Below are 45,936 nucleotides of genomic sequence, written 5' to 3'. Positions count from 1 at the left end.
CCCCCCTCAAGGGGGCGCACTCCGCGGCCTGGCAAAGCCAGTTCCGCGAGTGCCACCGGCATGGCCTGCTCCGCGGCCTTCTGACGTTTGGCCTGCTGGGCAGTCATCTGCGCCCAAGGTTTTGTTTGCTGTTCTAACGAGGATTTCTGCGATGACCGTCACCAAGAGAAGCGCCCTCGGCGCGATCGCCATGGCCTGCCTGGGCCTGATGGGCGCTGCCGCGCAGGCGGCGGAGCCGCTGCGCATCGGGCTGATCGCCACCTATTCCGGCCCCTATGCCGACTACGGCCGGCAGTTCGATGCCGGGGTGGCGCTGTACCTCAAGGAGCACGGCGGCAAGATCGCCGGGCGCACGGTGGAGATCGTCAAGAAGGACACCGCCGGCCCCGCGCCCGATGCCGCCAAGCGCATCGCGCAGGAGCTGATCGTGCGCGACAAGGTGAGCGTGCTCACCGGCCTCGACTTCAGCCCCAACGCCTATGCCGTCGGCGCCGTGGCGGCGCAGGCCAAGGTGCCGGTGGTGGTGATGAACGCCGCCTCGTCGGGCATCACCACCAGCTCGCCGTACGTGGCGCGCGTCTCCTTCACCGTGCAGCAGATGGCCGACCCGATGGCCCGCTGGATGCTGCGCAACGGCGTCAAGGAGGCCTACACCGTGGTCGCCGACTATGCCTCGGGCACCGACGCCGAGACGGCCTTCAAGAAGGCCTTCACCGAAGGCGGCGGCAAGGTGGTGGGCGAGGTGCGCACGCCCATGAACAACCCCGACTTCTCGGCCTACGTGCAGCGCATCAAGGACGCCAAGCCGCAGGCCGTGTTCTTCTTCTTCCCCTCGGGCGTGATGCCGCCAGCCTTCCTCAAGGTCTGGAAGGAGCGCGGCATGGAAGAAGCGGGCATCAAGCTCTACGCCACCGGTGAAGCCACCGACGACAGCTACCTGCAGGCCACCGGCGACGTGGCGCTGGGCCTGGTGACGGCGCACCACTATTCCTATGCCCACAAGTCGGCCAAGAACGAGAAGTTCGTGAAGGACTTCGTGGCCGAGTTCGGCACCCAGATGCGCCCCAGCTACTTCGCCATCACCGCCTACGACGCCATGACCGCCATCGACCTGGCCTACAAGAAGGCCGGCGCCGATGCGTCCGGCGAGAAGGTGATGGAAGCGCTCAAGGGCCTGGCCTTCGAAAGCCCGCGCGGCCCCATCGAGATCGACCCGGCCACGCGCGACATCGTGCAGACGGTCTACATCCGCAAGGTCGAGAAGACCAAGGATGGGCAGCTGGTCAACGTGGAGTTCGACAAGTTCGACCGCGTGAAGGACCCGGCCAAGGAAGGCAAGTAAGGCGCCCGCGCGCGACAGGGAACAGCGGCAGATGGCGGTCGTGCTTTTCGACGGGGTGGCCTACGGCATGCTCCTCTTCCTGATGGCGGTGGGGCTGTCGGTGACCATGGGGCTGATGAACTTCGTCAACCTGGCCCACGGCAGCTTCGCCATGGCGGGCGGTTACGCGGCGGCGGTGCTGATGAATGCGCACGGCGTGGGCTTCGGCCTGGCGCTGCTGGCGGCCTTCGTCGCCTCGGCACTGCTGGGCGCGGTGCTGGAATGGCTGCTGTACCGGCGGCTCTACCGCGCACATCCGCTGGACCAGGTGCTGCTGTCCATCGGCCTGGTGTTCGTCTCCATCGCCGCGTTCACGTGGTTCTTCGGGCCCACGCTGCAGCCCTTCACGCTGCCCGGCTGGCTGCAGGGCCAGGTGGCGATCGCCGGCGTCGGCGTGGGGCGCTACCGGCTGTTCCTGATCGGCTGCGGCCTTGCCGTGCTGGCCGCGCTGCTGCTGGCGCTGGGCCGCACGCGCTACGGTGCCATGGTGCGCGCCGCAGTGGACAACCAGCGTGTGGCCGCCGGCACGGGCATCCATGTGCAGCGGCTCTTCCTGCTGACCTTCTCGCTGGGCTGCGGCCTGGCGGGCCTGGGCGGCGCGCTGAGCCTGGGCGTGCTGGGGCTGGAGCCCGGCTTTGCGCTCAAGTACCTCGTGTACTTCCTGCTGGTGGTGTGCGTGGGCGGGGCAGGCACCATCACCGGGCCCTTCGCAGCCGCATTGCTGGTGGGCATCGTCGACGTCGCCGGCAAGTACTACCTGCCGCAGACCGGCGCCTTCCTGATCTACGGCGTGATGATCGTGATGCTGTTGCTTCGCCCCCATGGGCTGGTGGTGCGCAAGGGGGTGACGGCATGAGCACGTCACGACCTCAGCTTGCCGCCGAAGTCGCCTTCTGGGCGGCCCTGGCCAGCAGCTTCTTCCTGATGCCCGAGCAGCTCACGCTGATGAGCCAGGTGCTGATCTTCGGCCTGTTCGCCGTGTCGCTGGACATGGCGCTGGGTTATGCGGGCATCCTCACCGTCGGCCATGCGGCCTTCTTCGGCGCCGGCGCCTATGCGGCCGGGCTGCTCGCCAAACATGGCTGGGGCGAGCCCGTCAGCGGCCTGGCCGTGGCGCTGGCGGTGGGCCTGGCCCTGGGCTGGCTGCTGAGCTGGCTGGTGGTGCGCGGCACCGACCTGGCGCGGCTGATGATCACCATCGCCGTGTGCGTGCTGCTGTACGAGCTGGCCAACCGGCTGTCGGCCATCACCGGCGGCACCGACGGCCTGCAGGGCATGGCGGTGTCGCCGCTGCTGGGCCGCTTCGAGTTCGACTTCTTCGGCCGCACCGCCTTCGTCTACAGCTTCGTGGTGGTGCTGGCCGTCTTCCTGGTGGTGCGGCGGGTGCTGCGCTCGCCCTTCGGCATGGCGCTGCGCGGCATCCACGACAACCGCAGGCGCATGCTGGCGCTGGGCGCGCCGGTGGACGCGCGCCTGCGCATGGCCTATGCCTTCTCGGCCGGCGTGGCGGCCATCGCCGGCGCGCTGCTGGCGCAGACCACGCAGTTCGTCGGCATCGAGTCCATCGGCTTCAACCGTTCGGCCGAGGTGCTGATCATCCTGGTGCTGGGCGGCACCGGGCGGCTCTATGGCGGCATGCTGGGCGCGGTGGTCTACATGCTGGTGCACGACCGCTTCGCCGACATGAATCCACAGTACTGGATGTTCTGGCTGGGGCTGTTCCTGATCGGCGCGGTGCTGGTGGGGCGCGGGGGGCTGATGGGCTTGCTGGCGCGGCTGACCGAGCGCTCGCGCCGCGACGCGGGAGGTGCCGCATGACGGCCCCGCCGCTGCTCCAGACCGACGACCTCGGCGTGCGCTTCGGCGCCTTCCAGGCCGTGTCCGGCGTGAACCTGTCGCTGGCCGCCGGCGACCGGCATGCGCTGATCGGCCCCAACGGCGCGGGCAAGACCACGCTGATCAACCTGCTGACCGGCGTGCTCAAGCCCTCGCAGGGCCGCGTCCAACTGGACGGGCAGGACGTGACCGCCTGGTCGCCCGATGCCCGCGTGCGCCGCGGGCTGGCGCGCACCTTCCAGATCAACGCCCTCTTCCCGCGGCTGACGCCGCTGCAGTCGGTGCTGCTGGCCCTGGCCGAGCGCGAGCGCATCGGCGCCGTGTGGTGGAAGCCCGTCGCCCGCTACCGCCCGCTGCACGAGGAGGCCGAACGCCTGCTGGCCTTGCTCCGGCTGGGCGACCTGGCCCAGGTGCCCGTCGCCGAACTGGCCTACGGCAAGCAGCGCCTGCTGGAGATCGCCCTGGCCATGGCCACCCGCCCGCGCGTGCTGCTGCTGGACGAGCCCGCCGCCGGCGTGCCCAAGGACGAGAGCGGCGAGATCTTCGACGCCGTCGCCTCGCTGCCGGCCGACGTGGCGGTGCTGTTCATCGAGCACGACATGCAGCTCGTCTTCCGCTTCGCCAGGCGCATCACGGTGCTGGTGGCCGGCCAGCTGCTGACCGAGGGCACGCCCGCCGAGATCGCCGCCGACCCGCGGGTGCGCGAGGTGTACCTGGGCCGCGCCCACGCGCACCTGCCCGTCGCCCGTACGCAGGAGCCCGCGCATGGCTGAGACCGCGCAGCTCGCCTTCGACGGCGTGGTCGCCGGGTACGGCCAGGCGGTGGTGCTCGACCGGCTGAGCTTCTCGCTCGCGCCCGGCCGCAGCCTCGCGCTGCTGGGCCGCAACGGCGTGGGCAAGACCACGCTGCTGGAGACGCTGATGGGCCACACCCGCGTGACGCGCGGCGCCATCCGCTGGCAGGGCCAGGACATCACCGGCTGGGCGCCGCACCGCCGCGCCCGCGCCGGCCTCGGCTGGGTGCCGCAGGCGCGCGAGGTCTTCCCCTCGCTCACGGTCGAGGAAAACCTGCGCGTGATCGCGCGGCCGGGTACCTGGACGCTGGCACGCGTGTACGGCCTCTTCCCGCGCCTGCGCGAGCGGCGCGCCAATCAGGGCCACCAGCTGTCCGGCGGCGAGCAGCAGATGCTGGCCATCGGCCGCGCGCTGATGACCAACCCGTCGCTGCTGTTGCTGGACGAGCCGATGGAAGGCCTCGCGCCCATCGTGGTGGAAGAACTGGCCGCGGCCATCCGCCAGCTGTGCGAAGGCGAAGGCCTGGCTTCGGTGGTGGTGGAGCAGCATCCGGTGCTGGCCCTGGAGATGACGCACGACGCGCTGGTGCTGGAGCGCGGCACCGTCGTCCACGCCGGGCCGAGCGCGGCGCTGGCTCAGGATGCGGCACTGCTGGAAGGGCTTCTGGGCGTGGGCATCGCCGCAGAAGGCGCCTGAGGCAGCCTCAGAGTCGCGCGCCCGTCGCCGCCATCAGCTGGTCGCGAAAGGCCGCCACCGCCGGCGACGGCGAATGGGCCGGTGCGCGCAGCAGCGTCAGCATGCGCGCCACCTGCGGCCGGCCCACGGTGCGCACCTGCAGGCCGTGCCAGGCCGCCAGCGGCCGCAGCGCCATCGTCACCACCGCCACGCCCAGGCCTTCGCGGGCCAGGCCCATCATGGTCCACGGCAGCGCGATCTCGAAGGCATAGTCCAGCGCGATGCCGCGCGCGGCCAGCTTCTCCTCCAGCAGCGTGCGCACGGGGTTGCCGGGCAGATAGCCGATCACCGGCGCACGCGCCAGCTGCGACCATTCCAGCGACCGGCGCGCCGCCAGCGGATGGTCGGGCGCCATCACCGCGACGAACTCGTCCGACTGCAGCGGCGAAGCCACCAGGTCGGTGCGCGCATCGGTCTGCGTGGCAATGCCCAGGTCGGCCGCGCCGCTGCGCACCAGCGCATGCACCTCGTGCTCCGGCACGTCGTGCAGCACCACCCGCACGCCGGGATGCGATTCGCCGAAGGCGCGGATCACCGGCGGCAGCAGCAGCGCGCACTGGGCATTGGGCGCCGCCACCGCCACGCGCCCCCGGGCGAAGCGGCCGAAGTCCTGCGCATCGGCCACCAGGTGGTCCCAGTCCGCCACCAGCCGGCGCGCGGCCGGCAGCAGCGCCGCGCCGGCATCGGTCATGCGGCAGGCGCGGGTGTGGCGGTCGAACAGGCGCGCGCCCAGCTCGCGCTCCAGCTTGCCCAGCGCGGCGCTGAGCGAGGACTGCGACATGCCCAGACGCTCCGCCGCCCGCGTGAAATGGCCGCTTTCGGCCACAGCCAGGAAAACCCTGAGCTCCGGCAAGGAAGACCTGATTGCCAAGGGAAACCGCCCTTTCTGCGTCCATTGATCGGCAGACGCGATTGAATTATCGGATTGAGCGTCTTTGCCGATTTTTGGCTTTCTCTATGCTTCGCGCCAGCCCCACGATGAGGGCGAGGAGTTCGTCCCCATGAGTTCGTCTGCTTCGTTGTCCGTCCACCCCGTCGACCAGAAGCTGCCCGGCGGCAAGCTGGCCGCGCTGGGCCTGCAGCATGTGCTGGTGATGTATGCCGGCGCCGTCGCGGTGCCGCTGATCGTGGGCCGCGCGCTCAAGCTCAGCCCCGACGAGGTGGCGCTGCTGATCTCGGCCGACCTGTTCTGCTGCGGCCTGGTCACGCTGATCCAGGCGCTGGGCGCCACGCAGTGGTTCGGCATCCGGCTGCCGGTGATGATGGGCGTGACCTTCGCCTCGGTGGCGCCGATGGTGGCGATCGCCAACGGCAACCCGGGTCAGGCTGGGGCGCAGCTGCTCTTCGGCTCGATCATCGGCGCGGGCATCGTGGCGATCCTGATCGCGCCGCTGGTCAGCCGCATGCTGCGCTTCTTTCCGCCGGTGGTGACCGGCACCATCATCGCGGTCATCGGCATCACGCTGATGCGCGTGGGCATCAACTGGATCTTCGGCAACCCGGTGGGCCCGACGGCCCCGGCGGTGGTCGACCCGGCCTACGCCAAGTGGCTGGCCGACGTCACCTCGCCCGGCTCCTCGCTGCCGCCGGCGCCCAAGGGCCTGGCGCTGATGCCCACGGTGCCCAATCCCAAGTACGCGGACCTCACGGGCGTGGGCATCTCGGCGCTGGTGCTGGTGTCCATCCTGCTGATCGTGAAGTTCGCCAAGGGCTTCCTGGCCAACATCTCGGTGCTGCTGGGCATCGTCATCGGCGCCATCGCGGCGGCGGCCATGGGCCTGATGACCTTCGACAAGGTGGCCAAGGCCGCCTGGGTGGACGTGGTGCTGCCCTTCCACTTCGGCATGCCGATCTTCGACCCGGTGCTGATCTTCACCATGACCCTGGTGATGATCGTGGTGATGATCGAGTCGACCGGCATGTTCCTGGCGCTGGGCGAGATGACCGATCGCCCGGTGGGCCAGCAGGATCTGGCGCGCGGCCTGCGCACCGACGGCCTGGGCACGCTGATCGGCGGCATCTTCAACACCTTCCCCTACACCAGCTTCTCGCAGAACGTGGGCCTCGTGGCGGTGACGGGCGTGAAGAGCCGCTTCGTGTGCGTGGCGGGCGGCGTGATCCTGATCGTGCTGGGCCTGCTGCCCAAGATGGCGGCGCTGGTGGAATCGCTGCCCACGGTGGTGCTGGGCGGCGCCGGCCTGGTGATGTTCGGCATGGTGCTGGCCACCGGCATCCGCATCCTGAGCGGCGTGGACTTCAAGACCAACCGCCACAACGCCATGATCGTGGCCGTCTCCATCGGCATCGGCATGATTCCGCTGCTGGCGCCCAACTTCAAGCAGTGGATGCCGCACGGCATCCATCCGCTGATCGAGTCGGGCATCCTGCTGACCTCGATCACGGCGGTGGTGCTGAACCTGTTCCTCAACGGCGCGCGGCACGACGCGGCGGCGAGCATCGCGGCGGCTCGGCAGGCGGAGGCGCACTGAGCATTGGACGGTCTCGCGCAGACTCGCGTGTGATTGAGCCGCCCGGGATTCCGGGCGGCTTTTTTCGCTGGGCCGCTGCTTGCTGCTTGTAGTTTTGGTTTGCGGTTTGCGGTTTGTGGCTTGTGGCTTGTGGCTTGTGGCTTGTGAGTGGAAGCGCTGTCGTTCTCGCTGTGCCAGCCCCCGGGACGCTAACCGGCAGAGGACGCCGGCATGCGCTCTCCGGCACCGCGTCGCGCTCACCGACTTGCTGCACGACACGGGTGCTCGCTCTCCACCGACGCGCTTTCGGCACTGCACGGCGCCGCGAATGGGGCGCCTCCGATCGCACGCCGGCATCCTCCGCCTTGGCCTCGCGGTGAACCGCCCGGCTTCGGCACCGTTGGCTGGCGGGGTCCTGCTTGCCACGACGCCGGCGCGAGACCGTCGAGGCGGGAACGGGCTTCGACAAGCTCAGCCTGAACGGTTGGGGGCGTGCTGGACAGCCTGAGTCAGGTCATTCATGAAGCGCGGCCAGCGAGCAGCCGCGCACCCGATCCCCGCCATTCGGGCTCGGCGGCTTGATCAGGTCCCGGCATTCAGCCTGGGCCGATTGATCAGTCCGCGGCATTCAAGCTTGGCCAATTGATCAGTCCCTGCCGTTCACGCGAACCCATCCGATCAAGTTCCCACCGTCCAGGCTGAGCTTGTCGAAGCCGCGCCCTGCGCCGCCGTGCCGCCGTGCCGCCCCCGCCCCAACTGCCCCGAGGCCCGAATCACCCAATCCGCGCGGTTCGGGCGCACCGTCGAGGCGGAGGGTGCCGGCGTGCGGGCGGAGGCGCCCCATTCGCGGCGCCGTGCAGTGCCGTAAGCGCGTCGGTGGAGAGCGAGCACCCGTGTCGTGCAGCAAGTCGGTGAGCGCGACGCGGTGCCGGAGAACGCATGCCGGCGCCCTCTGCCGGGTCAAGAGGCGCAACTCTCGTTCAACCGACCCGAGACCCGAGACCCGAGACCAAAGACCAAAGACCAAAGATGAAGGACCACCCAGCAGCACGCCAGGAGCGCCGAGCACGGGGCCGCGAGGAACAACCCCCACCCCCCTCTTCCGTCAGAAGCTGTACGTGCCGCCCAGCCCCACCGTCCACGTCCGCCCCGGCGCAGGCTCGAAGTAGCGCGCATTGCCCTCGTTGACGATCACGGAGCCCGCATAGCGCCGGTCGAACAGGTTGTCGATGCGGGCGAAGGCGTTCAGGTCCCAGCGGCCGAGCTTGAGGACATAGCCGGCGTGGACCGCCGCCACCGCATAGCCCGGCGCACGGGCTGTGTTCAGGTCGTTGGCCCAGACCTTGGCCACGGCGCGCAGTTCGGCGCCGGCGCGCCAACCCTCAGGGGGCATCCAGCCGTATGCGGCGTACAGCGACTGGCTGGCCACACCCGGCAGGCGGCGGCCGGCCGGCACCAGGTTGGCGGCGGTGCAGGGCATGGGCGTGCAGAATGCGTCCTGGTAGCGCGCGTCCAGCCAGGTGTAGGCCAGCTGCGTGCGCCAGTGGTTCTCGGTCTCGTGCTGCCAGCCCAGCTCCACGCCCTGGCGTTGGGTGCGGCCGGCATTGCGGAAGGTGGAGCGGCCGCCGACGTTGGTGTCGGTGACGATCTCGTCCTTCGTCCGCGTCTGGAACAACGCGGCCGTGAGCAGGCCGCCGGCCAGGCGCGCCTTGGCACCCAACTCCACGTTGTCGCTCACCGATGGCTGCAGGCCGAAGTTGAGGCCGCCCACGCCATCGGAACGGTAGGAGAGCTCGTTGAGCGTCGGCGTCTCGAAGCCGCGGCCGGCGGACACGTACAGCGCCAGGTCGCGCATCGGCGTCCAGCGCAGCGAGGCCACCGGCAAGGTGCGGCTGTAGGTGGCGGTGCCGCTGTCGTCGCCGTTGGCGGCGGTGACGTAGCGGTCCTGCGAATCGAAGTGCACCCGGCTGCGGCGCACGCCGACTTCGGCCGACCAGTCGGGCGCGAAACGCCAGGTGGCCTGGGCATAGGGATCGACGTTGAAGACCTCGTTGCGCTCGTTGCGACGCAGCCGGCCCTGCACGCCCAGCAGCGGCTGCGCCGGGCTGCCGAGGTAGTTCTCGTAGCCGCGGCGCCATTCGCGCAGGCTGTCGTAGCCCAGGCCGGCCACCAGCTCGAAGGGCCGGCCCGCCAGGTCGAACTTGCCCATCCAGCGCAGGTCGGCGCCGGCGTAGTGGCGGTCCAGGTCGATCACGCCGCCGGCATGGCGCGGGTTCTGCTGGGCCGAAGGCGGGATGGCCTGGTACTGCGTGGTGCCACGCTCGCCGCCATAGAGCATCACGCGCACCGACTGCTGCGCGCCCAGCGGCTGCTCGAACACCACACCGGCCTGGCTCTGGGTGACGGTCTTGCGGGTGTTGTACTGCGTCGCCACGTCGGCGCTGCGCGGCGAGGTGGCGAACTGCTGCGCGGTCAGGCCCAGCGGGTCCTGCGCATCGACCGTGACGCGGTTGAACACCAGCGTCAGCGTGCCGCCCTGGTCCAGGTCGATGCCGACGCGGCCGTTGGCCAGGTCGCGCTGGGCGGCCGAGTGCGCGCGCCAGCCGTCGGTGGAAAAGCGGCTGGCGCTGAGCCGCCAGTCGACGGCGCCCTGCCGGCCGCTGCCGACGATGCCGGTGCGCCAGGTGCCGTCGCTGCCACCGGCCAGGCTGTACGACAGGCGGGTCGGCGCCTCACCCGGTGCAGTGAAGGCCTGGACCACGCCGCCGGAGGAATTGCCGTACAGCGCCGAGAACGGTCCGCGCAGCACGTCGATGCGCTCCAGCGAGGCGATGTCGATGTTGGAGGTCTGGCCCTGGCCGTCGGGCAGCGTGGCGGGGATGCCGTCCACGTACAGCCGCACGCCGCGCACGCCGAAGGTGGAGCGGGCGCCGAAGCCGCGGATGGAGAGCTGCAGGTCCTGCGCGAAGTTCTGCCGGTCCCGGATCTGCAGGCCGGGCACGGCGCCCAGGCCTTCGCTCAGCTGCACGCCCAGGCGGTTGTCGCGCAGGTCGGCGCCTTCCACCCGGTCCACCGAGCCCGGTACGGCGAACACCGGCTGCGGGCCACCCGGGGTGCTGACGGTCACTTCGGGCAACTGCCCGGCCGCCGTCACCTGGGCCGCCACGGCACCCGCCTGTGCCGCTGCCACCACCACACCCACCGTCTTCGCCATGCGCCATGTCGTCATGGGCGCGCATTCTGCGGGAGCCCACGGGCCGCGGGCGTCGGTGCAGGCGCCGATTGCCGTGGTCAGCGGCGCATCCAGCCCCACCAGAGGCAGGCCGCGACGGGCGCACCCAGGGTCAGCCAGCCCAGCCAGTCGCCGAAGCCGCCGTCGCTGAACAGCGAGGAGATGAGGCCGATGGCGGTCGACACGCTGAAGACGAGGGGCCAGCCCCACATGCCGCCCCAGGCCGGACGCGCGGTGTCGCTGCTGGCCGGGGCGGTCCCGGGGTCCGCGTGCACGTCCGGCACTTTGGCTCGACGGGCACTCATTGCGGCGACTCCAGCGTACGCGCCGTCGCCGGCTGCGATGGCGACGGCATGGCGTGCGACGGGGCCGCGGGCACCGCCGTGCTGCCAGCGCGCCCCTTGTGCACATGCGCCGGATCGCCCTTGCGCAACCACAGGTAGAGGCCGCTGCCCAGCACGATGATGGTCGCGATGTCCAGCAACGCCCACAGGATCTGCATCGGCATGCCCCCGTAGTCGCCGAAGTGCAGCGGCTGCGACACCAGCAGCGCCGTCAGGTACCAGGGCAGCCTGGGCGCGGCCGTCACCTCGGCCGTGCGCGCATCCACCAGCACCGGCTGCAGCAGCTTCGACGTCAGCGGCTCCTGCCCGCGCAGGAAGAAGGTGGTGTGGTGCGGGCTGGAGAAGGCCGTGCCCGGGAAGGCGATGAAAGAGAGGCGCTTGTCCGGCGCCGCGGCCTGCGCCGCCTCGAGCGAGCGCTGCAGCGGCGCGCGCTCGGCCACCGGCACCAGCGGCTGGCCCTGGTAGGGCGCGAGCAGCGCGCTCAACTGGTCGTGCTGCCAGTACTTGATGACGAGGTCGGCCCAGGTGTTGATCATGCCGGTGGCGCCCACCACGAAGGCCCAGGTCAGCGTGACGATGCCCAGCAGGTTGTGCAGGTCCAGCCACTTGGCGCGCGGGCGGCGATCACGCCGCACGGTGCCGAATTCGAGCTTGCGCATGAAGGGCGCGTACAGCACCGTGCCGCTGACCAGCGCCACGAGCAGCAGAAAGCCCATCAACCCCAGGAAGAGTTTGCCCGGCAGGCCCGCGAACAGGTCCACGTGCAGCTTGAACATGATCCACATGAAGCCCTGGTCGAAGCGCGGCTGGGCCAGCACCTGGCCGGTGCGCGCATCGACGGCGACCGAACGGAAGTCGTCGGTGGGTGCCGGCGTGGGCGTGAGGGTGACGAACCAGATGTCCTCGCTGTCCTCGTCGTGCGAGGCGAACTGCACCACGCGGTCCGGATGCTGGGCGCGGGCGACTTCGAGCGCGCGGTCCAGGCTCACGCGCGGTGTGTCGGCGGGCATCTTCGGCGCCTCGACCTCGGTGCCGAGCAGATGGCCGATCTCGTGGTGGAAGATCAGCGGCAGGCCCGTGAGGCACAGCAGCAGCATGAACACCGTACAGACGATGCTGCTCCATTTGTGCACCCAGGCCCAGGTCTTGATGGTCTTGCTGTCCATGCGCATGTCGTGGGGTTCCGGCGGAGTCGATCAGAAGCGGTAGGTGGCGCTGGCCACGATGTTGCGCCGCGCGCCCCACCAGCAGTCGCCGCGCGACAGGCAGGTGCTGAAGTACACCTTGTCCGTGGCGTTGTTGACGTTGAGGGCGTAGCGCCATTGGTCGGTCTCGTAGGCGAACACCAGGTCCAGCAGCGCCACGGCGGGGATCTGCGGCCCGCTGGCGCCGCCCGAGGTGTCGCGGAAGCTGCCCATGTAGCGCACGCCCGCACCGGCCGAGAAGCCGGGCGTGCCGGCGATGGCGAAGCGGTACTTGGCCCAGACGCTCGCCTGGTGGCGCGGCAGGCCTTCGAGCTGCGGATCGAGGTCGGTGTAGTTGTAATGGGCGACGAGGTCCAGGTCGCGCGTGAGCGAGCCCTTGGCCTCCAGCTCGACGCCGCGCGTGCGGGTGGCGCCCAACTGGTCGAACACGCTGGGCAGCGTCTGCACGATCTGGTTCTTCTCCTTCAGGTCGTAGACGGCGGCGCTGAAGGCCAGCGCACGGCCCTGCGGCTCGTAGCGCACGCCGGCTTCCCACTGCTCGCCGCGCAGAGGCTGGAAGGTCTGGCCCAGCCGCGGCGACTGGGGCGTGAAGGACTCGGCATAACTCAGGTACGGCGCCCAGCCGGAATCGAAGCCGTAGAGCAGGCCGAAGCGCTTGGTGTTGGCCGAGTCGCTCGCCTTCTGGCTGCCGTCGGACTGGCTGCTGGTGCTGTCGTGGCGCAGGCCGGCGACCAAGGTCCAGCGGCCGAGCTTCATCTGGTCCTGCACGTAGACGCCCGACTGCCGCTGCTCGGTGCGCGGCCGCGGCGCCCGCAGGGGCGACTGCACGTTGCCGTACACCGGCGCATAGGCGTCGATGGTGCTGTAGCTCGTACCCAGCCACACGCGCTCGTGCTGGCGCGAGAAGTCGGCGCCGACCAGCAGCGTGTGCTGCAGCGCGCCGGTGGCGAAGCGGCCTTCGACGTGGTTGTCGAGGTTGGCGATCTGGTTGCGGGTGAGGCTGCTGTCGGTGTAGCGGCCCAGGCGTCGCTGGCCGACCGGGTCCGCGCCCCAACCGCCAGGGATGGTGAAGAAGTCGCCGTAGGTGTAGTGCGCGTCGTTCGCGTTGCGGGCCGCGCGGAAGTTCTGCCGCACGGCCCACTGGTCGTTGAAGCGGTGCTCGAACTGCCAGCCGAAGGTGCGGCGCGTGCTGTCGTAGTGGTCGCCCGGCTCGCCGATGAAGCGGTCGGTGCGCAGGCGGCCATTGGGGTTGGGCAGGATCGTGCCCTGCCATGGGAAGAACTGCGACGAGCTGCCGCTCTTGTCCTGCTGCCACAGGCCCTGCAACGTGAGCGAAGTCATCGCCGTGGGCCGCAAGGTGAGCGAGGGCGCGAGCAGTTGGCGGTCGTCCGGCACGTGGTCGACCTGGGTGTCGGACTTGCGCGCGACGGCGACCAGGCGGTAGGCCAGCGTGCCTTCGGCATTCAGCGGCCCGGTGAGGTCGGCCTGCAGCTGGCGGCGGTTCCAGCTGCCCAGTTGCACGCCCACCTCGCGCTGGGTCTCGAACAGCGGCCGCTTGCTGACCATGTTGACCACGCCCGCGGCCGTGCCCGCGCCGAAGAGCATGCCCGAGGGGCCGCGCAGCACCTCCAGCCGCTCCAGCGTGTAGGGGTCGGTGCGGGTGGTGCTGGTGTAGTAGCCGTAGGCCTGCTTGAGGCCGTCGAGGTAGACGTCCGGATAGGCACCGCGCACGCGCACCGAGTCGGTCCGCGAATCCAGGCCGTAGGCGTCCGAGCGCACGCCGGCCGCGTAGCCCAGCGCGTCCTGCAGGCTGGCGGCGCCCTGATCGACGATCTGGTCGCGGGTGACGATGGTCACCGACTGGGGCGTCTCGGCCAGCGGCGTGTCCGTCTTGGTCGCCGTGGCGCCGCGCTTGGCCCGGTACCCGATCACCGGGGAGGTCGCGCTTTCCTCGACCGCCTCGGCATCCACTCGCACGGTGGGCAGCGTGCTGCCGGCCGGTCCGCCGGCGCCGTTCGCCGTGGAGGTGGCCGGCTGCGCGTTGACGGGCAGCGCGGCCGCGCCCAGCAACAGGCTCAGCGCCAGCGGCGTCAGCCGCGGCGGCGCGGACCGGATGGATGAAGCGGATACGGCAGGCAAAGGCATGGGCAGCGGACGTCCGGACCGGGAATGTTATTGCGAATCGTTTTTATTCTATGGCCTTCGGTCAGCTTCCGTTCATTTTTGCCCCCGTCCGTGTGGCGCTTTCGCACGCGCCCGCCCATGAAAAAGGCGCCCGAAGGCGCCTGTGATGCGCGCCGGCGCGGTCGCCGGCGATGGGCTTTGCGCCTTCTTATTCGGCGCCCTGGGTGCTGCTGTGGCCGATGGCCCACGTCGTGCCGCCGACGACGGTGCTGGGGGCGATGCCGGCAAAGAAGCGCTGGTCGCCGCGCGAGCCGACCTTCACGTTCTGATCGGGCGCATGGGCGGCGGCCACTGCTTCCGCCTGGACCGAAGCCCGCAGGCGCGGCGCGTTCATCACCGGCGTGGTGTGGGCCATGGCACCTTCGGCGTACAGGTCCGGGCCATGGGCAGCGGCGACGCCCTGGGCCTGCACTTCGGTGCGGCTCAGGTTGGAGTTGAACTGAAGGACGCCTTCGTATTCCTCGGCATGCACGGTGCCGGCCACGGCGAAGAGGGCCAGGGCGGCGGCGGCGAGGGTCTTGGAGGTCTTGGTCATGATGCTGTCCTTTTCGAAAGAGAAGATGCGCAACCCGTAAGAGGCCTGCCCTGGGGCCAGAGGGCCACCGGGGCGGTGCCGGCGCTGGGGTTCGAGCGGCGCCGTGGGTTGAATGATGCGGCCGGAATCGCCCACCACTGCCTGCCGTGGCGCAAGCATGGCGTTTCCATATCGCAAACAATCGATCCTCTCTATCGCCTCGATTGTTCGCACCCATGACGGCAGCCCGAACGCCAGCGGGACACGCCGCGGTCTTGCGTCAGCCGGCGCCCTGTTGAAACGCCGCCAAAAGTCCTTATGATTAGCACTCGCTGGCGGTGAGTGCTAACAGCACCCGCTGCCAAGTGGATGGCAGGCCCTGGCGCCCGCCGCGCAACCTCATTCCGTTCCTTCCAGGAGATTCCCAATGAAACTTCGTCCCCTGCACGATCGCGTGATCGTCAAGCGCGTTGAAAGCGAAACCAAGACCGCCTCGGGCATCGTGATCCCCGACAACGCCGCCGAGAAGCCGGACCAGGGTGAAGTCCTGGCCGTCGGCCCCGGCAAGCGCAACGACAAGGGCGACTTCGTCGTCCTGAACATCAAGGTCGGCGACCGCGTGCTGTTCGGCAAGTACTCCGGCCAGACCGTCAAGGTCGATGGCGAAGAACTGCTGGTCATGAAGGAAGACGACCTGTTCGCGGTCGTCGAGAAGTAATCAATCCCCCGGATCTAGGAGAAACACAAAATGGCAGCAAAAGACGTGGTCTTCGGCGGCGACGCCCGCGCACGCATGGTCGAAGGCGTGAACATCCTCGCCAACGCCGTCAAGGTGACCCTGGGCCCCAAGGGCCGCAACGTGGTGCTCGAGCGCTCCTTCGGCGCCCCCACCGTGACCAAGGACGGTGTGTCCGTGGCCAAGGAAATCGAGCTGAAGGACAAGCTGCAGAACATGGGCGCCCAGCTCGTGAAGGAAGTGGCCTCCAAGACCAGCGACAACGCCGGTGACGGCACCACCACCGCCACCGTGCTGGCCCAGGCCATTGTGCGCGAAGGCTCCAAGTACGTGGCCGCCGGCCTGAACCCGATGGACCTCAAGCGCGGCATCGACAAGGCGGTCGCCGCCCTGGTCGAAGAGCTGAAGAAGTCCAGCAAGGCCACCACGACCTCCAAGGAAATCGCCCAGGTCGGCTCCATCTCGGCCAACAGCGACAGCGACGTCGGCCAGATCATCGCGGACGCGATGGACAAGGTCGGCAAGGAAGGCGTCATCACCGTCGAAGACGGCAAGAGCCTGAACAACGAGCTGGACGTCGTCGAAGGCATGCAGTTCGACCGCGGCTACCTGTCGCCCTACTTCATCAACAACCCTGAGAAGCAGGCCGCACTGCTGGACAACCCGTTTGTCCTGCTGTTCGACAAGAAGATCAGCAACATCCGTGACCTGCTGCCCACGCTGGAAGCCGTGGCCAAGGCCGGCCGTCCGCTGCTGATCATTGCCGAAGAAGTCGACGGCGAAGCGCTGGCGACCCTGGTGGTCAACACCATCCGCGGCATCCTGAAGGTCGTGGCCGTCAAGGCACCTGGCTTCGGCGACCGCCGCAAGGCCATGCTGGAAGACATCGCCATCCTGACCGGCGGCAAGGTCATCGCCGAAGAGGTGGGCCTGTCGCTCGAGAAGGTGACGCTGGCCGACCTGGGCCAGGCCAAGCGCATCGAAGTGGGCAAGGAAAACACCACCATCATCGATGGCGCCGGTGCCGCTGCCGACATCGAAGCCCGCGTCAAGCAGATCCGCATCCAGATCGAGGAAGCCACCAGCGACTACGACCGCGAGAAGCTGCAAGAGCGCGTGGCCAAGCTGGCCGGCGGCGTGGCCGTGATCAAGGTCGGCGCTGCCACCGAAGTCGAAATGAAGGAAAAGAAGGCCCGCGTCGAAGACGCCCTGCACGCCACGCGTGCCGCGGTGGAAGAAGGCGTGGTGGCCGGCGGTGGCGTGGCGCTGCTGCGCGCCAAGCAGGCCGTGGGCACCATCAAGGGCGACAACGCCGACCAGGACGCCGGCATCAAGCTGATCCTGAAGGCCATCGAAGCGCCCCTGCGCGAGATCGTCGCCAACGCCGGTGGCGAGCCGAGCGTGGTCGTCAACGCCGTGCTGCAAGGCAAGGGCAACTACGGCTTCAACGCCGCCAACGACACCTACGGCGACATGATCGAAATGGGCATCCTGGACCCGACCAAGGTGACCCGCACCGCCCTGCAGAACGCCGCCTCCGTGGCTTCGCTGCTGCTGACGACCGAGTGCATGGTCGCCGAAGCGCCGAAGGACGAGTCCGCTGCGCCCGCCATGCCCGGTGGCATGGGCGGCATGGGTGGCATGGACATGTAATTCAAATCAAGCGCGCTGCTGCGCGCTTGATTTGGTTCTGTTCAAGTCAGATCAAAAAGCCGGGCGAAGCCCGGCTTTTTTCATGGGCGCCCCGCCTGCGCGCTGCTTCGGCGGGGCGGGTGCGCGCTTCGCGCGGCACCCTGCCGGCGGGCGGCTTCGCCGGCCCTCGTGGTTGGGCGAGAGATCTGTCGTATGCGGGCACGGACCGATTTCCGTCCGGGCATGAAAAAAGCCGTCGCATGCGACGGCTTTCTCGTTGATGGGCCAGGGCTGCACTGCAGCCCTCCACCCGATCAGGCAGCGACGCTGGCCAGGTCCTCGTTGAAGGTCTTGCTGGGGCGCATCACGGCCTCGGTCTTGGCCGGGTCGGTCTTGTAGTAGCCGCCGATGTCGGCCGGCTTGCCCTGCACCTCGGCCAGTTCGGCGACGATCTTCTGCTCGTCGGCGGCCAGCTTCTGGGCCAGGGGCTTGAACCGGGCGGCCAGTTCGGCGTCCTCGGTCTGCTCGGCCAGGGCCTGGGCCCAGTACAGCGCGATGTAGAAGTGGCTGCCGCGGTTGTCCAGCTGGCCGGTCTTGGGGCTCGGGCCCTTGTTGTTGTCCAGCAGCTTGCCGGTGGCGGTGTCCAGCGCCTTGGCCAGCACCTTGGCCTTGGCATTGCCGTTCTTGATGCCCAGCTCTTCCAGGCTCACGGCCAGGGCCAGGAACTCGCCGAGCGAATCCCAGCGCAGGTGGTTCTCTTCCACCAGCTGCTGCACGTGCTTCGGGGCCGAGCCGCCGGCGCCCGTCTCGTACATGCCACCGCCGGCCATCAGCGGCACGATCGACAGCATCTTGGCCGAGGTGCCCAGTTCCATGATGGGGAACAGGTCCGTCAGGTAGTCGCGCAGGATGTTGCCGGTGGCGCTGATGGTGTCCAGGCCGCGGATCACGCGCTCCAGCGTGTAGCGCATGGCGCGCACCTGGCTCATGATCTGGATGTCCAGGCCGGTGGTGTCGTGCTCATGCAGGTACATCTTGACCTTGGTGATGAGCTCCTTCTCGTGCGGGCGGTAGGCGTCCAGCCAGAAGACCACCGGCATGCCGGAGTTGCGGGCGCGGGTGACGGCCAGCTTGACCCAGTCGCGGATGGCGGCGTCCTTCACCTGGCACATGCGCCAGATGTCGCCCTGCTCCACGTTCTGGCTCATCAGCACTTCGCCGGTGGCCAGGTCGGTGATGTTGGCCACGCCGTCCTCGGGGATCTCGAAGGTCTTGTCGTGCGAGCCGTACTCTTCGGCCTGCTGGGCCATCAGGCCCACGTTGGGCACCGTGCCCATGGTCTTGGGATCGAAGGCGCCGTGCCACTTGCAGAAGTTGATGATCTCCTGGTAGATGCGGGCGAAGGTCGACTCGGGCATCACGGCCTTCACGTCCTTCAGGCGGCCGTTGGCGTCCCACATCTTGCCGCCGTTGCGGATCATGGCCGGCATGGAGGCGTCCACGATGATATCGTTGGGCGAGTGGAAGTTGGTGATGCCCTTGGCCGAGTCCACCATGGCCAGCTCGGGCCGGTTCTCGTGGCAGGCATGCAGGTCGCGCTTGATCTCGTCCTGCTTGGCCGTCGGCAGCGTGGCGATCTTGTTGTAGAGGTCGACCATGCCGTTGTTGACGTTCACGCCCAGCTCCTCGAAGAGCTTGCCGTGCTTCTCGAAGGCATCCTTGTAGAAGATCTTCACGCAGTGGCCGAACACGATGGGGTGCGAGACCTTCATCATCGTGGCCTTGACGTGCAGCGAGAACATCACGCCGGTCTCGCGGGCGTCCTCGATCTCCTTCTCGTAGAAGGCCAGCAGGGCCTTCTTGCTCATGAACATCGAGTCGATCACTTCGCGGTCGAGCAGCGACACCTTGGGCTTGAGCACGATGGTCTTGCCGCTCTTGGTGAGCAGCTCCATCTTGACGTCGCGGGCGCGGTCCAGCGTCATGGACTTTTCGCCGTGGTAGAAGTCGCCGGCGTGCATGTGCGACACGTGCGAGCGCGAGGCCTGGCTCCAGGGCGCCATGCTGTGCGGGTTCTTGCGGGCGTATTCCTTGACGGCCTTGGGCGCGCGGCGGTCGGAATTGCCTTCGCGCAGCACCGGGTTGACGGCCGAGCCGGTGCACTTGTTGTAGCGCGCGCGGATGTCCTTCTCTTCGTCGGTCTGCGGGTTCTCGGGGAAGTCGGGAATCTTGTAGCCCTTGTCCTGCAGTTCCTTGATGGCGGCCTTGAGCTGGGCCACCGAGGCGCTGATATTGGGCAGCTTGATGATGTTGGCTTCGGGCTTGAGCGTGAGCTTGCCCAGCTCGCTCAGGTTGTCCGGCACGCGCTGCTCTTCGGTCAGGCATTCCGGGAACTGGCCCAGGATGCGGCCGGCCACCGAGATGTCGCTGGTCTGCACGTTGACGCCCGCGGCCTGCGCGAAGGTGCGCACGATGGGCAGGAAGGAAGCGGTGGCGAGCGCGGGCGCTTCGTCGGTCAGGGTGTAGATGATGGTCGGAGACGTCGTGCTCATGGCGCTGGGATGTCCTTGGAGAAGATGGTCGGAATCGGGTCCGCCGGGCATTTTCGCTCTGATCGAGGAAGGCGTCGCCAGACGGACGTCGGCCCGGACGCCAGGACCAGGCCGAGGAAGGGAAAGCGGCGGGATCAGCCCTGTTTCAGCCGGCCCAGCAACTGGGCCGTGGAGGCGTCCAGCCCCTGCACGTCGCCGCTGGCGAGCCGCGGCTCCAGGTCCTTGGCCAGCACCTTGCCCAGCTCCACGCCCCACTGGTCGAAGCTGTTGATGCCCCAGACCGCGCCGCTGACGAACACCCGGTGCTCGTACATGGCGATGAAGGCGCCCAGCGACTCGGGCGTGAGCTCGTCCAGCACGAAGAAGCTGCTCGGCCGGTTGCCCAGAAAGTTGCGGTGCCCGCCCGCGTCGGCCTTGCCCACCATCAGCGCCTGCGCCTGCGCGATGGCGTTGGCCAGCAGCTTCGCATGGTGGCCCTCGAGCGAATGCGCCGGCTGGCGCACGGCCACGAATTCCAGCGGCACGACGTCCGTGCCCTGGTGCAGCATCTGGAAGTAGGCATGCTGGCCGTTGGTGCCGGGCTCGCCCCACAGCACGGGCGAGGTGCCGACGGCGAGCGGCCGGCCATCCAGGTCCACCTGCTTGCCGTTGCTCTCCATCTCCAGCTGCTGCAGGTAGGCCGGCACGCGGCGCAGCGCGCTGTGGTACGGCGCGATGCAGCGGCTGGTGAAGCCCAGGAAATTGCGGTACCAGACGTCCAGCAGGCCCAGGCGCACCGGCAGGTTGTGGGCCAGCGGCGCGGTGCGGAAATGCTCGTCCATGGCATGGGCGCCCGCCAGCAGGCGGCGGAAGCCCTCGGCGCCCACGGCCAGCGCGACGGGCAGGCCGATGGCCGACCACATCGAATAGCGGCCACCCACCCAGTCCCAGAAGCCGAAGGTGGTCTCGATGCCGAAGGCGCGCGCCGCCTCGACGTTGGTAGTGAGCGCCGCGAAATGGCCGGCGATGTCGGTGCCGCCCGAGCGCTCGTACCAGCGCTTCGCCGACTCGGCATTGGCCATGGTCTCGGCCGTGGTGAAGGTCTTGGAGGCGATGAGGAACAGCGTGTGCTCCGGCGCCAGGCCCTTGAGCACGCCAGCCAGCTCATGCCCGTCCACGTTGGAGACGAAATGGAAATGCTTGCCCGGCGCCACCTGCTCGGCCAGCGCCAGCACCGCCATCTGCGGGCCCAGGTCAGAGCCGCCGATGCCGATGTTGACCACGTCGGTGATGGTGTGGTCAGCACGCACTTTCTCGGCGTAGGCCAGCATGGCGTCCAGCGTCTCGTGCACCGCAGGCAACTCGGCCGCAGCGGCCGGCGCGAGGCCAGCGGCATCGGCGGGCGTGCGCAGCAGCCAGTGCATGACGGCACGGCCCTCGGTGCTGTTGATCGGCTCGCCGGCGAAGAGCGCGGCACGCTTCGCTTCCAGGCCGCAGTCGGCGGCCAGTTGCAGCAGGGCCTGCTCGACCTCGGCATCGATCAGGTTCTTGGACAGGTCGGCGAAGAGGTACGGCGCCTCCTGGCTCAGCGCGGCGGCGCGGCCGGCATCGCCGGCGAAGGCCTGGCGCAGGTCGAAGCCACGGCGTTCGTCTTTCAGCGCCTCGAGCCGGGCCCAGGCAGGGGTCTTCTCGCAACGCACGGGCATCAGGCGGCTCCCATGAGCTTGTCGAGCTTGATCGCGTCGGCCGTGAAGCCGCGGATTCCTTCGGCCAGCTTCTCGGTGGCCATGGCGTCCTCGTTGAGGGCGAAGCGGAAGGCCGGCTCGTCGAGCGTGACCTTGGGAATGTCGTCACGGTCGCGCGCCGCAGCGGCATCCAGGGCCAGCGCGAGCGGGGCCTCGCTGGCGGCCAGTTCGGCCAGCAGCTCGGGGCTGATGGTCAGCAGGTCGCAGCCGGCCAGCGCGCCGATCTGGCCCACGTTGCGGAAGCTCGCGCCCATCACCTCGGTGGCGATGCCGTGGCGCTTGTAGTAGTCGAAGATGCGGCGCACCGACTTCACGCCGGGGTCGTTGGCACCCCTGCTGGCTGCCTCGTCCCAGCTGCTGCCGGCGCTCTTCTTGTACCAGTCGTAGATGCGGCCCACGAAGGGCGAAATGAGCTTGACGCCCGCCGCGCCGCAGGCCACGGCCTGGGCGAAGGAGAACAGCAGCGTCAGGTTGGTGTGGATGCCACGGGCCTCCAGCTCGCGCGCGGCCTCGATGCCCTCCCACGTGGCGGCGATCTTGATCAGCAGCCGCTTCTCGATGTCGATGCCCTCGGCCTTGTACAGCTCGACCAGCCGCAGCGCGCGGGCCACGGTGGCGGTGGTGTCGAAGGACAGCCGCGCATCCACCTCGGTCGACACGCGGCCCGGCACCAGCGCCAGGATCTCGCAGCCGAAGCGCACCAGCAGCCGGTCGACGATCTCGTCCAGCGGCCGGCCGGCGTGGCGCGACAGGGCGTCGTCCAGCAACGGCCGGTACTCGGGCTTCTGCACCGCCTTGAGGATCAGCGACGGGTTGGTGGTCGCGTCCTGCGGCTTGAACTGGGCGAGCTGGCGGAAGTCACCGGTATCGGCGACCACGGTGGTCCATTGGCGAAGGGCGTCGAGTTGGTTCATGCAATCGATTATGTCGCGCAGAGATGGCGCAATCCCACCGCGCACGGGCGTTTTGGCTGGCGGCTGACAGGCCTGGAGGGCCCCTGACGCTAATGTCGAAGGCTGTTTTCCAATTCCGACGGGAGCCCCCATGAGCCGCTTCGGCCGCGACCTGAACGACACCCCCGACCTGAACGACACCCCCGACCTGCACGACGAGCACGACACCGGCCACCGCATCGCCCTGCTGGCGGCGGCCTTCTGCGTCGGCGGCATCGCCGCCATGGCCGGCCTCAAGTGGGCCCGCCGCCACCGCCAGCCGGCCGGCCCGGCGGACGGCGCGCCGCTGATGCGCGCCCCGCTGCAGGTGGTGGCGCCGGTGGACCTCAAGCGTTATGCCGGCATCTGGTACGAGCAGGCCCGCCTGCCGAACCGCTTCGAAAAGGCCTGCGGCGGCACCGTGTCGGCCGAATACACCCCGCTGCCGGACGGCACGGTGGAGGTGCGCAACCGCTGCGTGCGCCAGGACGGGCAGGTCGACGAATCGGTGGGCATCGCCCATGCGGTGCGCGTGGCCGGCCTGCCGGGCGCGGGCCGGCTGGCCGTCAGCTTCGCACCCGCCTGGATGCGCTGGCTGCCCATCGCCTGGGGGGATTACTGGATCCTCAAGCTGGACCGCGACTACCAGGTGGCGCTGGTCGGCACGCCCAAGCGCGACTACCTCTGGGTGCTCTCGCGCGTGCAGCACCTGGACGAAGCTTCACTGGCGGCCGAGCTGGACTACGCCCGCACCCTGGGGTTCGACATCGACCAGGTGGTGCGCAGCGGCGCGCAGGATTCGCCGGCCTGAGCCACCGCGCTGGACGCGCTCAGCCGAGCGCCCTGGCGACCATCTGCGGCAATTGCACCGCCAGCGCCGCCGGCGAAGCGCAGTGCAGCGCCTGCCAGCCCAATGCCCGTGCCGTTTCCACGTTGGGTACCGTGTCGTCGATGAAGAGCGTCTGCGCCGGCACCAGTCCGTGGCGCCAGGCAAGCAGCTCGTAGATCTCAGTGTGCGGCTTGATGCGCTTGACGTCGCCCGAGAACACGCCACCGTCGAAGCATCCGAACAGCGCAGGCAGCCGGCGCTCCAGCGCCCGCGCGTAGGGCACCGGCATGTTAGACAGGTAATAGAGCCGCAGCGCGGCACCCGCGTCGCGCTGGCCGGCCAGGCGGTTCAGCATGTCGACAGTGACGGACAGCGGCTGCAGGTGTTCACCGAGCGGCAGCACGAAGTCGCGCACTGCCTCCTGCGGCAGCCGGAGCCGCTCCGCCGTGCGAGCCGCGACCTCTTCGGCCGTGCGCAGGCCGCCGTCGAAGCCCTGCCAGTCCTCATGATGGAAGAAGGCCCGCATCAGCGCATGGGCGGCCGTCTCGTCCGGCGCCTGCTGCGGAAAGTGTGCCCGCATGAGATCGGCGGGGCGCCAGTCGATGAGCACCCCGCCGAGATCGAAAACCACGTTCATCGGGCGATTGTCCCTCTCCCGCCCGCCGCGCTGCGGCGAGCCTGGGGAAGGCCCGCCATCACTGCCCGGGCTGCTGCTGCGAGAAGTCCAGCGCCGCGGTCAGGTCGCCCATCGGCCGGAAGCCATTGGCCGTCAGGGCCTGGTCGCGCTGCTTGAGGCCGTCGAGCCTGGGAAGGCCGAAGCGGCGGGTCACCAGGCGCAGCACCGAGGCGGTGTCGTACTGCGTCTTGTCGACGACGCCGTGCCGGGCCCAGTCGGAGATGACGATGGCCGGGATACGCGTGCCGGGACCCCAACGGTCGCCCTTCGGAACGGCCGCGTGGTCGTAGAAGCCGCCGTTCTCGTCGTAGGTGACCACCACGACCATGTTCTTCCACTGCGGGCTCTTCTTGAGTTGCGCGATCACGTCGGCGATGTGGGCATCGCCCGAGGCCACGTCCGCATAGCCCGGGTGCTGGTTCAGGTTGCCCTGCGGCTTGTAGAAGGCGACGGCGGGCAGCTTGCCGGCGGCGGCATCGGCCAGGAACTGGCTGTCGAAGTCCTTCAGGTGCGCGTTGCGGTAGGCCGCGGCATTGACCGGGTCGAATTTGGCGAAGTAGTTGAAGGGCTGGTGGTGCGCCTGGAAGTTGGGCGTCTTGCCGTTGTAGATGTTGCTGCGGTTCTGCGAGGCGCTGGCCCAGGCGCCCGAGTACCAGGCCCAGCTCACGCCCTTGGCGTCCAGCAGGTCGGCGATGGTGGTGGCCGTCTGCGCCGGCAGCGTGGTGGCCTTGGACGGATCGGCGTACTGGCCGGTGGTGTCGCCGCTGGCCGGGGCGTTGCCGCTGGGCTGGAAGGGCGGCTGCATGGTGTTGACGGCGTAGAACTTGCCGTTGGCGTCCTTGGGCGTGATGTTGCCGTCGGACTTGTAGGCCGGCGGGCCGTTGAGGGCGCTGGCCGGCATGTTGTCGGCGGGTGTCAGGCGCACGAAGTTGCCGCTCGCGTCGGTGTCGATGGCCGAGATGCTGGGCTTGGCGGCGGCGGTGTCGGCGTTCGGGTACTCGGGCGCGCAGGCGCACACCAGGTACTGGTGGGTCAGGAAGGAGCCGCCGAAGGCGCCCATGAAGAAGTTGTCGGCCAGCACGTTCTGCTGCGCGAGCTTCCACATGGCCATGGCGCTGCCGTCGTAGTAGCCCATGGTCAGGCCGCCGGCATCCGAGTAGGCGGCGAACAGGTCGTTCTTGCCGCCGTTGATCTGCATCTGGTCGTTGAAGAAGCGGTGCACCAGGTCGCGCGTGATGACCGACTGGCTGACGGCGACGCCGGTGTTCTGCAAGGTGGCGGCATCGATCTGGAAGGGCTTGTTGGCCCAGCCGATGGTCTGGGCCTGCGTCACCGAGACCGCCTGGCCGCCGGCCGTGAGGCCACCCCAGGTCGGCGGCAGGGCCGACAGCACCGAGCCGTCGCGGTCCTTCTGCGGCTCGGCGCCGGTGGAGCTGGGGTTGACACCGGGCACGCCGTTGGCGCCGGGGAACAGGCCGTAGAGGTTGTCGAAGCCGCGGTTTTCGGCATAGATCACCACCACGTTCTGGATCTTGTTCGCCAGATCCAGGTCCACCGCCAGGCGCGACGAGAGCGCGGCCACGCGGTCGCCGCTGCCGGCGGCCTGCACGGCGTCGGCGATGCGCTGGGTCATCTGGTCGCCTTCCAGCTGCAGCGCGCCACGGGCACTGGTGTCGGCGATCTTGTTGGGGTCGGCACGCAACTGGTCGGTCGAGACACCGAGGCGGCCCGCCAGCATGGCGCTGGCCGCGGCATAGCCCTGGCCGCGGTCCATCAGCGCGACCACTTCGGTGGAGACGGCGCTCAGCACGCCGTTGGCGTCGGCCGGGGCACGGAACACCAGCGGCGCGGCCACCGGCGTGGCCGTGCCCGTGGCCGGGTCGAAGCGCACGGCGTCGGTGCCGATCTCGGCCACCAGGGCGCCGTTGGCGGCCCCGTTCAGCGTGAAGGCACCGTTGGCGTCGGTGCGGGTGCTGGGCTCCCCGCTGTCGCAGCGGCCGTTGTTGTTGCTGTCCAGGCAGACCTTGGCGTTGCGGTAATAGCTGCCGGCCACGATGCCGCTGATGCTGGCCGTGCCGTTGCTGCCGCTGCTGCTGCTACCGCCGCCGGTGCCGCTGCTGTTGCTGTTGCCGTTGCTGGAGGCCGGCAAGAAGGCCACGCGGCCGCCACTGCCACCGCAGGCGGCGAGCACGATGGCGAGTGCCGCCACGGGCAGGAGGCGGTAGCCGTGCTTCGCCGCGGAAAGAGAAAGCATGGGGGAGAACATGGCGCTGACGATGTGGGAGAAAAAGCGGAGGAATTCGGGTCGGCACGAATGGTCTGCCACACGCATGACACATGCATGGCGGAAAGCTGAGGCCCAACTGACCAGCCCATCCGTTCACGAAAGCGTCATGCAGCAGGGCCAGAGTGCTGCACCTTTCGCTCCGTCCCGCGCCGCCGTGTCCCGCCCGATCCTTCCGACCTTCCTTCGGCCGCACAGGCTGGTGCCCCTTCTGTGCCTGGGCCTGGCCCTGACCGGTTGCGGGCGCTCCGAAGCCCCGGCACGGCCGACCGCTTCCGCGTCCACGCCGGCACCGGCCGCCAGCGCGCCGGCCGGCGCCAACGCCATGTATGCCCCCCTGCCCGGCCGCCAGCCGACGGCCGCCGAGATGAGCGCACTGGGCCGCGCGATGTTCTTCGACCCCGGCCTGTCGGCCTCCGGCAAGATGGCCTGCGCCAACTGCCACAGCCCCGACCATGCCTACGGTCCGCCCAACGGCCTGTCGGTGCAGCTTGGCGGGCCCGCCGGCCACGACAGCGGCCTGCGCGCCGTGCCCTCGCTGCGCTACCTGCAAACGGCCGGCAGCTTCTCGGAGCACCACCACGACAACGACGGCAACGACAGCGAGGACGCCGGCCCCACCGGCGGCCGCACCTGGGACGGCCGCGCCGACTCCGCGCATGCCCAGGCCGCCGCGCCCCTGCTGTCGCCCTTCGAAATGGCCAATGCCAGCGAGGCCGACGTGGCGGCCCGCCTGCGCCGCGCGCCCTATGCGGACCGGTTCCGCGCCGCCTTCGGCCCGGCCGCGCTGGACGACGACAGGCAGGCCTTCCGCCTCGCCGGCCTGGCGCTGGAGGTGTTCCAGGAAGAACCCAAGGAATTCGCGCCCTACGACAGCAAGTACGACGCGGTGCTTCGCGGCCACACCCGACTGAGTGTGCAGGAGGCCCGCGGCCTGGCCACCTTCGAGGACCCGAACAAGGGCAACTGCGCCTCCTGCCACATCAGCCGCATCACCGAGGACGGCGCCTTCCCGCTCTTCACCGACTTCGGCCACATCGCGCTGGGGGTGCCGCGCAACGCCGCCCTGCCCGCCAATGCCGACCCGGCCTTCTTCGACCTCGGCCTGTGCGGTCCGCTGCGCACCGACCTGAAGGACCATGCGGACTACTGCGGACGCTTCCGCACGCCGTCGCTGCGCAACGTCGCCACGCGGCAGGTGTTCTTCCACAACGGCGTGTTCCACACCCTGGAGGACGCGCTGCGCTTCTACGGCCTGCGCGACACGCAGCCCGAACGCCTCTACCCCAAGGACGCCCAGGGCCGGGTGCAGAAGTTCGACGACCTGCCCGAGGCCGACCGCGGCAACGTCAACACCGAGGCACCCTTCGGCCCGCGGCCCGGCAACCGGCCGGTGCTGAGCGATGGCGACATCCGCGACCTCGTGGCCTTCCTGCACACGCTGGACGACGGCTGGAAGCCACCCGCCGCCGCGGCCCGCTGAGCCCCCGGCGGCTGCGCTTACAGTCGGGACCCCGAGTCCCAACCCTGGCGCGCGCGGCGCGCACCTTCTGCCCCATGAGCTTCGACCTCGTTCTTTTCGGCGGCACCGGCGATCTGGCCTGGCGCAAGCTGATGCCCGCCCTCTTCCAGGCCTTCCGCCACGGCAGCCTGCCGGCCGGCGGCCGCATCATCGGCGTGGCGCGCGACGACCTGTCGGACGCGCAGTACCGTGAGCTGATCCAGTCCCGCTTCAAGGCCGTCGAAGGCGCCAAGCGGCCGAGCGCCGAAGAGTTCGAGAAGTTCGCCGACCTGCTGCACTACCTGCGCATGGACCTCTCCAAGCCGGCGGACTACGAGCGCCTGGCGCAGACACTGCAGCAGCGCGATGCCGACACAGTGGTGATGTACCTGGCCACCGCGCCCTCGCTGTTCACGCAGACGGTGGAGCGCATCGCCGCCGCCGGCCTGGGCGGCCCCAAGACCCGCGTGGTGCTCGAAAAGCCGCTGGGCCACGACCTGGCCTCCAACCGCGCCATCAATGCGGCGGTGGGCCACGTGCTGAAGGAAGAACAGGTCTTCCGCATCGACCACTACCTGGGCAAGCCCTCGGTGCAGAACCTGTTCGCCATGCGCTTCGGCAATGCGCTGTTCGAGCCGCTGTGGCGCCGCGAGTACATCGCCAGCATCGAGATCACCATCGCCGAAGACCTGGGCGTGGAAAAGCGCGGTGCCTTCTACGACCAGACCGGCGCCTTGCGCGACATGGTGCAGAACCATGCGCTGCAGCTGCTGTGCGCCGTGGCCATGGAGCCGCCGATCAACGCCCACGCCGACGCGTTGCGCGACGAAAAGCTCAAGGTGCTGCGCTCGCTCAAGCCCTGGACGCCGGAAAGCATCGGCCTGCATGCGGTGCGCGGCCAGTACACCGCCGGCACGGCCTACGGCGAGCGGGTGCAGGGCTACCTGCAGGAGCCCGGCATCGACCCGGCCAGCCGCACCGAAACCTTCGTCGCCCTGCGCGCCGAGATCGCCAACTGGCGCTGGGCCGGCGTGCCCTTCTACATCCGCACCGGCAAGCGCCTGGCCTCGCGCGATGCGCGCATCGAGGTCAACTTCAAGCCCACGCCGCATGCCATCTTCCGCGCGCCGGCGGGCGCCAGCGCCAACAAGCTGGTGATCAACCTGCAGCCCAAGGACGGGCTGGAGCTGCACCTGCTGGCGCAGGCCCAGAACAGCCGCAAGCGCAGCGGCGACGGCACGCAGCCGCTGGCCACCGTGCAGCTGGACCTGGACTTCGGCCAGCGCTTCGGCACTGAGCGCGTGGGTGCCTACGAGCGGCTGCTGCTGGACGTGATCGACGGCCGGCTCAACCTCTTCGTGCGCAGCGACGAGCAGGAAGAGGCCTGGCGCTGGGTGGAACCGTTGATCGAGGCCTGGCAGAACGACAGCGGCCCCCGCCCCTACGCCGCCGGCACCTGGGGCCCGAGCGCGAGCAGCGCCATGATCGCGCGCGACGGGCTGGCCTGGAGCGAGGAGCAGTAGGCGCCGCTCGGCCGCTCAGCGAAGAAGGCCCGGACGCAACGCGACGGGCCTTCTCCTTTTTGCGCAACGGCCCGCCGCGCCTCGGCGGAAGAGCCTGCGCCGCTCAGGGCGCTTGGTAGGTCTTGGTGCTGTACAGATCGACCGGCAGCTTCTTCAGCGCCGGCAGGCCGGTCGTGGCATCCTTGGCCTGCGACTGGATGTAGTCCATGAACACGTCGGCATCGAGCACGCCGATGTCCAGCCGGCGCGCAGCCGGCACGGCGGCCAGGGTCTTGTAGCCGTCGCCGCCAGTGGCATTGAAGCTCAGCACGAAGAGCTTGTACGTCTTGCCGGCATCCAGCGCCGCCCAGGCGCCGGTCTTCGCATCGCGCACCTCGACGTTGCTGGCGCGGGCGCCCTTGGCCAGGCGCGCGTCCACGTCGAAGCGCAGGCCGCCGGTGTAGGGATAGGGGCCGGTCGTGCCGCCCGTGCCGTAGACCGCGTCGAGCCCGTCCTCCAGCATGGCCTTGACCTCGGCGCCGGTGATGTCCAGGCGGAACAGCATGTTGCCGAAGGGCAGCACCTGGATCACCTGCGCCGCCGTCACCTTGCCGGGGACGAGCGGAATGCGCACGCCGCCGCCGCTCTGCAGCGAGATGTCGGCGCCGCCGTACTTCTTCTGCGCCACTTCCAGGTAGGCCTGGGCCACCAGCTGCTGGATGTCGCCGCCGCGCAGCGCCACGCTGCCGAGCGTGTTGCAGCTGCTGCTGGAGCGCGAGTAGTCGACCGTGCCCACACCGCCCGGCACGCGGCGCGAGCACAGCTCGTCGACCGCCACGGCCACGTCGGTCTTGTTGAAGACCTCGATGCGGTCGGCGAAGGGCTTGAGCACGGCGCTGGCCGTGGCATCGGGCGCCACGGTGTAGAGCAGCCCGTTGGTGGCCGCCACGTCGGCCTGGATGGCCTTGAGCTGCGCATCGGTGGGTGCCTTGCCACCCACGGTGTAGTTGTCGCCCACCAGCACGTGCGGCGTGCCGCTGCAGGCCGTGACGTCGCCGTTGGCGTCGAAGCTGACCTTGAGCTCGCCCACCACCTGCGCGTATTCCCAGGCCTGCACCACGCAGACGCGCTTGCCGTCCTTGTTGGTGACCTGCGTCGGGTAGGCACCGGCCGGCGAGCCCACGCCCAGCGTCGTCAGCGCATCGGGGCCGAGCAGCGTGTGCGAGTCGCCGCCCACCACCACGTCCACGCCCGACAGGGCCTTGGCCACCTGCAGGTCGTAGTCGTAGCCGATGTGGCTCATCAGCACGATCTTGTCGATGCCCTGGGCCCGCAGCCGGTCGATCTCGCGCTGGGCGGCGGTGGTCTCGTCCTCGAAGGTGGTGTCGGCGTCGGGGCTGGAGGAGGCCTTGGTCTTGCCGGCGATGGTCAGGCCCACGATGCCGATCTTCTGCCCACCGCGTTCGACCACGGTGGAGCGCTGCACGGCGCCGGGCGCGCGCGCCGGATTGAGCGCCGAACCGGCGCCGAAGTTCACGTTGGCGCTCAGCGCGGGCGTCTTGCAGCTGCCCTGGCGCAGCAGGTCCAGGAAGTTCTTCAGGCCGGTGTCGCCCTTGTCGAATTCGTGGTTGCCCAGCGTGAAGGCATCGAAGCAGACGGTGTTCATCAGCGCCGCATCGGCCTCGCCGTCGGCGCCGGCGCGGTTGAAGAACAGCGTGCCGGTGAGCGCGTCGCCCGCATGCAGCTTGAGCACGTTGGGCTTGCCGGCGGCCAGCTGCTGGATGGCGGCCGTCACCCGCGGAAAGCCCGCGGCCTCGACGCTGACGGCGCTGCGCGTGGCATCGGCGGTCTGCAGTTGCAGCGTGCGCGTCTTGGCGGCCAGGTTGGAATGGTGGTCGTTGATGTGCAGCAGCGTCAGCTCCAGCGGCGCCCGGACTGGGCTGGCCGCCGGGGCGGGCGCTGGCGCGGGCGTCGGCGATGGCGCAGGTGCCGGCGTGGCCGCTGGCGGCGTGGCACTGCCGACCTGCAGGGTGGACGAGCCGCCGCCACAGGCCGACAGGCCCAGGCAGATGGCGGCGGCGAGTGTGCCGATCATGTGTCGATCCATGGCGCTTCCCCAGTGCTTCGTTGTACGGAACCGCGCATGCTGGCCGGCCCGGATGACGAAGCGATGAAGAAGCGAAGAAGGAGGCCTCAGCCGGCCGCGGCCTGCACGACGGACACGCCCTGCGCGCCCAGGGCCAGCCGCGTGGCATCGCCCGGCCGCAGGGGGTGCAGCGCATCGCCCGAAACGACGAACAGGTCGCCGAGTTCGGTCTTGAAGCCATAGTCGTAGCCATGGCCCAGGTAGGCGGCCTTGGTGCAGGTGGCGGGCAGCCCATCGGCCGCGCCGATGCGCCAGGCCTCGGGCCGCACCGCCACCTTGACCGGGCCGGGTGCCAGCGGCCGCGGTGGCACGAGGGCGAGCGGGCCCAGGCGCACGCGGCCGTCCGCCTCGACCGTGGCGGCGAAGACCATGGCCTCGCCCATGAAGCCGGCGACGAATTCGCTCTCGGGCTGGTTGTAGAGCGCCTGGGGCGTGCCGCGCTGGGCGATCACGCCATGGTCCATCACGATGATCTGGTCGCTCACGGCCAGCGCCTCGCCCTGGTCGTGCGTCACGTAGGCCACGGTGAGCTGCAGGCGCTGCTGGATGGCGCGGATCTCCTCACGCATCTCGCGGCGCAGCCGGGCGTCCAGGTTGGACAGCGGCTCGTCGAAGAGCAGCACCGCCGGCTCCAGCACCAGGGCGCGCGCCAGAGCCACGCGCTGCTGCTGGCCGCCAGACAGCTCGCTGGGCAGGCGCTCGTCGAAGCCCACCAGCCCGACGCCACGCAGCGCTTCGCGGGCGCGCGCCGCGGCATCGGCCTTGGGCACGCGGCTCATGCGCAGGCCGTAGGCCACGTTCTCGATGACGTTCATGTGCGGAAAGAGCGCATAGCTCTGGAACATCATCGACACGTTGCGCTCGGCCGGGCCGAGCGTGGTGACGTCGCGGCCGCCCATGAAGATCTGCCCCGAGGTCGGCGACTCCAGCCCCGCGATCATGCGCAGCGTGGTGGTCTTGCCGCAGCCAGACGGGCCGAGGATGGTGGTCAGCGTGCCCTGGGGCACCTCGAAGCTGATGCCCTTGACGGCCAGCGGCGCGTCGGCATCGCTGCCGTAGCGCTTGGTGACGTTGCGAAATTCGATGCCGTTCATACGGCCTCCATCTTGTGGTGTCCTTGATGGCCGGGCGCCTTGCGCCGGCCCAGCTTGCGCTCGCCCACCACGAACTGGATCAGCGCAATGGCCAGCGACATCAGCACGATCAGCACCGTGCAGTACGCCAGCGCGACGCCGTAGTCGCCATTGCCCACGCGGCCGATGATGTAGGTGGTCGCCAGCTCGTTCTCGGCCGTGACCAGGAAGATCACCGCGCTCACCGTCGTCATGGCCCGCACGAAGCTGTAGACCAGCGCCGCCACCAGCGCCGGCTTGAGCAGCGGCAGCACCACCCGCAGCAGCGTCTGCGCGGTGGAGGCGCGCAGCATCAGCGAGGCCTCGTCCAACGAACGGTCGAGCTGCTTGAAGGCCGCCGTGCCCGCCCGCACGCCCACCGGCAGGTTGCGGAACATGAAGCACAGCACGATGACCAGGCCGGTGCCCGTCAACTCCAGCGGCGGCACGTTGAAGGCCAGGATGTAGCTCACGCCCAGCACCGTGCCCGGAATCGCGAAGGCCAGCAGGGCTGCGAATTCGAAGGCGCCCTGCCCCTTGAATTCGTTGCGCGCCAGCAGCCAGGCGATCAGCAGCCCCAGCCCCGCGGTGAGCGGCGCCGACAGGCCTGCCAGCTTGAGCGTGGTCCACAGCGAGTTCCACGCCGTGCCCGCCCACACCAGCCCGAACTGCCCCCACTCCAGCGAGAACGCCGTGCGGAAGTGCTGCAGCGTGAGCGTGTAGTCGCGGCCCCAGGTCTGCACGAAGCCGCCCGCGAAGGCGAACAGGTACACCACGACGGTGAACGCGATCCACGGCAGCGCCACGCACTGCACGGTGCGCAGCACGCCGGTGGGCAGCGGCATCGGCACGCCGGCATCGCCCTTGCCGCTCACCGTGGTGAAGTTCTGCCGGCCCAGCAGGCCGCGCTGCACCGCGAACACCAGGAGGGCGAAGATCGTCAGCACCCAGGCCAGCGAGGCCGCGCGGCCCTGGTCGTACTGCGCGCCCACGATGGCGAAGAAGATGTCGGTGGACAGCACCGAGTACTGGCCGCCCACCACCACCGGGTTGCCGAAGTCCGCGATGCTCTCGATGAAGCCCACCAGGAAGGCATTCGCCAGCCCCGGCTTGAGCAGCGGCAGCGTGACGGTGCGGAAGGTGTGCCAGCGGTCGGCGCGCAGCATCAGCGCCGCCTCTTCCAGGCTGGGCGCGATGCCCTGCACCACGCCGCGCATGATCATGAAGGCGATGGGCGTGAAGGCGAAGAGCTGCGCCGTCAGGATGCCCGGCAGGCCGTAGAACCAGCGCGTGGCCGGAATGCCGAACCAGGCCTCCAGCGCCTGGTTGACCACACCCGCGCGGCCGAACAGCAGGATCAGCCCCAGGCCCACCACGAAGGGCGGCGTGATGATGGGCAGCAGCGCCACCACCTTGAGCGGCCCCTGCCAGCGCCGCGCGCCACGCTCCGCCATCAGCGCGATCAGCGTACCGAGGAAGGTGGTGCCGGCGGCCGTGAGCAGTGCGAGAAGGAGCGTGTTCCAGGCCACGCCGCAACCCGTGCCGCCGCCCATGCAGCCCAGGCCCCAGATGCGCTCGGTGAACACCCGCGCGCCGAAGGCGGCGAGCGAGGCATGGCCGTCCTCGTCGAAGAAGGCCGCAGACAGCGCCTTGCCCACTGGCCAGCCGATGAACATGAGCAGCACCAGAGCGCAGCCGACGACCGCCGCCGACACGAACAGGTCGCCGCGGAAGAAGCCCAGCCGGGCCAGTCCGAAAGCGGCGAGCACGACCAGCATGGCGAAGGCGACGAAGCCGCCGATGCCGATGCCGAACTGGTTGACCTGCAGTTCGCCAAAGAGGGTATTGAAGGCCGCGAAGCTCCAGCCCCGCGCGCCGATGACCAGGCCCGAGGCCGCGATCGCCAGCGCGCCCAGACCGCCCCCGGCCAGCCACCACCGGCCCTGCGCGCGTCCCGGCGCAAGATTGGCGCCGACCATGCACAGCACGAGCCCGGCAAGCCCTGCGAACAGCCACGGCCGCCCCTGCTTCGCAGCCTGGATCAGCCCATTGGCCGCATCACCTTCACGCCAGATGCCCGGCAGCGCCTGCCACCAGCTGGTGTCCTGGATCGCATACCAGGGCAGCAGCCCATAGGCGACGAGCCCGATCGCGATGCACGACCAGGCCGCCGCGGTCGAACGATGCGCGCGCACTCAGCGGGGCAGCGAGTTGACTTCCTTTTCCCAGCGCGCGATCAGGCGTCGCCGCTCGGCGCTGGCGCCGTAGGTCTTGTAGTCGTAGTTGATCAGCTTGATCTTCTTGAAGTCGGGCACGTTGGGATCGACCACCGTGGCCTTGTTCGACGGCAGCTGGTACTGCTTGGCCGCCGCGCCGAAGGCCTGCGCCTGCGGCGTCAGCGCCCATTCGTAGAACTTTTTGGCCTGCTCCAGGTTGCGGGCGCCCTTGACGATGCTCATGGAGCCGATCTCGGCGCCGGTGCCTTCGGACGGCGTCACCGTCTCGACCGGGAAGCCCTGCATCTTCTCCTGCGGCGCGTCGTGCACGAAGCTGATCGACACCGCCGTCTCGCCGCGCGCCACGGCCTTGATCGGGCCGGTGCCCGAGCGGGTGTAAGTCGACACATTCTTGTGCAGACCCTTGAGGTACTCGAAGGCCTTGTCTTCGCCCATCAGCTGCACCAGTGTGGCGATCATGGTGTAGGCCGTGCCGCTCGATGCAGGGTTGGCCACCTGGATGTCGCCCTTGTATTCGGGCTTGAGCAGGTCGGCCCAGCTGCGCGGCACCGGCAGCTTCTTCTTGGCGAGCAGCTCGGTGTTGTAGCCGAAGCCCAGCGGGCCCGAATAGATGCCCACGGTGCGGAAGCCCGACTGCTGGGCCTGCTGCTGCGCCCACGGGTAGAGCTGCGGCAGCGACGGCGACTTGTACTCCAGCGTGAGGTTCTGCTCGGCCGCCTGCAGGTGCGGGTCGCCGGTGCCGCCGAACCAGACGTCGGTCTTGGGGTTGTCGCGTTCGGCGATCAGCTGGGCCAGCGCCTCGCCGGAGCCCTTGAGCGCCAGGTTGATCTTGACGCCGGTGGTGCGGGCATAGACGGTGGCGATCATGTTGCACCAGTCGGCCTGCACGGAGCAGATGACGTTGACCTGCTGGGCGCTGGCGGCCGAGGCGGCTGCGGTCAAGGCGACCGCCACCAGGGCGCGCCGGAAGTTGTGTTGTTGTCGGGGCATCTCGATTCCGGAAAGGGAGAGGGCCCGGCGTCGCCGGACCGGGCTGCCGACCATACGCCCCGGGCCGGCCTCCGTCATCGGTGGAACTACCGCTGGTGCGGCGCCCTTCTCTCAGCGGATCAGATGCGCCCCTCTTCCACCGCGTGGCAGGCCACGCGCACGCCGCCGATGGACTGCAGCGCCGGCCGCTCGGCCGAGCAGCGCGCGTTGGCATGCGGGCAGCGCGGATGGAAGGCGCAGCCGGTCGGCGGGTTCAGCGGATTGGGCACCTCGCCCTGCACCGGCGTGCGGTCGCGGCCGGTGGCATGCATCTGCGGAATCGCATCCAGCAGCATGCGCGTGTAGGGATGGCGCGGCTGCGCGAAGAGCTGCGCCTTGTCGGCCAGCTCCACCAGCCGGCCCAGGTACATCACGCCCACCTGGTCGCTCACGTGCCGCACCACCGCCAGGTTGTGCGAGATGAACAGGTAGGTCAGCCCGCGCTCGCGCTGCAGGTCCTTCATGATGTTGAGCACCTGGGCCTGGACGCTCACGTCCAGGGCCGAGGTCGGCTCGTCGCAGACCAGGAACTCGGGCGCGGTGGCCAGCGCCCGCGCGATCGAGATGCGCTGGCGCTGCCCGCCCGAGAACTGGTGCGGGTACTTGGCCATGTCCAGCGGCGACAGGCCCACCGAGCGCAGCAGTTCGCCCACGCGCTCGCGCACCGCCGCCTTCTCGCGCAGGATGCCGTGCTCGCGCATCGGCTCGGCAATGATGTCCTCGACCACCCAGCGCGGATTGAGACTGGCGTACGGGTCCTGGAAGATCATCTGGATGCGCCGGCGCAGCTGCCGGCCCGCGGCCGTGCGGTAGGCCGCATGCGCATCCTGGCCGTCGAAGCGCATGCCGCCGCGCGTGGGCTCGTACAGGCCCACCAGCAGGCGCGCCACGGTGCTCTTGCCGCAGCCCGATTCGCCCACCAGCGCCAGCGTCTTGCCGCGCTCGATCTCGAAGCTCACGCCGTCGACGGCGTGCAGCAGGGTGCGGGGCTTGCGCTCGAGCACGCGGTTGAGCCAGGGCGCCGACACGTCGAAGGTGCGGGCCAGGTCGTGGGCGACGACCAGCGGCGCCGTGCCGGCGGCCGCCTGGGCGTTGGAAGACACGAGCACGGCGCTCATTCGTCGATCTCCTGAACGGGCGTGGCGGCATCGGGCGTCGCACGTTCGCCCTGCGCCAACGCGGCAGCATGCTGCGCGGCCAGGCGGTCGTGGCCGCGATGCGGGTCGGCCCCATCGTGCAGCCAGCAGGCGGCGCGGGTGGCGCCGGCGGCCATCAACTCGGGCCGCTCCTGCAGGCAGCGGTCGAACACCCGCGGGCAGCGCGGGTTGTAGGCGCAGCCCTTGGGAATCGCATTGAGGCGCGGCATGGCGCCGTCGATCTGGTTCAGCCGCTCGCGGTCGCTGTCCATCTCCGGGATCGACGCCATCAGCCCGCCTGTATAGGGATGTGCGGGCTGGTGGATCACCTCGTGCACGGGGCCGATCTCGGCGATGCGGCCGGCGTACATCACGGCCACGCGGTCGCAGGTCTCGGCGATCACGCCCATGTCGTGGGTGATCAGCATGACGGCCGCGCCGCGCTCGCGGCACAGGCGCTTGAGCAGCTGGATGATCTGCGCCTGGATCGACACGTCCAGCGCGGTGGTGGGCTCGTCGGCCACGATCAGCTGCGGCTCGGCCGCCAGGGCGAGCGCGATCACCACGCGCTGGCGCATGCCGCCGGAGAACTGGTGCGGGAAGTGGTCGATGCGCTGCTCGGCGGCCGGAATGCCCGTGTCCTGGAGCAGCGCGATGGCGCGGCGCTTGGCCTCGGCCTCAGTCACGGGCAGGTGCGCGCGGATGGTCTCCACCAGCTGCCGGCCCACGGTGTAGAGCGGGTTCAGCGAGGTCAGCGGATCCTGAAAGATCGCGCCGATCTTGCGGCCGCGGATGTGGCGCATCTGCTCGTAGCCGAGGTTGTCGATGCGCTGGCCCTGCAGCAGGATCTGCCCGCCGGCCACGCGCCCGGGCGGCTCCAGCAGGCCGATGATGGCCGCGCCGGTGAGCGACTTGCCGGCACCCGACTCGCCCACCACGCCCAGGATCTCGCCCGGCGCGATGTCGAAGGAAATGTCGTCCAGCGCCCGCAGCGTGCCGCGGCGGCCGGGGAATTCGACGACGAGGTTCTTGACTTGAAGAAGGCTCATGGCAGTCCGTCCTTCTCTCACCGCAGCCGGGGGTTCAATGCGTCGCGCAGCCAGTCGCCCAGCAGGTTCACCGACAGCGCGATCAGCACCAGCATGGCCCCGGGAAAGACGGTGATCCACCATTCGCCGGAGAACAGGTAGTCGTTGCCCACGCGGATCAGCGTGCCCAGCGAGGGCGAGGTGGGTGGCACGCCGACGCCCAGAAAGCTCAGCGTGGCCTCGGTGATGATCGCCGTGGCCACCTGGATGGTGGCCAGCACCAGCACCGGCCCCGTCACGTTCGGCAGCACGTGGCGCAGCATGATGCGCAGCGGCGCCACGCCGGTGACCCGCGCGGCCTGCACGTACTCCTTGCTGCGCTCCACCAGCGTGGAGCCGCGCACCGTGCGCGCGTACTGCACCCAGCCGGTGAGCGAGATCGAGATGATCAGCACGCCGAAGGCCAGCGACTCGTGCGCGTTGGGAAAGAGCGCCCGGCCCACGCCCGCGATCAGCAGCGCCACCAGGATGGGCGGAAAGGACAGCATCACGTCGCACAGCCGCATCAGGAAGGCGTCGAGCCAGCCACCGAGAAAGCCTGCCAGCAGACCCAGCAGCACGCCCACCACCACCGACAGGATCACCGACACCACGCCCACCACCAGCGAGATGCGCGCGCCGTAGATCAGCGCCGAGAGGATGTCGCGGCCCTGGTCGTCGGTGCCCAGCAGGTACTTGCTGCTGCCGCCCTCGCTCCAGGCCGGTGGCAGCCGCGCGTCGCCCAGCTCCAGCGACGCAAGATCGAAGGGGTTGTGCGGCGCCACCCAGCCGGCGAACACCGAGCAGAAGATGCAGACGAAGGCGATGACCGCCGCCGCGACCGCCACGGGCGAGGTCCTGAAACTGTGGCCGACATCGCTGTCGAGCCAACGGAGGAGCGTGTTCTTCATCGAGGGAGAGGTAATGGGCGAGGGGCGAATCTGGCGCCCGTCACCCTGCCAAGCGAAGTGCGTGCCGCCCTGGCCATCGTTCTGCACGGCCAGGGCGGTGCGTGCGTGATGTTCAGCCGCTGGCTGCCCTCACGCCCGGCCGATCACTTGATGCTGATCCACTTGAAGGGCATGAAGTTGTCGGCCCGCTGCGTCAGCGACACCTTCTTGCTCACGCCCCAGGCCAGCGACTGCTGGTGCAGCGGCAGGTGGCCGATGTCGTCGGTGTGGATCTTGAAGGCCGCTTCGATCAGGCCCTGGCGCTTGGCCTTGTCCGTCTCGGACTTGATCTGGCCGATCAGCTCGTCCAACTTGGGATTGCAGTAGGCGCCCAGGTTGAACTGGCCGCTGCCGTCCTTCTCGTTCGGGCAGCGCATCAGCGCGTCCAGCGCGTTGTGCGAGTCGTAGGTCGAAGGCGTCCAGCCCAGCAGGTAGAAGCTGGTGTCGCGGCGCAGGACCTTCGGGAAATAGGTGCCCTTGGTCTCGGCCGCCAGGTTGATCTTGACGCCCACGCGCGCCAGGTTGGCCGCCACCGCCTGGCAGACCTGCGCGTCGTTGACGTAGCGGTCGTTGGGGCAGTTCATGGTGACCTCGAAGCCGTTGGGGTAGCCGGCATCCGCCAGCAGCTTCTTAGACGCTTCGGGGTCGTAGGGCAGGCGCTTGTCCTGTGCCTCGTTCCAGCCGTTGATGCCCGGACCGACCAGCAGCGCGGTGGGTCGGGAGGCGCCGCGCATCACCGTGCGCTGGATGCCGGCGATGTCGATGGCCTGGTAGAAGGCCTGGCGCACGCGCTTGTCCTTGAAGGGGTTCTTGCCCTTGACGTTGGAGTACAGCAGCTCGTCGCGCTTCTGGTCCATGCCGAGGAAGATGGTGCGCAACTCGGGGCCGACCACCGCGCGCGCCGTGGGGCTGGCGTTGATGCGGGCGATGTCCTGCAGCGGCACCGGCTCCATCACGTCCACTTCGCCGGAGACCAGGGCCGCCACGCGGGTGGCCGGGTTGGCGATGGGCGTGAAGATCACTTCCTGCGCGTTGCCTTCGATCTTGCCCCAGTAGTTCATGTTGCGCACGAACACCGTGCGCACGTTGGGCTGGCGCTCGCGCACGCGGAAGGGGCCGGTGCCGTTGGCCTTGAAGGAGGCGGTGTTCTCGATGCCCTTGCGGCGGTCGACGGGCTTCTCGGCCTTGTTCTCCTCGCACCACTTCTTGCTCATGATGGCGAGGTCGGACAGCACGTCGGGCAGGATCGGGAACGGGCCCTTGGTGATGATGTCCACCGCATGGTCGTTGACCTTGCGCACTTCCTGGATGTCGTTGACCTTGGCCTTGACGTCCGAGCCGTCGCCGGAGGCGCGGGCGATGCTGAAGATCACGTCGTCGGCCGTGAAGGGCGTGCCGTCATGGAAGGAGACGCCCTTGCGCAGTTCGAAGCGCCAGGTGTCGGGGGCGGTCTGCTTCCACGAGGTGGCCAGGCCGGGCGCCAGGCTCAGGTCCTTGTTGCGGTCGGTCAGGCCCTCGTAGACGTTCAGGTCCACCGACAGCTGGAGCGATTCATTGAGCGAATGCGGGTCCAGGGACAGCGCATCGCCCTGGTTGGCGATGCGCACCGTCTGCGCGCTGGCGATCAGGCTGGCCGCGGCCAGCACGGCCGCGACGGCGGCTTTTTTCTTGAAGCTCATGGAATCACTCCTCGGGTTGGTCAAGGCACGGGACAGGGTCATCGCACCGCGGTAGCGGTGCTGTCGTTGGCAGCGCCGCGGATGGCGGCGGCCGGCTCGCCGCCGCCGGCCTGGCCCGGCAGCGGCATGCCCTGCTCCACCAGGCCCGCGTGCAGCGCGGCGCCCAGGGGCAGGATGTCGTCGTTGAAGTCGTAGCGGCTGTTGTGCAGGAAGGCACCGCCGCGGGCATCCTGGCCGAGGCGCAGGTAGGCGCCAGCCTTCTTCTGCAGCATGAAGGAGAAGTCCTCCGCGCCCATGCTGGGCTCCAGTTGGCGGTCCACGTTGCCCTCGCCCACGATGGCGGCCGCCACGTCGCCGGCGAACTGCGCCTCGGGTGCGGTGTTGATGGTGGCGGGGTAGATGCGCTCGTACGCCAGTTCGGCCGTGGCGCCGAAGGCCGCCGCCACCTGGGTGCAGAGTTCGCGCAGGCGCTGCTCGACCTGCGCCTGCACGCGCGAGCTGAAGGTGCGCACCGTGCCCACCAGCGTGGCGGTGCCGGGGATGACGCTGAAGGCGTCGAGGTCGCCCGCCTGCACGGCGCACAGGCTGACCACCGCGGCATCGATGGGCCGCACCGTGCGCGAAGCGATGGTTTGCGCCGCCGTGATGATGTGGGCCGCGACCACGACCGGGTCGACCGTCAGGTAGGCATGCGCGCCATGGCCGCCCTTGCCCGTGATGCGGATGGTGATGCGGTCCGCCGCCGCCATCATGGCGCCGCGGTTGATGCCGATGGTGCCGGCGGGCAGGGCCGGCCAGTTGTGCATGGCATAGACGGCATCGACGGGAAAGCGCTCGAACAGCCCGTCCTCGATCATCACGCGGGCGCCGGCGAAACCCTCTTCGCCGGGCTGGAAGATCAGCACCGCGGTGCCGTCGAAGTTGCGCGTCTCGGCCAGGTAGCGCGCCGCGCCCACCAGCATGGCGGTGTGGCCGTCGTGGCCGCAGCCGTGCATCAGGCCCGACTTGGCGGAGCACCAGGGCAGGTCGTTGTCTTCCTTCATCGGCAGCGCGTCCATGTCGGCGCGCAGGCCGATCATGCGGCGGCTGGCGGTGGAGCGGCCCCGGATGACGCCGACCACGCCGGTCTTGCCGATGCCGGTGTGGATCTCGTCCACGCCGCAGGCCTTCAGGGCGGCCTGGACGCGCCCGGCGGTGTAGACCTCCTCGAAGCCCAGTTCGGGGTTCGCGTGCAGGTCGCGCCGGAAGGCAGTGAGTTCGGGATGGAAGCGGGCGATGTGTTCGAAGGCCCGCCCGTTGGCGTACAGGCGTTGTGGGTTCATGGCTGAAGGATCGCTGCGCGGCAAAAGGGTTCGCGCGGCCGCATCAGTGGCCGCCCGCCTTGCCCACGCGCAGCCGCGGATCGACGGCGAAATAGAGCAGGTCCACCACCAGGTTGATCACGACGAAGATCAGCGCGATGAGGCACAGGTAGGCCGCCATCACCGGAATGTCGGCGAAGGTCACGGCCTGGATGAACAGCAGGCCCATGCCGGGCCACTGGAACACCGTCTCGGTGATGATGGCGAAGGCGATCAGCCCGCCCAGCTGCAGACCGGTGATGGTCATCACCGGCACCAGCGTGTTCTTGAGCGCATGGCCGAAGTGGATGGCCCGGTTGGACAGGCCTCGCGCCCGCGCGAACTTGATGTAGTCGGTGCGCAGCACCTCGAGCATCTCGGCGCGCACCAGCCGCATGATCAGCGTGAGCTGGAAGATGGCCAGCGTCACGGCCGGCAGCACCAGGTGGTGCCAGCCGTCGAGCGTCAGCAGGCCGGTGCGCCACCAGCCGATCTGCACGATGTCTCCGCGGCCGAAGCTGGGGAACCAGCCCAGGTGCACCGCGAACACCAGGATCAGCAGGATGCCGATCAGGAAGGTGGGCAGCGACACACCCAGCAGCGACAGCGTCATGAACAGCTGGCTCGTGAAGCTGCCGCGGCGCAGCGCCGCATACACGCCCATCGGAATGCCCAGCAGCAGCGCCAGGCCGGCCGCGACGAAGGCCAGCTCCAGCGTGGCCGGGAAGCGCTCCGCGATCAGGCTCGACACCTTGGCGCCCTGCCGCAGGCTCAGGCCGAATTCGCCCTGCGCGGCATTGATGAGGAAGTGCCAGTACTGGACGAAGAAGGGCTTGTCCAGGCCCAGCGCCGAGCGCAGTTCGCGGATCTGGTCCGGCGTCGCGTCCTGCCCGAGCAGGAAGACGACGGGGTCGCCCACGTACTGGAACAGCAGGAAGGCGATGAAGGCCACCGCCACCATGACGATGACGGCCTGGATCAGGCGGCGCAGAACGAAGGCAAGCATGCGTGGGGAAATTCCTCGAAGCGGAGAGCGCAGCAAGGGACATGCCCAGGCTGCGACTCCGGCCCGCGCGAGCATAAGACCAAATGGACGAACCTTGCCCCGTTTTGGTTCATGGAAAGCACTAGGGGCCGGTCCGAGGCATCGGCACATCGAGGGCCGCCCTGCGACGCGCGAAGCGCCCACCGTCCGGCGACAGGTGCTGCAGGCCCAGAGTGCCGAGCCGCGCCGGACCTGACCTGACGCCAGGCGTCACCGGCCTCAGTTCACCCGCACGTTGCGCCAGTCGATGCGGTTGTCGGCGCGGTGGATCGCCTCGATGTTCTTGCGCATGGCCCAGGGGATCACCTGGTTGTGCAGCGGCAGGTAGGCCACGTCCTCGTGCGACAGCAGCAGCGCCTTCTCGAGCAGTTCGTTGCGCACCTGCAGGTCGGTCTCGACCTTCACGCGCTCGACCAGCGCATCCATCTGCGGATTGGAGTAGCGGCCCACGTTGTAGTTGCCGTCGCCGCCCGCGCCCACCGTGCGCAGCAGCGATTGCAGGCTGTAGAGCGCATCGAAGGTGGGCACGCCCCAGCCCAGCATGTAGATGCTGGCTTCGTAGCGCTGGATCATCGGGAAGTAGGTCACCAGCGGCAGCGTGCGCAGCTTGGCCTTGATGCCGATGCGCGCCCACATCGCCGTGACGGCCTGGCAGATCGCCTCGTCGTTGATGTAGCGGTTGTTGGAGCAGGCGAAGTCCACTTCGAAGCCTTGCGGATAGCCCGCCTCGGCCAGCAGCTTCTGCGCCGCCGCCACGTCGTAGGGCCAGCGCACGTCGGCCTTTCGGGTCCAGCCGTTGACCTGGGGCGCGATGACGGTGCCGGTGTTCTGCGACAGGCCGCGCATGGTCACGCGGTGGATCGCATTGATGTCGATGGCCTGGTAGAGCGCCTTGCGCACGCGCACGTCCTTGAGCGGGTTCTTGCCTTTGACGTTGGAACCGGGCAGTTCGTCGCGAAACTGGTCCATGCCCAGGAAGATGGTGCGGTTCTCGACGCCGTCGATCACCTTGATGTCGGCGTTGTTGCGCAAGCGGCCCAGGTCCTGCGGACTGGGGTCGAGCACGAAGTCCGTCTCGCCCGACAGCAGCGCCGCCAGCCGCGTGGCCTGCGACTTGATGGGCGTGTAGACGATCTCGGTCACGTTGGTGGGGTTCTTGCCCCAGTAGTGGGGGTTGGCCACCATCACCAGCCGCTGGTCGGGCTGCCATTCCTTGACCATGTAGGGGCCCGTGCCCATCGCATTGCGGTGGGCGAAGGTCTCTTCCTGCGTCTTGATGTCCTTGGGCTCCAGCGAGCGGTTCTTCTCGGCCCAAGCGCGGCTCATGATGCGCAGTTCGGTCAGCTGGTTGATCAGCGTGGGCGTCGGCGACTTCAGCAGGATGTCGACCGTGTTCGCATCCACCTTGACCACCTTGTCGATGCCCTGCGCGTACACGGCGTAGTTGGACGTCTTGGCCATGGCGCGGGTAATCGAATACACCACGTCCTCAGGGGTCAGCGCCGAGCCGTCGCTGAACTTCACGCCGCTGCGCAGGGTGAAGCGCACCTGCGTGGGTGAGAGGGTCTTCCAGGCCGTGGCCAGTTGCGGCTCCGGCTTGAAGGTCTTGCTGTTGTAGTAGACCAGCGCGTCGTAGATGGCCGCGTGAATGCCATTGCCCAGTGCGTTGTTCTGGGAATGGATGTCCATGGTCGGGATGTCGCTCGAACTGGACCACTTGAAGGTCCTGGCTGCCGATGGCAACGCCGTGCCCAGCACCAGTGCCGCGGCCAGCGGCATCCACACACGTTTGAATTTCACAGGCGACCCCTCGTCGATGTTTTGAAGAGGGGACTATTGCAATGACGATGCCATCCGGCAATCGGGGGAGGTCGCCTTGCAGGGGCATGGGACGCATGCCCATGGATGTCGGCCCAACCCTGAGCACGGTCTGTCGTCGCAGGCCGAGCGCATGCTGCGTCATGGACGCCTGACCGCTGCGCATGCCGGACCGGCCATGAAAAAAGCCGCCTAGCTTGCACCAGGCGGCTTTGTCGAACTGTCATCGAAGCTGGCTTTCGCCAGCGTCGAATTAGAACGAGTGGCGGATACCGAAGTCGTAGCCCACCGAGGTCTTCGGCACGTACGCGCCGGTACCGAAGGCGTTGGTGAACGTGGCGACGTACGGAGCCGTCAGGTTCTGCGAACCAGCGCTGAAGTCGGCGCCGTTCTTGTTCTTAATGTAAGCCACGGTGGCGTACAGGGCGGTGCGCTTGCTCAGGTTGTGGACGTAGCCCAGAGCCAGTTGGTCAGCCTTGGGGGCGTTGTACTGGAAGAACGGGTTGGCCAGGAACACCAGGGGGTTCTGGTCGACACGGTACTTCACGTGGCCGTAGGAAGCCTTGATCTGGCCAGCGCCGACCGGCACGACCACACCCAGCAGCGCGCCGTCGAGCTTGGTGTCGGGGTTGAACAGGGGCTGGTTGTTGCCCGAGTAGTCCACTTCACCCTTGACGTTCACGTACTGAGCGAACAGCTTCACGACGCCGAAGTCGTAGCTGCCGCCGACGTTGAAGTTCTTCGACAGGTTGTTGGTGCCAACGGTGAAGTTGGAGGCGTTGACTTGCTCGCCGTAGGCCACAGCCACGTCCAGAGGACCGTTGGCGTAGCCGAAGCGGCCACCCCAGTAGCGGCCGGTACGGCTGTTGTTGTTCAGGTTGCCTTGCAGGAAGTTGTCGTACTTCAGCTGTTCGCTGAAGCCGTACATGGCCTGGCCGTAGAAGCCGCCCAGGTTCGGGGGCAGGAAGTAGCCGACGCTGTTGCTGGCGCGGACGTTCGAGCTTTCGATGCCGGGCACGTTGGTGGTGCCAGCAATGGCGCGCTGCACCAGAGCCGAGCCGGCGCCGTTGGTGCCGAACGGATCAAACACGGTCAGGTTCCAGAACGTCGGCTTGTAGTCACGGCCCAGGCGAACTTCACCGAAGGGACCCGACAGGCTGACGGTCGAGCGACGCTGGAAGTTGAAGCCGCTGGCGTTGCCATCGTCGTTGGCCAGAGCGCCTTCGAGCCAGAAGCTGGCAGCCAGGCCGCCACCCAGGTCTTCCACACCGCGGAAGCCCAGACGGCTGGAGCTGTTGGCCGAGTTGTTCAGGCC

34 protein-coding genes are annotated in these 45,936 nt (G+C 69.0%); 11 read left to right on the top strand and 23 right to left on the bottom strand.

Features of this window, described 5'->3' with window-relative positions; all coding sequences use genetic code 11:
* Positions 1-151 precede the first annotated feature (151 nt).
* From NS331_RS14180 to NS331_RS14160, 5 genes are read left to right on the top strand one after another with little or no spacing between them, the layout of a single operon-like run.
* Positions 152-1,342, top strand: coding sequence for an ABC transporter substrate-binding protein (locus tag NS331_RS14180; RefSeq protein ID WP_058642625.1), 1,191 nt, complete (start codon positions 152-154; stop codon positions 1,340-1,342).
* A 31-nt stretch (positions 1,343-1,373) separates the two neighbouring features.
* A complete protein-coding gene (locus NS331_RS14175; RefSeq protein WP_058642624.1) occupies positions 1,374-2,237 on the top strand; it encodes a branched-chain amino acid ABC transporter permease in 864 nt (287 codons plus the stop codon).
* Positions 2,234-3,199, top strand: a complete 966-nt coding sequence (locus tag NS331_RS14170) for a branched-chain amino acid ABC transporter permease (protein WP_058642623.1) — start codon at positions 2,234-2,236, stop codon at positions 3,197-3,199. The genes NS331_RS14175 and NS331_RS14170 overlap by 4 nt, the downstream gene beginning before the upstream one ends.
* On the top strand, positions 3,196-3,990 hold the full coding sequence (locus NS331_RS14165) for an ABC transporter ATP-binding protein (RefSeq protein ID WP_058642622.1): 795 nt from the start codon (positions 3,196-3,198) through the stop codon (positions 3,988-3,990). The genes NS331_RS14170 and NS331_RS14165 overlap by 4 nt, the downstream gene beginning before the upstream one ends.
* On the top strand, positions 3,983-4,708 hold the full coding sequence (locus NS331_RS14160) for an ABC transporter ATP-binding protein (RefSeq protein ID WP_058642621.1): 726 nt from the start codon (positions 3,983-3,985) through the stop codon (positions 4,706-4,708). The genes NS331_RS14165 and NS331_RS14160 overlap by 8 nt, the downstream gene beginning before the upstream one ends.
* 7 nt (positions 4,709-4,715) lie before the next feature.
* Here NS331_RS14160 and NS331_RS14155 read toward each other — a convergent pair whose 3' ends face one another.
* Entirely contained in the window at positions 4,716-5,600 is an 885-nt protein-coding gene (locus NS331_RS14155; RefSeq protein ID WP_275936465.1) for a LysR family transcriptional regulator, read from the bottom strand.
* A 148-nt stretch (positions 5,601-5,748) separates the two neighbouring features.
* On the opposite strand from NS331_RS14155, the gene NS331_RS14150 reads away from it, so the two are divergent.
* Positions 5,749-7,236 (top strand): nucleobase:cation symporter-2 family protein, encoded by a 1,488-nt coding sequence (locus tag NS331_RS14150; protein WP_058642619.1) that lies wholly within the window; start codon positions 5,749-5,751, stop codon positions 7,234-7,236.
* A gap of 1,084 nt (positions 7,237-8,320) precedes the next feature.
* On the opposite strand, the gene NS331_RS14145 is transcribed toward NS331_RS14150, so the two are convergent.
* The 5 genes from NS331_RS14145 to NS331_RS14125 form a co-directional block, all read right to left on the bottom strand.
* The gene (locus tag NS331_RS14145; protein WP_082702478.1) at positions 8,321-10,444 is read right to left on the bottom strand and encodes a TonB-dependent receptor family protein; all 2,124 of its coding nucleotides are present in this window, start codon (positions 10,442-10,444) and stop codon (positions 8,321-8,323) included.
* Between the two features lie 62 nt (positions 10,445-10,506).
* Positions 10,507-10,752, bottom strand: a complete 246-nt coding sequence (locus NS331_RS14140) for a hypothetical protein (protein ID WP_153012854.1) — start codon at positions 10,750-10,752, stop codon at positions 10,507-10,509.
* Positions 10,749-11,957, bottom strand: a complete 1,209-nt coding sequence (locus NS331_RS14135) for a PepSY-associated TM helix domain-containing protein (protein WP_082702481.1) — start codon at positions 11,955-11,957, stop codon at positions 10,749-10,751. The genes NS331_RS14140 and NS331_RS14135 overlap by 4 nt, the downstream gene beginning before the upstream one ends.
* A gap of 30 nt (positions 11,958-11,987) precedes the next feature.
* Positions 11,988-14,141 carry a TonB-dependent siderophore receptor gene (locus tag NS331_RS14130; protein WP_082702477.1) on the bottom strand — a complete coding sequence of 718 codons (2,154 nt, stop codon included), beginning with the start codon at positions 14,139-14,141 and terminating at the stop codon, positions 11,988-11,990.
* A gap of 187 nt (positions 14,142-14,328) precedes the next feature.
* Entirely contained in the window at positions 14,329-14,715 is a 387-nt protein-coding gene (locus NS331_RS14125) for a hypothetical protein (protein WP_153012853.1), read from the bottom strand.
* A gap of 406 nt (positions 14,716-15,121) precedes the next feature.
* Between NS331_RS14125 and groES the strand changes: the two genes are divergently transcribed.
* Both groES and groL read left to right on the top strand, forming a co-directional pair.
* The gene (groES, locus tag NS331_RS14120) at positions 15,122-15,412 is read left to right on the top strand and encodes a co-chaperone GroES (protein WP_017757321.1); all 291 of its coding nucleotides are present in this window, start codon (positions 15,122-15,124) and stop codon (positions 15,410-15,412) included.
* A 30-nt stretch (positions 15,413-15,442) separates the two neighbouring features.
* Positions 15,443-17,083 (top strand): chaperonin GroEL, encoded by a 1,641-nt coding sequence (groL, locus tag NS331_RS14115; protein ID WP_058642615.1) that lies wholly within the window; start codon positions 15,443-15,445, stop codon positions 17,081-17,083.
* A gap of 293 nt (positions 17,084-17,376) precedes the next feature.
* Here groL and NS331_RS14110 read toward each other — a convergent pair whose 3' ends face one another.
* The 3 genes from NS331_RS14110 to tal all read right to left on the bottom strand — a co-directional run bounded on the left by NS331_RS14110 (position 17,377) and on the right by tal (position 22,252).
* Positions 17,377-19,614: an NADP-dependent isocitrate dehydrogenase gene (locus NS331_RS14110; protein ID WP_058642614.1), complete on the bottom strand. Its 2,238-nt coding sequence runs from the start codon at positions 19,612-19,614 to the stop codon at positions 17,377-17,379.
* A 134-nt stretch (positions 19,615-19,748) separates the two neighbouring features.
* Positions 19,749-21,299 carry a glucose-6-phosphate isomerase gene (pgi, locus tag NS331_RS14105; RefSeq protein WP_058642613.1) on the bottom strand — a complete coding sequence of 517 codons (1,551 nt, stop codon included), beginning with the start codon at positions 21,297-21,299 and terminating at the stop codon, positions 19,749-19,751.
* Positions 21,299-22,252: a transaldolase gene (gene tal / locus NS331_RS14100; protein WP_058642612.1), complete on the bottom strand. Its 954-nt coding sequence runs from the start codon at positions 22,250-22,252 to the stop codon at positions 21,299-21,301. Before tal ends, pgi begins: the two co-directional genes overlap by 1 nt.
* 130 nt (positions 22,253-22,382) lie before the next feature.
* Between tal and NS331_RS14095 the strand changes: the two genes are divergently transcribed.
* The gene (locus NS331_RS14095; protein ID WP_082702476.1) at positions 22,383-23,081 is read left to right on the top strand and encodes a lipocalin family protein; all 699 of its coding nucleotides are present in this window, start codon (positions 22,383-22,385) and stop codon (positions 23,079-23,081) included.
* 19 nt (positions 23,082-23,100) lie between these two features.
* On the opposite strand, the gene NS331_RS14090 is transcribed toward NS331_RS14095, so the two are convergent.
* Both NS331_RS14090 and acpA read right to left on the bottom strand, forming a co-directional pair.
* Positions 23,101-23,736, bottom strand: coding sequence for an HAD family hydrolase (locus tag NS331_RS14090; RefSeq protein WP_058642611.1), 636 nt, complete (start codon positions 23,734-23,736; stop codon positions 23,101-23,103).
* A 58-nt stretch (positions 23,737-23,794) separates the two neighbouring features.
* A complete protein-coding gene (acpA, locus tag NS331_RS14085) occupies positions 23,795-26,029 on the bottom strand; it encodes an acid phosphatase (RefSeq protein ID WP_058642628.1) in 2,235 nt (744 codons plus the stop codon).
* Positions 26,030-26,168: 139 nt separating this feature from the next.
* Between acpA and NS331_RS14080 the strand changes: the two genes are divergently transcribed.
* Positions 26,169-27,542, top strand: a complete 1,374-nt coding sequence (locus tag NS331_RS14080) for a cytochrome-c peroxidase (RefSeq protein ID WP_082702475.1) — start codon at positions 26,169-26,171, stop codon at positions 27,540-27,542.
* Between the two features lie 74 nt (positions 27,543-27,616).
* Positions 27,617-29,083: a glucose-6-phosphate dehydrogenase gene (gene zwf, locus NS331_RS14075; protein ID WP_058642610.1), complete on the top strand. Its 1,467-nt coding sequence runs from the start codon at positions 27,617-27,619 to the stop codon at positions 29,081-29,083.
* A 103-nt stretch (positions 29,084-29,186) separates the two neighbouring features.
* On the opposite strand, the gene NS331_RS14070 is transcribed toward zwf, so the two are convergent.
* The 12 genes from NS331_RS14070 to NS331_RS14015 all read right to left on the bottom strand — a co-directional run.
* On the bottom strand, positions 29,187-31,157 hold the full coding sequence (locus NS331_RS14070) for a bifunctional metallophosphatase/5'-nucleotidase (protein ID WP_082702474.1): 1,971 nt from the start codon (positions 31,155-31,157) through the stop codon (positions 29,187-29,189).
* 98 nt (positions 31,158-31,255) lie between these two features.
* The gene (locus NS331_RS14065) at positions 31,256-32,302 is read right to left on the bottom strand and encodes an ABC transporter ATP-binding protein (RefSeq protein ID WP_058642609.1); all 1,047 of its coding nucleotides are present in this window, start codon (positions 32,300-32,302) and stop codon (positions 31,256-31,258) included.
* Positions 32,299-34,515: an ABC transporter permease gene (locus tag NS331_RS14060; RefSeq protein WP_058642608.1), complete on the bottom strand. Its 2,217-nt coding sequence runs from the start codon at positions 34,513-34,515 to the stop codon at positions 32,299-32,301. The genes NS331_RS14065 and NS331_RS14060 overlap by 4 nt, the downstream gene beginning before the upstream one ends.
* Positions 34,516-35,547 carry an ABC transporter substrate-binding protein gene (locus NS331_RS14055; RefSeq protein ID WP_058642607.1) on the bottom strand — a complete coding sequence of 344 codons (1,032 nt, stop codon included), beginning with the start codon at positions 35,545-35,547 and terminating at the stop codon, positions 34,516-34,518.
* A 119-nt stretch (positions 35,548-35,666) separates the two neighbouring features.
* On the bottom strand, positions 35,667-36,704 hold the full coding sequence (locus NS331_RS14050; protein ID WP_058642606.1) for an ABC transporter ATP-binding protein: 1,038 nt from the start codon (positions 36,702-36,704) through the stop codon (positions 35,667-35,669).
* Positions 36,701-37,771 (bottom strand): ABC transporter ATP-binding protein, encoded by a 1,071-nt coding sequence (locus tag NS331_RS14045; RefSeq protein WP_058642605.1) that lies wholly within the window; start codon positions 37,769-37,771, stop codon positions 36,701-36,703. Before NS331_RS14045 ends, NS331_RS14050 begins: the two co-directional genes overlap by 4 nt.
* Positions 37,772-37,788: 17 nt before the next feature.
* Positions 37,789-38,700, bottom strand: a complete 912-nt coding sequence (locus NS331_RS14040) for an ABC transporter permease (protein WP_058642604.1) — start codon at positions 38,698-38,700, stop codon at positions 37,789-37,791.
* A 143-nt stretch (positions 38,701-38,843) separates the two neighbouring features.
* Positions 38,844-40,418, bottom strand: coding sequence for an ABC transporter substrate-binding protein (locus NS331_RS14035; protein ID WP_058642603.1), 1,575 nt, complete (start codon positions 40,416-40,418; stop codon positions 38,844-38,846).
* Positions 40,419-40,456: 38 nt separating this feature from the next.
* Positions 40,457-41,740 (bottom strand): M20 aminoacylase family protein, encoded by a 1,284-nt coding sequence (locus NS331_RS14030; RefSeq protein ID WP_082702473.1) that lies wholly within the window; start codon positions 41,738-41,740, stop codon positions 40,457-40,459.
* 43 nt (positions 41,741-41,783) lie between these two features.
* Positions 41,784-42,764: an ABC transporter permease gene (locus NS331_RS14025; RefSeq protein ID WP_058642602.1), complete on the bottom strand. Its 981-nt coding sequence runs from the start codon at positions 42,762-42,764 to the stop codon at positions 41,784-41,786.
* 258 nt (positions 42,765-43,022) lie between these two features.
* Complete coding sequence (locus NS331_RS14020) at positions 43,023-44,582, bottom strand: ABC transporter substrate-binding protein (protein WP_058642601.1); 1,560 nt, start codon at positions 44,580-44,582, stop codon at positions 43,023-43,025.
* 292 nt (positions 44,583-44,874) lie between these two features.
* A partial coding sequence (locus NS331_RS14015) for a porin (protein WP_058642600.1) occupies positions 44,875-45,936 on the bottom strand: 1,062 nt, incomplete at its 5' end.

It is taken from the genome of Pseudacidovorax intermedius (assembly GCF_001476815.1).
GTDB lineage: Bacteria > Pseudomonadota > Gammaproteobacteria > Burkholderiales > Burkholderiaceae_C > Xenophilus > Xenophilus intermedius_A.
This window is presented reverse-complemented; position numbering and strand designations above follow the sequence as displayed.

What these genes read in the sequence shown, in the direction of transcription:
- NS331_RS14180 (WP_058642625.1), top strand. Translation starts at nt 152, where the DNA reads ATGACCGTCACCAAGAGAAGCGCCCTCGGCGCGATCGCCATGGCCTGC.
- NS331_RS14175 (WP_058642624.1), top strand. Translation starts at nt 1,374, where the DNA reads ATGGCGGTCGTGCTTTTCGACGGGGTGGCCTACGGCATGCTCCTCTTC.
- NS331_RS14170 (WP_058642623.1), top strand. Translation starts at nt 2,234, where the DNA reads ATGAGCACGTCACGACCTCAGCTTGCCGCCGAAGTCGCCTTCTGGGCG.
- NS331_RS14165 (WP_058642622.1), top strand. Translation starts at nt 3,196, where the DNA reads ATGACGGCCCCGCCGCTGCTCCAGACCGACGACCTCGGCGTGCGCTTC.
- NS331_RS14160 (WP_058642621.1), top strand. Translation starts at nt 3,983, where the DNA reads ATGGCTGAGACCGCGCAGCTCGCCTTCGACGGCGTGGTCGCCGGGTAC.
- NS331_RS14150 (WP_058642619.1), top strand. Translation starts at nt 5,749, where the DNA reads ATGAGTTCGTCTGCTTCGTTGTCCGTCCACCCCGTCGACCAGAAGCTG.
- NS331_RS14145 (WP_082702478.1), bottom strand. Translation starts at nt 10,444, where the DNA reads ATGACGACATGGCGCATGGCGAAGACGGTGGGTGTGGTGGTGGCAGCG.
- NS331_RS14140 (WP_153012854.1), bottom strand. Translation starts at nt 10,752, where the DNA reads ATGAGTGCCCGTCGAGCCAAAGTGCCGGACGTGCACGCGGACCCCGGG.
- NS331_RS14135 (WP_082702481.1), bottom strand. Translation starts at nt 11,957, where the DNA reads ATGGACAGCAAGACCATCAAGACCTGGGCCTGGGTGCACAAATGGAGC.
- NS331_RS14130 (WP_082702477.1), bottom strand. Translation starts at nt 14,141, where the DNA reads ATGCCTTTGCCTGCCGTATCCGCTTCATCCATCCGGTCCGCGCCGCCG.
- NS331_RS14125 (WP_153012853.1), bottom strand. Translation starts at nt 14,715, where the DNA reads ATGACCAAGACCTCCAAGACCCTCGCCGCCGCCGCCCTGGCCCTCTTC.
- groES (WP_017757321.1), top strand. Translation starts at nt 15,122, where the DNA reads ATGAAACTTCGTCCCCTGCACGATCGCGTGATCGTCAAGCGCGTTGAA.
- groL (WP_058642615.1), top strand. Translation starts at nt 15,443, where the DNA reads ATGGCAGCAAAAGACGTGGTCTTCGGCGGCGACGCCCGCGCACGCATG.
- NS331_RS14110 (WP_058642614.1), bottom strand. Translation starts at nt 19,614, where the DNA reads ATGAGCACGACGTCTCCGACCATCATCTACACCCTGACCGACGAAGCG.
- pgi (WP_058642613.1), bottom strand. Translation starts at nt 21,299, where the DNA reads ATGCCCGTGCGTTGCGAGAAGACCCCTGCCTGGGCCCGGCTCGAGGCG.
- tal (WP_058642612.1), bottom strand. Translation starts at nt 22,252, where the DNA reads ATGAACCAACTCGACGCCCTTCGCCAATGGACCACCGTGGTCGCCGAT.
- NS331_RS14095 (WP_082702476.1), top strand. Translation starts at nt 22,383, where the DNA reads ATGAGCCGCTTCGGCCGCGACCTGAACGACACCCCCGACCTGAACGAC.
- NS331_RS14090 (WP_058642611.1), bottom strand. Translation starts at nt 23,736, where the DNA reads ATGAACGTGGTTTTCGATCTCGGCGGGGTGCTCATCGACTGGCGCCCC.
- acpA (WP_058642628.1), bottom strand. Translation starts at nt 26,029, where the DNA reads ATGCTTTCTCTTTCCGCGGCGAAGCACGGCTACCGCCTCCTGCCCGTG.
- NS331_RS14080 (WP_082702475.1), top strand. Translation starts at nt 26,169, where the DNA reads ATGCAGCAGGGCCAGAGTGCTGCACCTTTCGCTCCGTCCCGCGCCGCC.
- zwf (WP_058642610.1), top strand. Translation starts at nt 27,617, where the DNA reads ATGAGCTTCGACCTCGTTCTTTTCGGCGGCACCGGCGATCTGGCCTGG.
- NS331_RS14070 (WP_082702474.1), bottom strand. Translation starts at nt 31,157, where the DNA reads ATGATCGGCACACTCGCCGCCGCCATCTGCCTGGGCCTGTCGGCCTGT.
- NS331_RS14065 (WP_058642609.1), bottom strand. Translation starts at nt 32,302, where the DNA reads ATGAACGGCATCGAATTTCGCAACGTCACCAAGCGCTACGGCAGCGAT.
- NS331_RS14055 (WP_058642607.1), bottom strand. Translation starts at nt 35,547, where the DNA reads ATGCCCCGACAACAACACAACTTCCGGCGCGCCCTGGTGGCGGTCGCC.
- NS331_RS14050 (WP_058642606.1), bottom strand. Translation starts at nt 36,704, where the DNA reads ATGAGCGCCGTGCTCGTGTCTTCCAACGCCCAGGCGGCCGCCGGCACG.
- NS331_RS14045 (WP_058642605.1), bottom strand. Translation starts at nt 37,771, where the DNA reads ATGAGCCTTCTTCAAGTCAAGAACCTCGTCGTCGAATTCCCCGGCCGC.
- NS331_RS14040 (WP_058642604.1), bottom strand. Translation starts at nt 38,700, where the DNA reads ATGAAGAACACGCTCCTCCGTTGGCTCGACAGCGATGTCGGCCACAGT.
- NS331_RS14035 (WP_058642603.1), bottom strand. Translation starts at nt 40,418, where the DNA reads ATGAGCTTCAAGAAAAAAGCCGCCGTCGCGGCCGTGCTGGCCGCGGCC.
- NS331_RS14030 (WP_082702473.1), bottom strand. Translation starts at nt 41,740, where the DNA reads ATGAACCCACAACGCCTGTACGCCAACGGGCGGGCCTTCGAACACATC.
- NS331_RS14025 (WP_058642602.1), bottom strand. Translation starts at nt 42,764, where the DNA reads ATGCTTGCCTTCGTTCTGCGCCGCCTGATCCAGGCCGTCATCGTCATG.
- NS331_RS14020 (WP_058642601.1), bottom strand. Translation starts at nt 44,582, where the DNA reads ATGCCGCTGGCCGCGGCACTGGTGCTGGGCACGGCGTTGCCATCGGCA.